The organism is Streptococcus sp. ELY_125 (assembly GCF_058314535.1).
In genome coordinates this window covers 115,343-173,013 of sequence record NZ_JBZFUM010000002.1, presented here as the reverse complement: position 1 = coordinate 173,013, position 57,671 = coordinate 115,343, and the positions used below count along the sequence as shown (strand labels likewise).

Here is a 57,671-nt window from a genome sequence, read left to right as displayed (position 1 = left end):
AAGTGAAGCAATAGTCTGATTATGTAGGCTTTGTTTACAGCCAGCCTTAACATTAACAGTACAATCAAGAATAAATACAAATAAGGAAGTGAAGGGAGTGACTTTCTGCGAAAGCCCATGACCTACCATTTCCTTTTTGTTATAGCATTTTTTTATAACAGCCTATCGATAATAAATATTGGCATGTTCCAGATTTTGAGAAAAATTCGTGCTAAAATAAAGAACAAAAAGGAGGCCTATTGATGACAGAACAATATAAATTAGCGACCTTGCTGGCACATGCAGGAATTAATTCTGATAAGGAGACAGGAGCGCTTGCTTCTCCAATCCATTTTTCAACAACGTATCAGCATCCCGAATTTGGCCAATCGACTGGTTTTGATTATACTCGCACTAAAAATCCGACCCGAGCAACGCTGGAACAAACTTTAGCGGCTATTGAACAGGCGGATTATGCGATTGCAACAAGTTCAGGAATGAGTGCTATTGTCTTGGCTTTTGAGATTTTTCCAGTCGGCAGTCATGTGGTGGCCGCACGCGATTTATATGGTGGTTCCTTTCGCTGGTTTAATGATAAGGAGAAGGAAGGCCGTTTCTTTTTTGATTATGCCAATACTGAGGCTGAAATGCTGGCAGCTATTACAGATACTACCGATATTGTCTATATTGAAACCCCAACCAATCCGCTGATGGTTGAATTTAATATTGAGAAAATTGCTAACCTAGCCCATGAGAAGGGGGCTGCTGTTATCGTGGATAATACCTTCTACAGTCCAATTTATCAAACTCCTATCACTCTGGGAGCTGATATTGTTGTCCATTCGGCGACCAAGTATTTAGCTGGACACAATGACGTTTTAGCTGGGGTAGTTATTACGAGTAATCAAGATTATTACGACAAACTTTTTTATAATCTCAATACAACCGGTCCCAACCTATCGCCTTTTGACAGTTATATGCTGATGCGTGGTTTAAAAACACTGAAGCTTCGTATGGAAGCTTCCACAGCTAATGCGAAACAAGTAGTGGCCTTTTTAGAACAATCTCCAGCAGTTAAAGAAGTTCTCTTTACAGGTAAGGGAGGGATGATTTCTTTTAAGGTTGTGAATAAAGATACTATCCCATCCCTTATCAATCAATTGCAGGTTTTTACCTTTGCTGAAAGCTTGGGTGGAGTAGAAAGTCTGATTACCTATCCGGCGACTCAGACTCACGCTGATATCCCAGCAGATGTCCGGGCTTCTTACGGCCTGACTGACGATTTGCTGCGCCTCTCGATAGGTATTGAAGATGCAGATGACCTAGTAGCTGATTTAAAACAAGCCTTAGAAGGCTAAGTATGAAAGAAGGATTGCATGACACATTACGATTTTACAACCCTACCCAACCGACTTGGTAACCACTCTGTCAAATGGAAGGAAGTGGAGGAAGATAAAGATTTGCTTCCTCTTTGGGTGGCAGATATGGATTTCTTAGCCTTTCCAGAAATGCAAACTGCTATTCAGCGCTATACTGATTTTGGAGTTTACGGCTATCCCTATATTTGGGATGGTGTAGTTGAGGCCATTCAAAATTGGGAAAAAGCAGAGCATGGCTATCAGGTGGATAAGGAAGCCATTGTTCTTATTGAGGGAGTCGTCCCTGCTATATCAGTAGCCATTCAGGCTTTTACTCGAGAACAAGATGCAGTTCTTATCAATACACCGGTTTATCCTCCCTTTGCTCGCTCTGTCAAACTTAACGACCGCCGATTGATTGAAAATTCTTTGGTGGAAAGAAATGGTCATTTTGAACTTGATTTTAGTCAGTTAGAAAAAGATATCGTAGAAAATCAAGTCAAACTTTATGTTTTTTGCAGTCCTCATAATCCTGGAGGACGGGTCTGGACAGCTAAGGAATTACAAAAAGTAGCAGAGCTCTGCCAGAAACATGGAGTTATTCTGATTTCAGATGAGATTCATCAGGATTTAGCCCTGTTTAATCATAAACATCACAGTATCAATACTGTCGGTGACTTTGGTCAATTCAGTCTGGTTCTCTCCAGTGCCACAAAAACCTTCAATGTTGCCGGAACTAAAAATAGCTTTGCGATCATTGAAAATCCGGAATTACGAGTTCAATTTAAGAAGCGTCAACTAGCTAATAATCAGCATGAAGTCCCGACTATCGGCTTGATAACAACAGAGGCTGCCTTTCGTTACGGTAAACCTTGGCTGACCGAATTAAAAGCGCTTCTGGAAAAGCACAGCGATTTTCTAGCAAACTATCTAGAGCAGCATACTAAGATTAAGGTCATGAAACCAGAAGGCACCTACCTTGTATGGCTGGATTTCTCAGCCTATAATCTATCAGACGAGGAGCTTCACAAAAAAATCAAAGAAGAAGCCAAGCTCATCCTCAATGTCGGATCGACCTTTGGTAAGGAAGGTGTAGGTCATGCCCGCCTCAACCTTGCTACTCCTACATCAGTCCTGCAGGAAGCCTGTGAACGATTAGCTAAAGCTTTTGCAAATAAACAGCGACTTAGCTGATAAAAAGGACTAGCACTCCCTTTCGATTGTATGAAAGGAAGTGCTTTTATTATGCTTACTTTTTAGAATATGAACCTAGTTCCATTCTTAATAGAAAAAAATAATCAGGAAATTTGATTTTTTTCAGACAGTTACTATTTATGTTAAATATTTCAAATAGGTATAGATTTAAAGGTCATTAGTCAGCGCTATCTTTTCTAATGAAATAACAGTTATGCCCGTTAAAATCTCGGCCTATTTGGTATAATAAAGAAAACACCCTTAGAAAGAAGGTAAGCTTCTCGTAAGCTAATGTATTATGGGAAAATTTCAAGTTATTTCACACCCACTGATCCAACACAAACTCTCAATTCTGCGTCGTGAAGATACGTCCACGAAAAACTTTCGTGAATTGGTCAATGAAATTGCTATGCTTATGGGATATGAGGTTTCGCGTGACCTTCCGCTAGAAGATGTAGAGATTCAAACACCAATGACCAAGACAGTGCAAAAGCAGTTAGCTGGTAAAAAATTGGCCATTGTTCCTATTCTTCGAGCAGGTATTGGTATGGTTGACGGTCTTGTAAGTCTAGTACCAGCTGCCAAGGTCGGTCATATTGGTATGTATCGCGATGAAGAGACTTTGCAGCCTGTAGAGTACTTGGTCAAACTGCCTGAGGATATTGATCAGCGGCAGATTTTCTTAGTAGATCCTATGCTGGCAACTGGAGGCTCAGCTATTTTGGCTGTGGACTCTCTTAAAAAACGCGGTGCAGCTAATATCAAATTTGTCTGCCTAGTCGCAGCACCGGAAGGAGTCAAAGCACTTCAAGAAGCTCATCCCGACATCGATATTTATACGGCAGCCCTTGATGAAAAGTTAAATGATAACGGCTACATTGTACCTGGGCTTGGTGATGCTGGCGATCGTCTCTTTGGTACCAAATAGGTCCGCAGATTTACTTGGCAATCTTGTCTAACAGTCTGTTTGCTGGACTGTTTTTTTATGAAATTGTGAAAAGTGAGTTTTTTATTTGACCTTTTTTGACCAAATAGATATAATAAGGTCACGTTTTAGTAATGAAACATGGATTCGTCCTCAGAAAAGAGCAGCTAGCTCTAAGATCTCGGGTCTTACAGCCACGGCTCCTCTGGGAGATAACTGATTTAGGAAGTCTGTATTTTGGTTGATTTACGGTTTTTCAGCCAGATATTACTGATATTTGCTAAGCAAGTTTTATCCGTCGAGTCCTTAACATTTTGATCAAAGGAGAATACTATGATTCCAGTAGTTATTGAACAAACTAGTCGTGGAGAGCGTTCCTACGATATTTATTCACGCCTCTTGAAAGACCGCATCGTCATGCTGACAGGTCCGGTTGAAGATAATATGGCGAATTCAGTTATTGCCCAATTGCTGTTCTTGGACGCTCAAGATAGTACCAAAGATATTTACCTCTATGTGAATTCACCTGGTGGCTCTGTATCAGCTGGCTTGGCTATTGTAGACACTATGAATTTTATCAAATCAGATGTCCAAACAATCGTTATGGGAATGGCCGCATCGATGGGAACCATTATTGCTTCCAGCGGGGCCAAAGGCAAGCGCTTTATGTTGCCGCATGCAGAATACATGATTCACCAGCCGATGGGCGGCACTGGCGGTGGTACGCAACAGTCCGATATGGCTATTGCAGCTGAGCACCTCTTGCAAACGCGCCAAACTCTGGAACAAATTCTGGCAGATAATTCAGGTCAATCGCTTGAGAAGGTCCACGTGGATGCTGAGCGTGATAACTGGATGACAGCTCAGGAGACACTCGAATATGGCTTTATCGATGAAATTATGGAAAACAATGCCTTGAAATAAGATTTAGCGAATAATAGTTGAAAGAGGCTGAGGCAAAAAGTCCCGCCTCTTTTGAATTGCCCTAGATTTATCAAATAGCGCAGAGGTGGGATTGAAATGCTCCAGTAGAGTTTGGCAGTCTGGGGATAGGCTGCCAAAGCCTGCCACCTAAAAACAGGAAAGTGGCAGAGGGCTGAGCCTAAAAATAGGAGGGTGAGGAAAATCAAAATCGTGATTTTACCGCGATTTACTGATTTTTGTCCTACTTTCATACTTTTTCATAAACCTTTAGCGCAGCTGACTTTCCTTTTGCTAAAAGATATAAGGGACTGTTAAAGGTGGAAGTTTTAAAAACACGAGAGTGAGCAGACCGTTTAAGGAGAGATTGATTTAAGTCATTAACCAGGAATCAGGGAGCGGTGAGAACCCAATTAAAAATTTTTGAGCTCTTTCCATTCTCCTTTTTGTTATAATAGGGATATGTTAAAAATCAATCAGGATTTGTTAGCCATTGATCACCAAATTGACATGCTGGTTAAAGCGATTTTAGAGACCCCCCAAGTGCAGACCTATCGTACGGCCAAAGCAGTTTTGGCTGCTGACAGCGATTTGCAAGAAAAAATTCTCCAATTCCAAAACTTGCAAGAGAGCTATGAGGAGCAGAAAAATTATGTTAATTTTAGACCGGAAGTAGCCCAGTTAAGGCGTCAGGTTTTGGGCCAGAAGCGTCAGATAGATATGACGCCTTGCGTCCAAGATTTGAGACTGGCTGAAGTAGCCTTGCAAAAACTTCTGGCCGATTTAACGACTCAAATTTCTCAAGCTGTCTCGCCAGATATATTTGTGGATACAGGTTTGCCCTTTGCACCGCATAAGCGCCAGCATGGACATGGTAGAGGAGAAAATATTCGAGAGAAGGGATAGGAAAATGTTTAATAAGCAAGAACGTAAGGGGATTATCGTCTATCTCTATTACAATCGCGATGCCAGAAAGCTAAATCGTTATGGTGATATGCTTTACCACTCTAGGCGTTTTCGCTATGTGCATCTCTACAGTGATGCGCAAAAGCTTGAGGGGACAATAGCGGCCTTAGAAAAGTTAAGATTTGTTAAGGAGGTACGCCTGTCATCTTTAGATAATATTGATCGCGATTTTGTCGGAAGTTTGTATCGCAATCAGGAAGAAGTGGGTGATGAAACTGATGATCTGGATATTGGTTCGCTTCCTACACTCTAGTTTCACTCTGTCAGTCTGTTAAAAATTGCTGGAAGTAGTTTTTGTGCTAATCTCTAGTGTTGGATCAAAGATCTAGCGCTTGAGGCCAGTACAATTTTACCCAGCTTTTTCTTTTTACCAATTATAGGTATATTTGTGCCTTTATCTCAGTCTCAGAAAAGTCTTATGTTATTACGAATTAGTGATAATGCTGAAACCCCTTTCTTGACGCTTTTTATCCTGATTAACGAGCGAATTTCCTTGACAATTATCAGATAATTCTGTATTCTATACAGTAGGCTTTTAAAGCTAGGAGGGGATCAAATATTATGACCGTCCTTTATGCTTTTCAATCTAAATCCACCTGAATACAACCGTAAGAAAAGTTAGCTACCTTAGTCATTATACAACGGTGTGCTGCATTGGGTCTATTTGGGTGGGTCAAGTATCTTTATTAAGGAGAAATAATCTGATGTATAAAAAGATTATCGCAACTGGTATGCTTCTGCTGGCTGCTGTAACATTAGTAGCCTGCGGTAAGTCTCCTGATGTTACCAGCAATGCCGCTGGGACAAAAATTGGCGACACCATTAAAATCGGTGTAGATATGGAGCTGACAGGTCCTGTATCTGCTTACGGATCGGCCGAAAATCAAGGTATCAAGCTGGCTGTTAAAGAAATTAACAAAGCCGGTGGTGTAGATGGCAAAAAGCTAGAATTAGTGACCAAGGACAATAAGTCTGACAATGCTGAAGCTTCTACATCGGCAACGAACCTAGCTGTTCAAAGTCAAGTTAATGCCATTATTGGCCCTGCCACATCTGGAGCGGTTTCGGCAGCTTCGCTGAATGCTCAAAAAACAGGAGTTCCCCTTCTCTCCCCAAGTGGGACACAGGATGATTTAACCATTGATAATCTCAATGGAAAAACAGAAACAAAGCAGTTTGTTTTCCGTACCACTTTTAGGGATAGTTTCCAAGGGCAAGTACTAGCTCAGTATGCATCGGAAAACCTGCAGGCGAAAAAGGTTGTGCTTTTTTATGATAATTCCAGCGACTATGCCAAAGGGATAGCAGATGAGTTCAAAGAAACTTACAAGGGTGATATTGTTGCCACTAAGACTTTTGCGGCGAAAGATACGGACTTCCAGTCAGCCCTGACAAGTATCAGAGATCTGGACTATGATGCTATCGTTATGCCTGGCTACTACACTGAAACAGGCTTGATTACAAAACAGGCGCGTGATATGGGCATCAGTGCACCTATTCTTGGTCCTGATGGTTTCAGTGATAAGACCTTTGTGAGCTTGGCAGGTAAGAAGAATACGACGAATGTCTACTACGTATCAGGTTACTCTACCAAGATTGCCTTGTCCGGAAAAGCTAATGATTTTATTAGCAACTTTAAAGAAACCTACGGTTCAGAACCCAATATGTTTTCGGCCCTTGCCTATGATTCTGTCTATATGATTGCAGCAGCAGCAAAGGGGGCAGATGACTCTATCGAATTGGCTTCTAATCTGGCAGCCTTGAAAAATTTTGAAGGAGTCACCGGTAAGATGACAATTGATAAGTACCACAACCCAATTAAGTCAGCCGTTATGGTGAAATTGGATAATGGTACAGAAAGCTCCGCTGAAGCTGTAACGGTTAAAAAATAACGGAGCCACTACAACGTTTGTATTAGATGGATAAAACTAGAAAGTTTGGTATTTTATGTTACTTGAACAACTCCCACAACAACTAGTTAATGGTATTATTCTGGGAAGTATCTATGCCTTACTGGCCCTGGGTTATACCATGGTTTATGGGATTATTAAATTGATTAACTTTGCTCATGGAGATATCTTCATGATGGGGGCTTTTATCGGCTACTATGCTATCAATGGTCTTCACATGAACTTCTGGCTGGCCTTGGTTTTTACCATGGTAATAACGGCTCTGTTAGGAATGTTGATTGAATTCTTAGCCTACCGTCCTCTGCGTAATTCCACGCGAATTTCAGCCTTGATTACAGCTATAGGGGTGTCCTTTCTCTTAGAGTACACCATGGTTTACTTTGTTGGCTCCAATCCGCGTTCGTTCCCAGAAGCTATTCAAAAACATAACTATGATTTAGGACCAGTGACAGTCACCAATATCCAGCTCTTAATCTTGGTTGTGGCTATTGCCTTGATGGTGGCTCTCCAAATAATTGTTAAGAAAACCAAAATGGGGAAAGCTATGAGAGCTGTATCGGTAGACAGTGATGCTGCCCAGCTGATGGGAATCAATGTTAATTCAACCATCAGTTTTACCTTTGCGCTTGGTTCAGCTTGGGCTGGTGCAGCAGGTGTTCTGATTGGTCTCTACTACAATTCCATTGATCCTCTGATGGGGATGATCCCCGGAATTAAAGCTTTTGTCGCCGCTGTATTGGGTGGTATTGGGATTATTCCGGGTGCTGCCTTGGGTGGTTTTGTTATCGGGATTTTGGAAACCTTGGCCAATGCAGTCAACCTGTCGACTTACCGCGATGCCATCGTCTATATTGTACTGATTATCATCCTTCTGGTTCGCCCAGCTGGTATCCTTGGTAAAAATGTGAAAGAGAAGGTGTAAGACATGAAACAGAATTTAAAATTAAATCTTACCTGGCTTGCGCTGATTGCTCTTGTCTACGCTATTCTGCAAATTTTAGCCAGCAGCGGTATTTTGAATCTCTATTACATTCAAATCTTAATGGGAATTGGCATCAGTATCTTGATGGGACTAGGAACTAATCTAGTCTTAGGATTTTCAGGCCAATTAACTTTAGGACAAGCTGGTTTCATGGCTATCGGTGCTTACTCCTCAGCAATTATTACGACCTACTATCCTACTTATGCGGCCTTTTATTGGTCTATCCTAGTAGGCGCTGTTATTGCAGCTGTAGTCGCTATTGTTTTTGGTTTGCCTACCCTACGCTTAAAAGGGGACTATCTGGCCATTGCGACCTTAGGTATGGCGGAAATTATCCGTATTTTAATCATCAACGGCGGAACTTTGACAAACGGTGCTGCCGGTCTGACAGGTATTTTGCCTTATACGACTTGGCAAGTCATCTTTCTCTTTGTAGCTGTCATTACCATTCTTGTCTTAAACCTTCTGCGCTCATCAATGGGACGTCAGATTATCACCCTGCGCGAGGATGAAATCGCAGCAGAGGCTATGGGTGTTAATGTTACTAATAGAAAAGTGCTAATCTTTGCAATCGGTGCGGTCATCTCAGCTATTGCTGGATCCCTCTATGTCAGCTATATCGGTACCATCGTCCCCAAAGATTTCCAATTGATGAAATCAATCGATTACCTCATTGTTGCCGTTCTGGGTGGTTTGGGTTCTATCACAGGAACAATCATCGCAGGAGTTGTTTTAGGTATCCTGAATATGTTCCTACAAAATGTATCAGAGCTGCGGATGATCATCTACTCTATTGCTCTTATTTTGGTAATGATTTTCCGTCCGAGCGGTCTCTTAGGAACTAAGGAATTCACGCTGTCACGTTTCTTTAAAAAGGATAAGGAGGGCAACAACTGATGGCACTTCTTGATGTAAAAAATTTAACAAAAAATTTCGGCGGCCTGACTGCGGTTGGTGATGTTTCCCTCGAGCTCAATGAAGGGGAGTTAGTCGGCCTCATTGGTCCTAACGGTGCAGGTAAGACCACTCTCTTTAACCTTTTGACGGGGGTTTATGTTCCCAGCGAAGGTACGGTAACGCTTGGTGGCACCCTCATCAATGGTAAGACCCCGCATAAAATTGCTTCGCTGGGTCTGTCACGGACCTTCCAAAATATCCGTCTTTTTAAGGATATGACTGTTTTAGAAAATGTTTTGATCGGCTTTGCTAATCGTCACAGCGCTCATATCTTGGCCTCTGTCTTGCGTCTACCAAAATACTATCAAAGTGAGAAGGACATTAAGCAGAAAGCGTTAGACCTGCTGGCGATCTTTGATTTGGCTGATAATGCCGATACTTTAGCTAAAAATCTTCCTTATGGACAGCAGCGCCGTTTGGAAATCGTTCGTGCTCTAGCTACAGAACCTAAAATTCTCTTCTTAGACGAGCCTGCTGCCGGCATGAACCCGCAAGAAACAGCGGAATTAACAGCTCTGATTCGTAAAATTAAGGAAGAATTTGGAATCACTATCATCCTCATCGAACATGATATGAATTTAGTGATGGATGTTACTGAACGTATCTATGTATTGGAATACGGCCGTCTCATTGCGCATGGTACACCAGATGAAATCAAGTCTAACAAGCGTGTTATTGAAGCCTATCTTGGAGGTGAAGCCTAGTGTCTATGTTGAAAATTGAAAACCTCTCAGTCAGTTACGGTGCCATTGAAGCAGTAAAGGATGTTAGCTTTGAAGTCAATGAGGGGGAAGTTGTGACCCTTATCGGTGCCAATGGTGCAGGTAAGACATCTATCCTCAGGACAATTTCGGGCCTTGTCCGTCCCAGCCAAGGAACCGTTTCTTATCTGGACAACGAGATCCAAAAAGTAGCTGCGCGTAAGATTGTAGCGGATGGATTGGCTCAGGTTCCCGAAGGCCGTCATGTTTTTCCGGGTCTGACCGTTTTAGAAAACCTAGAAATGGGGGCTTTTCTCAAGAATAACAAGGATGCGAACCAATCCAATCTAAAGAAAATCTTTGATCGGTTTCCGCGTTTAGAAGAGCGAAAAAATCAAGATGCAGCTACCCTCTCAGGTGGTGAACAGCAGATGTTGGCTATGGGACGTGCACTTATGAGTCAGCCCAAACTCTTGTTACTCGATGAGCCGTCGATGGGATTGGCCCCAATCTTCATCCAAGAGATCTTTGATATTATCCAAGATATTCAAAAGCAAGGAACAACGGTTCTATTGATTGAACAGAACGCCAACAAAGCTCTCTCTATTGCTGATCGGGGTTATGTGCTGGAGACAGGTAAGATTGTGCTGTCAGGAACAGGTCAAGAGCTGCTGGCTTCTGATGAAGTGCGCAAGGCCTATCTTGGGGGCTAAGTTGCCGAGAGCTGGTTTCTGCAAAACATAAGATAATCCTCAACTGTTAAGTTGGGGATTATCTTATGTTTTCATGCATTTTGAAAATATAAATCATACAGTGTTGACCTTGCTATGTTGCCTAGGTTGATTTGGCTCTTTTTGCATGTAGTTTTTCGTCTGGTAGAAAAGAGTTGCATCGCAATAGAAGAGGACTCTCTTTTAGTTTCTTTATATTGTAAAATAGCTTGAATAATTGGGAAAATAGGCTATAATGAAATTCGAGTATACTTAAAGGAAAAAAACAACCATGACATTTAAAAAAAGTGAAACCCTCTATCTTCTAATGAGTTTAGTCTTAATGGTAATGATTTTTGGTCTTTATTTACTGGCTAAACGTGTTTATACTGTCAAACCTGGCGATGTTGAAGTGGCCCCAACTCATGTGACTTCATCATCCTCGTCTTCTAAATCTTCAAACTCATTGGAAGCTGATTTGGATGATCTAGAGGCGAACCCAAGCCGAGAGGCCGCTGACGATGTTCAAAAAGAGATTGACCGGCTAGATGATAAGACTAAAAAATCAGACTATCAGGATCGTCTGAATGTGATTCTAGCCCAGATGGCGATTGATGCCGCGGATGCTAGCCGAACCGCTGATAGTATCCAAGAAGCTCAAGCAGCTATCGATAAAGTGCAGAGCCAGTCTGAAAAGACCGAGCTGCAGACTCAGTTAGACACTATCAGTCAGGGTGGTGGTCTGTCATCGAGTGTAGCTCAATAATTTAAATTAGAATTATTTTTGACATTTTTTTGTAATTTTTGGCTATAAAACCCTATTATATCAAGAGATTTCCTAAGAGAGGTATCTCGAAGAATATGACAGAGGTGTTAAAAAGAAGTTAAATTTCCTTGGACTTGGCAGGAAATTCAGGTATAATAGGTCAAGAAATACATTATAGTTGGAGATGACACTATGGCCAGACGCAGCCGTTCAAAGATCAAAACCTTTAGTACGCATTATTTCATCAATATTTTATTATTTGTGATCTACCTAGCCGTTTCTTCGGTGACAGTTCACACTATGTTTAAGTATCATTTTCTAGCCTTCCGTTACTTGAATATTATCATAACCCTAGTGCTGTTAGCGGTTTTATTCCTGTCTGGCTTTTTGATACTAAAAAATAAGTTCAAACTAAGCACCAGCTTTCTCTTGGTGATTTTTACGACCCTATCGACGGTAACTTTCTTAGGATTTAATTCGACAGTGGGTTTCTTTGGCAATCTCAACAACTCTACCAAATATTCAGAAGTTGAAATGCAGGTAGTGGTGCCCAAGGATAGCCCAGCTAACAGTGTCAAGGAAATTGACACTGTTGAAGCGCCGACTCAGGCTGATGGAACCAATATTAATGAGTTCATTAAGCAAATTAAATCAGATACCTCTAAGAGCCTAAGAGTTAACCATGTAGATTCTTACGTTCAGGCCTATAACAATCTGACCTCAGGATCGACTCAGGCCATTATTTTAAACAGTGCCTATGCCAATCTGATAGAAAATCAGGATAAGGATTACCATAGTAAGGTCAAAGTCCTCTATAAATATAAAATTCAGACAGCTACCACTATCAAATCTAAGAAAAGGTCAAAAGCTGATGCCTTTAATATCTATATTTCAGGTATTGATACTTATGGTTCTATCAACTCAGTCTCTCGTTCTGATGTTAATATTATCATGACGGTCAACTTAAAGACCCACAAGGTGCTTTTGACAACTACCCCGCGTGATGCCTACGTTGCTATTCCTGATGGCGGCCAAAATCAAAAGGATAAGCTGACCCATGCTGGTCTCTACGGTGTTGAAACCTCTATGAAGACCCTGCAGAATCTCTATAATGTAGACATTGATTACTATGCCCGTCTCAACTTTACATCTTTCTTAAAGCTTGTTGATCTTTTGGGTGGTATTGATGTTTATAATGATCAAGCTTTCACGGCTCACACTAATAAAGACTATACCTTTGAAGTGGGTAATGTCCATTTGGATTCGCAAGGAGCTTTAGCTTTTGTGCGTGAACGCTACAGTCTTGAAAATGGGGATAATGACCGCGGTAAAAACCAGGAAAAAGTTATCTCGGCAATTATCAACAAGCTAGCCTCGAGCAAATCTATCAGTAAGATTTCATCGATTGCTAATAACCTACAAGACTCTATCCAAACTAATATGCCATTAGAAGATGTAATGACCATTGCTAATACGCAGCTGTCTTCAGGTAAAAAATTCACAGTAAGCTCACAAGCCGTTACAGGTACAGGTTCAACGGGAGAATTGCCATCTTACGCGATGCCGGGAGCCTCACTTTATATGATGCAGCTGGATGATACTAGTGTATCTGACGCTAGCCAGCAAATTGAGGACGTGTTAGGAGGAAAATAGGGTGATTGATATTCATTCGCATATTATTTTTGATGTGGATGACGGTCCTGCGACCTTGGAAGAAAGTCTAGCCCTAATTGCTGAGAGCTATCAGCAGGGAGTTAGGACGATTGTGGCTACCTCCCATCGCCGCAAAGGAATGTTTGAAACACCTGAAGAGACTCTGTGGGCTAATTTCCAGCAGGTCAAAGAGTCAGCTAAGGAGCGCTTTGCTGACTTAAACTTGCTCTACGGAGGTGAGCTCTACTATACAGAAGATCTGAGGCAAAAATTGGAGGCAGGTCTTGTGCCTACTATGGCTGAAAGCCGGTATGCCCTGATTGAGTTTAGTATGGCAACGCCTTGGCGAGACCTCCACCAAGCTCTAACGAAACTGCTCTTATTAGGGATTACTCCGATCGTTGCGCATATTGAACGCTATAATGCCTTAGAAAATAAGCCGGCTAGGGTTCAGGAGCTGCTCAATATGGGCTGTTATACCCAAGTGAACAGCAACCATGTCCTTAAGCCAAGGTGGTTTTCTGATTCGGAAAAAATCTTTAAAAGGCGAGGTCGTTACTTTTTAGAGCAAGATTTAGTTTCTTGCATTGCCAGTGATATGCATAATCTAGATAAGCGTCCGCCTTTTATGGCTCAGGCTTATCAAACAGTCCTCAAGGCTTATGGGCAGGACAAGGCGCAAGCCCTATTCAAAAACAACATGGCTCAGTTGCTTGGCCATGAGTATGTATAAAGGAGTACCTATGAATTCAGCAGAAAATGCATCATTTGAAATTGATGTGTTCGCCCTACTTAAGAAACTGTGGAACCGAAAGTTTTTGATCATTTTTGTTTCCCTGCTTCTTGGCTTTGTCACTTTATTTGTGAGTGCTTTCATTCTCCCCAAGGAATACACTTCATCCACGCGTATTTATGTGGTGCATAACAATAGTAATTCCATCAACTATCAGGACATTCAAGCCGGAACTGATTTGGTTAATGACTATAAAGAAATTATCCAATCACAGGATGTTTTGGATGAAGTTGTTGACAAGCAAAAATTGGATATCACGCCAGAGGAACTGGGGAACCGTATTGTAGTTGATGTACCAACAGATACGCGTCTGATTACTATTTCGGTTAAAGATAGAAATGCTCAAGAAGCTAGCCGCTTAGCTAATGCTATCCGTGATGTTGCTATCCAGAAGATTAAGGATGTGACTAAGGTCGAGGATGTGACGATTGCCGAAACAGCCAAAGTTCCCACAGCGCCGAGCTCTCCTAATATCAAACGCAATCTAATTCTCGGTATCTTAGCAGGAGGTTTCCTCACGGTCGTAACTTTGATTATCTTTGAAGCTTTGGATGATCGGATTAAGACCAGTGAAGATGTGGAAAAAGCCTTGGATCGTACCTTGCTTGGGGTGGTTCCAGCAGTTGAGCAGTAGGAGGAATGATGGGTTACTTAGAGTTAGCAAAACAAAAAGAAAAACTGATCAATACGGCAGAGGAATATTATAATTCCATCCGTGCTAATATCCAATTTAGCGGCAGTCATATCAAGGTTATTGCACTGACCTCGGTGCAGCCGCAAGAAGGTAAGTCTACAACGACTGCAAGTTTAGCGGTATCTTTTGCGCGTGCAGGCTTCAAGACCTTACTGATTGATGCTGATACCCGCAACTCAGTCATGATGGGTACCTTTAAACCGGACGGTTCAGTCAAGGGATTAACCGATTTCTTAACGGGCTATGCAGACCTGCAGGCTGTTATCAGTCGTACCAGTGTTGACAATCTTTCCCTTATTCCTGCGGGACAGGTTCCTCCTAATCCGACTGCTCTGCTTCAGAGTGATAATTTTAAGCGTATGATTGGGGCGGTCAGAGAGCACTATGATTATGTTCTGATCGATACGCCGCCAATTGGTCGAGTAGTTGACGCAGCTATTATAGCTCAGGAGTCTGATGCATCGGTTTTGATTACCGAAGCAGGCCTTATCCATGCTCGATTTGCTAAGAAGGCTATCGAGCAGATGGAAAAGAGTGGCGCACAGTTTCTGGGTGTTATTCTCAATAAGGTTGATGAAAGAACAGAAAACTACGGTAGTTACGGCAGCTATGGCGATTATGGTGATAAAGCTAGAAAGAAGCCGCAATCTAGCTCTCACCACAGCAGAAGAGCTAAATAAGAACTGGTCATTAGACCGGTTTTTTAATAGCCTAAACCTGCCAGTCTCAAAGGTTTTTGCTATAATATGGACAAGGTATTTGCAATCGAAAGAGAGGACATCATCATGGAACGTGCTATTTTTGCCGGCGGTTGTTTTTGGTGTATGGTTCAGCCCTTTGAAGAGCAAGAGGGAATATTATCAGTTCGTTCTGGCTACACTGGGGGTCATGTCGAAAATCCGACCTATGAGGAGGTTTGTTCCCATACAACAGGCCATACAGAAGCAGTCGAAATTATCTTCGATGAGAACCAAGTTTCCTATGAGAAACTAGTGGAACTTTACTGGGCTCAGACCGATCCGACGGATGCTTTTGGCCAGTTTGAAGACCGCGGAGATAATTACCGGCCGGTTATCTTTTATACGACGGACGAACAAAAAGCTATCGCTGAAAAATCTAAGGCCAATCTAGCTGCTTCTGGACGCTTTGAGGCTCCAATCGTCACTAGTATTGAGCCAGCCCAGACTTTTTATCTAGCTGAGGACTACCATCAGGAGTTTTATAAGAAAAATCCCGAGCGCTACGCCCAGTCCAGCCGTCTACGGCATTACTTTTTGGAGGAACATTGGCAATGAGAAAGTCCTTTTACACCTGGCTGATGACACAAAGAAATCCTAAATCCCATGAACCAGCAGCTCTGCTGGCTGATCTGGTCTTTAAAGATACGACCTTTCCCAAGCATACGGATAATTTCGAGGAGGTCAGCCGCTACTTAGAAGATTACGCCAGCTTTAGCTTTAACCTAGGCGATTTTGATAAGATTTGGGAAGATTATTTAGCTCACTAGGCGTTACTATAAAGGAGAAAGTGAAGACAAACCTAATTGTGACCTCTACTTAACCAGTATTTAGAAGCGTCTTTTCTTGTCATTAAATGTGACGTATACTTACGAACAACTATTAAATTTATAGTTGTTTTTTTATTGACAAAGATAATAGATGTGATAGAATATTCTCCTTTGCCAAAAATAATACCTGGGGGTAATGAAACAATGAGTGATATTTATATTCAAGATTCGGCTTTAAAATTGTCCTTATGTGAAGGCAGAATGATTGTCAGAAATGATAGCAGGGAGATTGTAGAAGAAATTGGACTGGACGAAATTGAAAATGTCTTAATATTTGGCCAATCGCAGTTAACCACCCAATTATTAAAAAAGCTATCATTAAAGAAAATCAATACGCATTTTTTTACTGATAATGGTAGATACATCGCCACAGTAGACTCTGGGCGGGAAGAAAATTTTACCAAGCAGGAACAGCAAGCAAGGGCCCATTTTAATATTCCTTTTAGGACAAATATGGCTAGGAGGATGCTATCTTCAAAGGTTCGAAACCAAATGAATCTATTAAAGGCATTTGATCAGGAGCACCTACTTGATGAAGAGGATTATCAGCGATTTTCAAGAGCTTTAAAGCAGATTTCATTAGCCGAAAGTATTCACGAAATGATGGGTTATGAAGGTAAGTGTGCCAAGTCTTATTTCTACTTTTTAGGACTACTAGTTCCTGAGCCCTTTGCTTTTTCGGGTCGGACACGGCGTCCAGCTATGGATTGTTTTAACAGCTTGCTTAATTTTGGCTATAGCATTCTTTATAGTTTTATGATTGGCATGGTACGCAAGGCTGGCTTGAGTCAAGGATTTGCAATGATTCATGAGAATTATGGACACCATGCTTCCTTAGCAAGCGATTTAATGGAAGAATGGCGTCCAGTAATCGTAGATGACTTGGTGATGACCATGCTAGGCAATGGCAGTATTGGGCAGGATAGCTTTGCAAAGACGGAAGAAGGACTGTTTTTGACAAGAGAAGCGCAAAGACTTTTTCTGACGGCGTTATCGTCTCGAATGCTGGAAATTCATTCTTATATTGAGGGTGATAAGAAGAGGTATTCTTTTATCTATATGGTCGAAATGCAGATCGACTCGCTAATTCGAGCGTTTGCAGAAGAAGATCCTTCTGTTTATTTGGTCAGTTTTACAGGAGAATAGGAATGGGGTTATTTTTCAATTTAAGTGATGATGAGAGAGAATTTGCCCAACCAAAGGTTGTGTACTGTCTCGTCATTTATGACATCGTCAGCAGTAAAAGGAGACTGAAATTATCACATTTACTGGAATCCTTTGGCACCAGAGTGCAAAAATCTTGTTTCGAGATTAAAATTAGCAAGGCTTCCTACACTAAACTTTTAACGCTATTAGACGATTATTACCAAGAGAGAGAAGGGGATCGTATAAGGGTTTATAAGGTAAGGGAAAACGAAAGGATCCTTTTTGACACCGATCATCATGCGAACGAAAGAGCGAGACAAATTTTTCTATAATTGAGTTCTGGTATAAAAAATGATAGACTGATAGAAGGGACTAAGCTCTATCTAACTAGATATAGTGGCACTAGGGCTTCATGTCCACAAAATGTGCTGTTAGAAAACCCTGTTCCTCGAGAGGGGACGGAAACAATAATTACTTTCCCGTCTGCGATTGTAGTTTTCATGTTAGAAAACCCTGTTCCTCGAGAGGGGACGGAAACTTGATCAACGGCTGATTTTTGGTCATTAGCAGCTTGTTAGAAAACCCTGTTCCTCGAGAGGGGACGGAAACAGAGCCATCACCTTCACTATATCCAACATCTGTAAGTTAGAAAACCCTGTTCCTCGAGAGGGGACGGAAACTACATCACAAGCTAGTACAGTCGTAGGGATTGTATAGTGTTAGAAAACCCTGTTCCTCGAGAGGGGACGGAAACAGCTCTGCCTACCGCTTGATAAACTTCATCATCTCGGTTAGAAAACCCTGTTCCTCGAGAGGGGACGAAAACTCAAAATACGAATCTCTAACATAAAGGTTTTTGACAGTTAGAAAACCCTGTTCCTCGAGAGGGGACGAAAACAGTTTTGGACTTTTTCAAAGGATTTGGAGGTCTGTGTTAGACAACCCTGTTCCTCGAGAGGGGACGAAAACTTTTAAAAGATTTAATGAAAAGAAAAGTTGTAGCGTTAGACAACCCTGTTCCTCGCGAGGGGACGGAAACGAAATTCCTCCCAAGATTGAGCGCACCAAGGTATGTTAGACAACCCTATTCCTCGAGAGGGGACGGAAACCCGATAAACATTGTCGCTAATGGACTGTTGTCACCGTTAGAAACCCCTATTCCTCGAGAGGGGACGGAAACATTTCCATATGCTCCATCTCATCTAGTGCTAAATTGTTAGAAACCCCTATTCCTCGAGAGGGGACGGAAACGTAGTTGCGGCCAATACTGCCGTTGCCATTGTTACTGTTAGAAACCCCTATTCCTCGAGAGGGGACGGAAACTTAACCCATGAATAACTAAACAATCACCTTTTTTTAACGTTAGAAAACCCTATTCCTCGAGAGGGGACGAAAACTCGGTCATTCAGTGTTCACTCGAAGTCGTCTTCTGTTAGAAACCCCTAATCCTCGAGAGGGGACGGAAACTTAAACTCAACACTGTTAATGACACCTTTAAAACGTTAGAAAACCCTTAATCCTCGCGAGGGGATGGAAACTTATAAGGCTTGGGGTGGCAGATTAGGCTTCTTAAAGTTAGACACCCCTGTTCCTCGCGAGGGGACGGAAACTTTGTGTGTCGTTATAACGAAGTATTTTCTTGTTAAATGTTAGACACCCCTGTTCCTCGCGAGGGGACGAAAACCCCACGGCCATCATCCCAAGGGGCATCAGGTTCCCATGTTAGAAAACCCTATTCCTCGAGAGGGGACGGAAACATGCTTCAATTTCTGCTTTGACAAAATCATAGTCTGTTAGGCACCCCTAATCCTCGGGAGGGGACGAAAACCTTGAGATTTCTGTTTTTAATATCTAAATCAAAAGTTAGACACCCCTATTCTTCGCAAGGGAGCGGAAACGCATAATAAACTTCTTTAGGGTATTTTACATTTGTTAGGAAACCTTATTCCTCGAGAGGGGACGAAAACTAGTCGCTTGTCCGCCAATAGAAAAAACGCCCTTAGGTTAGAAAACCCTACTCCTCGCGAGGGGACGGAAACATTCGTCTCTAGCTACTTCAATGATTTACAATATTGTTAGCAACCCCTATTCCTCGAGAGGGGACAAAATTGTTTAAGTTTATTCAAAAAATATGTATAAGTGCTTGAAATTCATTGGAAAATGTTGTAAAATGCAGGTAATTAAATAAGAAAAAGGGCGCCTCTTCTTTGGTGAAAAATACTTTTCATGCAGAAGGGCGCTTTTTAGGTACGAAAATGAAACAAATAGCAATATATTTCAAGAAAACAAAATTAACGGCTAATGAGTTAGCTCTCAAGTTTCAGGGCTTTCTCCTCAGCCATCTACCACAGGAAGATGCAGCCTTCCTTCATCAGCAGGAAACGAATCCCTATTCATCATTAGTGCTTTCGAGAAATGAGCATCAAATTTGGTACATTAATCTTTTGACAGATGAGATGTGTGAAGCCTTGCAAAACTTTTTAACAAGCTTGGATAACATTCAGTTAGACTCTTATGAGCATTTGATTATGGTTGAAAAGGTAGAAATAAAATCATTATCGTCCGAGCAGCTCATTCACTTATTCAACGAGGATTGTGATCAGCAAACCTTTTCCATTAGATTTTTAACGCCGACGAGTTTTAAATCCAAAGGAGAGTACAGTATCTTTCCTACGGTACGCTTTATTTTTCAAAGTCTGATGCAGAAGTATAGCCGGCTTTATCCAGAACTAAATACTTTTGATGAGTCCTTACTGGATTATCTGGCAGAACAGGCTAAGATTACTAGTTATCAGCTGCAGACACATTATTATTCTGTCCATAAGAGCAAAATACCGGCCTTTCAAGGAAGGATAACAATAAAGTTTTATGGTGCTTCGACCTTGAAAGCCTTTGTCAAAATGCTCCTGACTTTTGGCGAATTCTCGGGTGTCGGCGTTAAAACCAGCATGGGAATGGGAGGTGTTCGTATTGAAGAAAGAAAAAATTGATTTATTTTATGGCGGTTTACTCCACGATATTGGTAAAGTGGTACAGAGAGCGACAGGTGAGCATCGAAAGCACGCGATTGTTGGTGCTGACTGGTTTGAGCGTTTTTCCGATAACAAAGCGATTTCCCAGCAAATCCGTTATCACATGGCCAACTATCAGTCAGATTTAGAGCCTGACAATCTCGCCTATATTACCTATATAGCAGATAATATTGCATCTGGCATTGACAGACGAGAGAGCCAAGAGGAGGCAGATGGGCAAATTGCGCAAACAATCTGGGATACTTACACCAATCAAGCGGATATTTTTAATACTTTTGGGCAAACAAGAACAGAGCGCTATTTCCAGCCTAAAGAGCTCAATGTCAAAGATAGGCCGAACATGCCAAGACCGGAAAATAGTAAATTTTCAAAGGGAGCTTATGCAGGGATTTTAAATCGCATTGAATCAACCATTCAGGCTATGTCTTTTGATGAAGATTATATTGATTCTGCTTTAAATCTGATGGAAGCTACTTTATCTTTTGTACCTGCTTCGACTAATACAAAAGAATTGGCGGATATTTCACTCTATGAGCACAGCAAATTAACAGCTGGTTTTGGGGCGGCAATTTATGATTATCTGGGTGCGTCAGGACGCAGTAATTTTAAGCAGGACTTGTTCCTACAGAGCAAGGAATTTTATCAAGAGAAGGCCTTTTTACTCGTAAGTTTTGACTTATCTGGAATTCAGAATTTCATTTATAATATTGCGACTAAGGGTGCTTTGAAGCAGTTAAAAGCACGCAGTCTTTATCTTGATTTCATGAGTGAGCATATCGTTGACAGCTTGCTGACAGAGCTAGAGTTAACACGGGCCAATCTCATGTATGTGGGCGGCGGCCATGCCTACTTTGTTTTGCCAAATACAGACAAGACGAAAGCAATCGTGGCAAATTTTGAAAAATCTTTTAACCAATTTTTAACAGGGCATTTTCAAACAAGGCTCTATGTGGCCTTTGGCTGGAGCGAATTTGCGGCGGCAGACATTATGAGCGGCAGTCATTCAGCCCAGTCTTATCGTGCCATTTATCAAAGCGCCAGCCGTCAAATTTCCGATAAAAAATTGTCACGTTATGATTGGCAAACCTTATTAGTTTTAAATAGAGGCGGGAAAAAAGAAGGCAGAGAATGTGCGATTTGTCATGCTGTGGGCAATCTGAGAGAAGCAAATGATCAATTCTTGTGTCCCGTTTGTGATGAACTCCGTCAATTTGCTAAAAAAATCGGTCAAACCCATTTTGTCATTTCAGCTAGGCCGGTTGGCCTTCCTATCGGACCGAATGCCTACTTGACCGCTGCTGATGAGGAAAAAGTGAAAACGGGAATTGACGGCAGGGTATATAGCAAAAATGATTTTCAGACAGGGCAAGTTTTGGCAACTCATATTTTTGTTGGAGATTATGCTTTTACAGACATCAGTGACTATGCCTTTCTATCTTCACAATATGAATTGTCCAATGAAGAGCAAGCAGGGATCAAACGTTTAGCAGTTGTCCGCTTGGATGTTGACAATCTGGGTGCTGGCTTTATGGCCGGTTTCTCCTATCAAGATCATGGAAAATTCAATACCTTCTCACGGACAGCGACCTTTTCACGGAGTATGACCCAATTCTTCAAAGTTTACATCAATCAGTTTGCTCAGGATAAAAAACTTTCTATCATCTATGCTGGTGGTGATGATGTCTTTGCGATTGGAACATGGCAAGATATTATTGATTTCACCATTGAGCTGAGGCAGCAATTCATCCAATGGACCAATGGCAAATTAACCTTATCAGCTGGTCTTGGTTTGTTTACTGATAAAACGCCTGTAAGCCTGATGGCTAGAGTTAGTGGAGACCTAGAAGAAGCTGCTAAAGATAATCCAAATCACGATAAGGACAGTATAGCCTTGTTTGATTCGCACTTTGTTTTTCAGTTTGATCAGTTTATCAATGATATCTATGAAAGTAAATTAGCTTTTATTCGCAAATTCTTTAATCAACAAGATGAAAGGGGCCATGGCTTTGTCTACCGCCTCTTAGAATTGGTAAAAAGTCAAGAAAAAATGGATATTGCCCGACTGGCTTATTATCTTTCTCGTATGGAAGATGCCACGAAAAAGGAGAATCAAGAAGCCTTTAAACAATTTAAAGCGCAATTCTTCGAGTGGGCTACTGGCAGTAAACAGGTTAAGAAAGAAGCGGAATTAGCACTAACACTTTATATCTACGAAACAAGAAAGGAAAAATAGCATGGCGATTTTAACAGATGAGAACTATGTTGACAAAGCTGAAAGAGTGATTAAGGGACTTTCTAAAAAGTCAGATAAAAATGGAGAACCAATTTATTATTTAACGACTAGCCAAATCAGAAATCTTTTGTCTTTGACAAGCAGTCTCTATAATGAAAGCAATGTCAAGGCATTTGAAGAACTGAATGATAAATTTGCCTATCTCAGAGTGCAGTTTGTTTATCAATCAGGTCGCAATTCAGTTAAGAAAGGTAGAAATGATTTTTTTCCGGTCAAAGAGCTGGTTGAAAAGGCCCAAATTTTGGACATTTTAAAAGAGGTTAAAGATACTGCGAGTTTGCAGCGTTTTTGTCGCTACATGGAAGCCTTGGTGGCCTACTTTAAGTTTTATGGAGGTAAAGATTAATGACATATGCAAAGGTAAAAATTTCTGCTAACCTACTTTTGGAGAGCGGTTTACACATTGGCGGAAGCAGCGCTTATGCAGCCATCGGAGCTGTTGATTCTCCTGTTATTAAAGACCCTGTGACTCATTTGCCAATTATTCCGGGATCCAGTCTCAAGGGAAAAATCCGTGCCCTTCTCTCTAAGACAGATTATAATCACAATACGAGCAGTGATTTAGGAAATGACAGCGATGAGATTAGCCGTCTATTCGGCAATAGTAAAAATGCCGACTATAAGATTGGTCGCTTGGTCTTTCGTGATGCTTTTTTGACCAATAAAGAGGACTTAGATGCTAAAGGTGTTCACAGCTATACAGAAGTGAAATTTGAGAATACGATTGACCGTATCACAGCGGAAGCAAATCCACGCCAGGTTGAGCGAGCTATCCGTACCAGTGAGTTTGGTTTTGAGGTGATTTACGAGATTACAGATAAAAGCATTGATCAGGTTTCAGAGGATGTAGCTATTTTACGAGATGGTATTCGTTTGCTTGAAATGGATTATCTCGGTGGCTCTGGCAGCCGCGGTTATGGTAAGGTGGCCTTTAAGGATTTAAAAGCAGAAACGGTATACGGGGATTACGATGCAGCAGCAATCAATGCTCTATTAGGTGAGGAGGTCTGAGATGACCTATAAACTTTATCAATTACAATTTGATTCAGTTCATTTTGGCAGTGGCAGTCTTGAATTTTCAGAGATGACTTTTTCTGCTGACCGACTTTTTTCAGCTCTGGTTTTAGAAGCAAAGAAATCCAATCGCTTAGATGAGTGGATGGAACTGGCTCAGTCAGATACTTTTGCTATGACAGATGCCTTTCCATATCATTCAGTCCCCTTTTTGCCAAAGCCAATCGGTTTTCCTTCATACGAGAAGTTTGACCAAACCAAAGATGCCATCACCTTGCGTCAAGAAGCTAAAAAAACTAAGAAACTCGATTTCATGCAATATGAGTTATTAGCAAAATTTTTAGAAGGCGATGTCATTGACAGTGACAAACATTCAGAACAGTTTATTGTAACCAAAAATAGGCCTCGTGTAGATGGAGCTCTTTATCAGGTTGGGGTTTCCGTACCAAAGGAGGAAGGCGTTTCTTTATATGTCATCGCCAGTCAATCTGAATTGTTTGATGATTTGATGGCTTCTCTGCAGTTTTCGGGGTTAGGCGGTAAGCGTACCAGCGGCTACGGCCGTTTTGATTTAAGGATTTTGGATCTTCCTAGTAAATTGGAAGCTAGGTTGACCAGTAATCATCAAGGATTAGTGATGACATTGACGACCAGTTTGCCTCTTGATGATGAATTAGAAAATGCCATGATAGGAGCAAAATATCTGCTGCAAAAATCAAGTGGTTTTGCTTTCAGTCAAGCTTTAGTAGAAAACTTCAGAAAACAGGACTTATATAAGTTTAAATCTGGCTCCACCTTCCAACAAACCTTTACGGGTCAGATTGTTGATGTTAGACCAGATGACTTTCCTCATCCAGTGTGGAATTATGCCAAGCCCTTATTTTACCGATTGGAGGATTAAGTATGAAACATTCTTACAGACAGTTTCAAATGGATGTTGTAGCACTGGCTCCAATCCATATTGGCAGCGGGGAAAAATATACGTCTCGAGAGTTCATTTATGAAAATAAAAATTACTATTTTCCAGATATAGGTAAGTTTTATCAAGAAATGATAAGACTAGGTTTAGCTGAAAAATACGAACGTTTTTTAATTGAGCCAAGGAATAAGACCAATCGTTTAAATCAATTTTTGAATGAAAATCGTGTTCAAACGAGAGATTTTGGCGGCTATGTCCTCAAAGAAACGGGATTTGAGAAAACCGAATCAACGCGTGGAACTTTAAATGATATCTCTAAATTTATCAGAGATGGCTTAGGCCAGCCCTACGTCCCAGGTTCTTCTTTAAAAGGTGCCATTCGTACGATTTTGATGAATACTTTTTGGGGGAAAGAAAAGTTTGTTGTTGGTTATGGACGCGACGCTAAGGAAAATAAATCTATTATCCCTTGGGGCCCCAAAAAAGGTCAAGCCTTAAATGATATTTTCCATGACATTAGAATCAGTGACAGCCAGCCTTTAGAAAATGACAACCTTACCATTGTTCAGAAATGGGATTATAGTGTTAAACCTGATAAAGAGTCTTTGACAGCTTTGCCAGTCTATAGAGAATCCTTGGCCCCTTTTACTCGCCTGTCTTTTACCATTACCACAACGTCTGAGGACGCTGCTAACTTGATTGCCAGTCTTGCAGGCTATGCAGATACTTTCTATAAAGATTACAAGAGCTTCTTTTTAGAGGAAAAATCAAAGCCAGACTATATCCAGTCCAACATTCAGCATCCCATTTATTTGGGAGCTGGCAGCGGTGTTTGGACAAAAACGGTTATGCATCAGGCTAATGGCATTGTTCAAAAACGCTATGCGAGGCTGACAACTAAGATGGTTGGCAAAGGTGCGGTCAAGCTCACCAAGGCACCTCAAAGAACTTATAATGAGGGCAAAACCCTAGTAAAGAATACAGAACATCTTTACGAAATGGGAAAAGCATGTTTTATGATAAAGGAGATTTAGATGAGAGTTTTAATCTCAGCAACAGGGGATACTGATCCAATCAGAGATTTTCATGACGGTCCTTTATTGCATATTGCAAGGAAATACCGACCTGATAAAATTGTTATCATTTATTCAGAGAGGACCATCGCAAAAAAAGACAAGATGGAATTGGTTATTCGGTCAATTCCACAATACCATCCTGAAATCATCACTCATAGTGAAATCATTCCTGATAAATTGATTTTTCAGTTTGATATGATGTATGATAAGGTGACTTCTATTATCCAGACTTATTTGAACAAGGATAGCGAGCTCATTCTTAATCTATCTAGTGCAACACCTCAGGTTAAAGCAGCCTTTTTCATTGCCAATCGCTTGAATGATATGAATGTCACAGCTGTTCAGGTAGCAAGTCCAGCTGATGGCTCAAATGAAGGCATTCCCCATGCCAACAAAGAAGATATTCATGATTTGATTGAATACAATTTTGATAATACAGCTGATTACGAAGACCGAACGGTTGAGGACAAAGCTGAAAAGTTTAGTTTAGCACTATTAAAACGAAATCTCAGAAATCTGATTAGTCATTATGATTATAAGACTGCCTTAGACATGCTAGAGCAGGAGGCCGAATTTCATCAGTCGAAATTACTAAGAGATAGGCTAAAGGATATCGTTGAATCACATAATAAGCAAGGACTTCCCAAGGGACTTCAAAAGAAAAAAATAAGCGATGAAGAAAAGAAAATTTTAAATAGTTTTCTCTTAATAGACCTACAAAAGAAGCGAGGCAATCTGTCTGAAAGTCTGATTCGTATCAAAAGCTTGACGGAGTATCTGTTAGACTACTTGATTACAAAAGAATCTCCGCATGCCATTACTGATTATTGTGATTCTGAAAAAAAGAAATATCTGAATCTATTTGATTACAACAAATTGTTGAAAAATCATAAAATGTGGGCAATTCAGAAGTTGATAGAGCCAATGCTATCATTAAATGATTCAAGAAATACAGTAGCCCACAGCCTTGATCAACTTGATTCTGAAGCCATTAAATATTTGGGACAGGCAGTCAAAAATGTAAAGACCTTGATTATTGAAAACACAGCCATCACAAATCAGATGTCTCAATTTTATGATGATTTCAACCAAAGCTGTTTAGCATTATTATAAGGGGTTATAAGATGAAGGTATTAATTTCAGCAGTCGGTGATACTGATCCAATCAGGGGCAATCATGATGGTCCTTTACTGCATATTTCAAGACATTATAGACCTGAAAGAATTATCTTGATTTATAAGAAGAAACGGATTGAAAAAGCCATTCTTTCTATACCAGATTATCATCCTGAAATAGTCGTGGATTCTAAAATTTTAGCAGATAACGACGTTTTTCGCTTTGATAGAATGTATGAACAGCTACTAGAGATTATTAATAAGCATATTAACGAGGACGATGAGTTCTTGCTCAACTTATCAAGTGCGACAGCGCAAGTGACGTCAGCAATGTTCACGATTAATAAGATCAATAATCTCAATATAAAGGCTATTCAAGTACCAACACCGCGAAAAGGGTCCAATCGGAATAATCCAGATGATCAAAAAGATATAGAACTGTTAATATCGGAAAATAAAGATGCTTGCCAAGATGCTGAAAAACGGATTATTGAAGAAGATGGTGAAAAGTTTAGCCAATCTCTTGTTAAGCGTAACTTAAAAGAATTGATTCGTAGTTATGACTATCAAGGTGTTTATGAGTTATTGCTCCAAAAGGAGAATCAGAAGCTGATTTCAAGATCAAAACGGGCAACTTTGCGTTCTCAGACAGAGGAATTGATGAATTCCTTTAAATATCAAAAGATCTTACCGGACTTACTAGAAGATGCAGGAGCAACAGAAAAACAAAGGAAAGTGCTCAATTCTTTTCTGTTGATTGACATTATCAATAGACGTGGTTTGATCGCTGATGTTTTGATTAAATCTAAATCATTGGCAGAATTTGTCCTTCAGGACTATATTGACGCCAATTATCCTGAACTTATTATGATAGAAGACGGGTTACCAAAAATTAATGAGAATCATCCTCTGGCTGAAACGGTTAATAATTATATCAGCGATGAGTTTAAAGCACGAATGGGCGAAAATTATGATGATAACAAACCTTATGATAGTCGCTCAACACTAAATATCCACTCTTTCATTAATATTATTGACTGTTTAGAAAAAGATAACCAATTGACAGGGCTGATCAAACCAATTTTAGTCTTGAATGCCATGAGAAATAAGATTGCCCATGGTCTGTCTGAAATAGATCGTCAACTAGTGAATAATAAAAAGCTAAAAGAGTTACTGACAAACTTGGAGCAGCTCATTATCAGTATTTATAGCATTAATGAAAGCAATTTTGTATATTTTGAAGAAAAAAATAAGTATCTCTTCCAGTTGTTAAATTAAATATCAATAGATTAACTACTAAAAATCAAACAATCACTACTTTAGCGCAGGTATATTTGACCGTGCTTTTTTTAGACAAATACGATATAATGAGACCACTAATAAGCAAAGAAAGAGGCAGTCTATTTGCAGGACTATTCTGTTGATATTAATTTAAAACATCCCGATGATTTGATGGCTCTTTTCGGCAGTAATGAGCGTCATCTGAAATTGATTGAAGAAAATACGGGCGTGGTTATCCATGCCAGAACTGAAGTGGTGCAGATTTTAAGTGATGATGAGGAATCTTTAGAGATTGCCCGCTTGACCATTGAGGCTCTCTTAGTCTTGGTGGATCGGGGTATGCTGATCAATACTTCCGATGTTGTTACCGCTCTGAGTATGGCCCAAAATGGAACAATTGACCAATTTATCGCCCTCTATGAAGAAGAAATCATCAAAGATAACTACGGTAAGCCTATTCGCATTAAGACGCTGGGGCAGAAGGTCTATGTCGATAGTGTCAAAAGTCATGATGTCGTCTTTGGTATCGGTCCAGCAGGGACTGGGAAAACCTTTCTGGCTGTTACCTTGGCGGTGACAGCCCTAAAACGCGGCCAAGTCAAGCGCATTATCCTAACGCGTCCAGCTGTTGAAGCTGGCGAAAGTCTGGGCTTCCTGCCAGGTGACCTCAAGGAAAAGGTTGATCCTTATCTGCGACCGGTTTATGATGCTCTTTACCAGATTTTGGGCAAGGACCAGACCACGCGTCTTATGGAGCGTGAGATCATTGAGATCGCTCCCTTAGCCTACATGCGGGGACGGACCTTGGATGATGCCTTTGTTATTCTGGATGAGGCCCAGAACACGACCATCATGCAGATGAAGATGTTCCTGACACGTCTAGGTTTTAACTCTAAGATGATTGTCAATGGGGATACTAGTCAGATTGACCTGCCTAGAAATAGCCCTTCTGGTCTGCTCGATGCTATCGAGAAGCTCAAAGCTATTAAGCAGATTGACTTTGTTTACCTATCGGCTAAGGATGTGGTCAGACACCCTGTGGTTGCTGAAATTATCAATGCTTATGAACAAGAGGCTGAGTAATTTAGGAGAGCTTTTAAGCCATATAACTATAAAAAGAGTGGGAAGTTAGTTGCTAAAGAACTAACTTCCCACTCTTTTAACTTTATGAAGATCGGTCTAGTTTTTGGGATTGAGAAAAGCATAAGCAGCACCGATGAGCAGGCCTCCGCCAAACCAGTTACCGACAAAGGATATGAACCAGTGGCGCAGCACATTGGTAAGAGTATAGCCGTCAAGATGAACAGAGGTGAAACCCATCAGGAAGAAGGATGAAAAATTAGCCACCAAGTGTTCTGCATTCATAAAGACAAACATAAAGATGGCTGAAATAATCAGAGTAATCTTGGCCGTCTCATCTTTGACTAAAAGATAAGAAAGGATGGCAATATTGACAAAAATATTAGCAATAATACTGTCAAAGAAAATCTGTGCGGATGTCTTAGCCAGTTTGACCTGGACAGTATTGACCAAAAAACTTTTGTCATTGACGAGGCTGTAAGCAAAACTTTGGTTAAATAGAGCGGCGATCAGAGCAGCTCCAATTAAATTAAAGATAGTGCAGACGATAAGAATTTTGAAAACCCTTTTGACTGAAATGAAGCGATAGTAAGCTCCCGCAGTTAAATACATCATATTAGAAGTAACCAATTCGGCATTTAAAAAGAGAATATAAACAAGGCCAAAGCTAAATATAAAGGGAAAGATAAAGCGCCCTAGGTTTGGATGAATCTGATTAACGACATCAGCTGCAATACCACCGACACCTGTACTGAGCGTCAAAAATGCGCCAGCAAAAAGCGATTTTAGTGCATAACGAGAAAAACTCTGATCGATCAGCTGGACTTTAGTCTGACAAGCTGTTTTAACTTTTTCAGAAAATGACATGATAGCCTCCATGGATAGTGATAAGGCTATTTTAACATAAGAGATCAGCTTTTGAAAAGGCTTTCAAAAAAAGTTATTCCTTCAGCTAGGCCCTTTCTCTTGTTTTATCCAGAGGCTAGGCTTTTATGCTATAATAGAGGTGATAATTAGATTGGAAGACCTATGTATATTGAAATAAAAGATGAGACTAAGCAGGTCTCACAAGAGATGCTCAGTCAGATTAAAGAAATGCTCGAGTTTGCTGCTAAAAAGCTAGGCCAGGAAACTAAAGAAATGGCTGTCACTTTTGTTGATAATGAGACGATACACCAAATTAACTTAGAATATCGCGGCATGGATCGCCCAACTGATGTGGTCAGTCTAGAGTATAAGCCGGAAGCCCCCATTATTTTTTCTGGTGAAGATCTGGCTGAAAACCCTGAATTAGCAGAGATGATGGCTGATTATGACGCTTACATTGGCGAGCTCTTTATCTCTGTCGATAAGGCACACGAGCAGGCCGAAAGCTATGGTCATAGTTTTGAACGTGAAATGGGGTTTCTGGCTGTTCATGGTTTTCTGCACATTAATGGCTATGATCACTATACTCCGGCAGAAGAAAAAGAGATGTTCACTTTACAGGAAGAGATTTTAGAAGCCTATGGACTTACGCGAGACTAATTCACCTAAAAAATGGAAAAATCGAACGCTAACCTCTAGTTTAGAATTTGCCCTGACCGGTATCTTTACAGCTTTCAAAGAAGAGCGTAACATGCGCAAACATGGGATATCAGCTATTCTGGCTGTTTTAGCTGGTGTTATTTTCCATATTACGGCTGTGGAATGGTTGTTCTTATCGCTGGCTATATTCTTGGTGATTACTTTCGAGATTATTAACTCGGCAATTGAAAATGTCGTCGATTTGGCTAGTAATTATCACTTTTCGATGTTGGCCAAGAACGCCAAGGATATGGCTGCCGGTGCTGTACTGGTTATTTCGGGGTATGCGGTTATAACTGGCCTCATTATCTTTGTGCCAAAAATTTGGGCCATGCTCTTTCATTAAGTCAATTGCTGTACTTGAGCGAATGGAGCTATCTTTTAGAGTAGAAAGGAATGGACGGGTTTGTGTTTTGAAATGAACACGGACTAAAGCTATGTAAAAAGAGGGACTGTGTAACAAGCATTTGCTCTGCCAGTCATTATTTTTATCTTGCTTAACGTTTTTGTATCTTATGTTTAAATCAGGTTTTGTGGCTATTTTAGGCCGTCCCAATGTTGGGAAATCAACATTTCTCAATCATGTTATGGGACAGAAAATCGCCATTATGAGCGATAAAGCGCAGACAACACGCAATAAAATCATGGGTATCTATACAACGGATACCGAGCAGATTGTCTTTATCGATACGCCAGGTATCCATAAACCCAAAACGGCTCTAGGTGATTTTATGGTGGAGTCAGCCTACTCAACCCTGCGTGAGGTTGAGACTGTCCTTTTCATGGTTCCAGCCGATGAGGAGCGTGGCAAAGGCGATAATATGATTATGGAGCGCCTTAAGGCAGCTAAGATTCCAGTCATTTTGGTCATTAATAAGATTGACAAGGTCCATCCTGACCAACTTTTAGAGCAGATTGATGATTTCCGTAGTCAGATGGACTTCAAGGAAATTGTTCCGATTTCTGCTCTTCAAGGCAACAATGTCGAGACCCTGATGGCTATTCTCAAGGATAATCTGGAAGAAGGATTTCAGTATTTCCCTGAAGATCAAATCACAGACCATCCAGAGCGCTTCTTGGTCTCTGAAATGATTCGTGAGAAAATTCTCAAATTGACCGAGCAGGAAGTTCCGCACTCCGTGGCTGTAGTGATTGAATCCATGAAGCGCGACGAAGAAACAGACAAGGTGCATATCCGCGCGACCATCATGGTCGAACGCGACAGTCAAAAAGGCATTATCATCGGTAAGCAAGGTGCTATGCTTAAGAAAATCGGCAAGATGGCACGCCGTGACATCGAACTCATGCTAGGGGACAAGGTTTTCCTTGAGACCTGGGTCAAGGTCAAGAAAAACTGGCGCGATAAGAAGTTGGACTTGGCAGACTTTGGCTATAATAAGAAAGAGTATTAAAAAGGTTCGGTGGACCTTTTTAACCCGAGCCCAGAAATGGGGAAGCGAGGTACAGATAGACTCTTAGTCCAAGTTGGGCTTAGTGAGAGGACAGACCAATGACAGCTAACTTATTTATCGAAGAGACAGGGCAAGAACAGAAACAAACGATAATCCTTTTGCACGCTTCGGGTTCCAGCAGTAAGATGTGGCAGCATCACATAGCAGCACTAAAAAATGATTTCCACTGTATGGCCATTGACTTACCCGGGCATGGCAATAGTCGTGATATCGAATGGACAACTTTCGACGATGTTACGGAAATGATTGCCAGCATTATCAAGGCGAAAGCTCACGGAAAGCCTCATCTTGTCGGGCTATCACTGGGAGCCAGTCTTATTTTGAAACTACTGGAGAAAGAGGCTGACTTAGTTGGTCAGGCGATTGTTGACGGTTCTAGCCATCAGCCAATAAAAGGTTATCGTAAGGTCATTGCTGGTGTCTATGTTATGTCACTGCTTAAAAATACAAAGTTACTCTCCAAACTCATGAGCAGCATGATGGCAAAAGATGGTGTTCCTGAAGAAGAGTATCGACCCTTTGTTGCAGATTTACAGCAGGCTTCAAAGCGCTCCTTTCACCGTGCTATGTCCCAAGCTAATTTCTTAAGATTAAACTTGAAAGTTACCAATCCTGTCTTTTTCGTTTCAGGCGGAAAGAAGTCGGGTTCGATACATGAATCGCACCAATTGCTGGCAAATAAAAATCCAGCCAGCGAGTGTGCTTATTATCCCGACAAAGGTCATGCTTGGCTGTTTAGTGATATGACCACCCACATTCAGCTCGTGCAGTATTTTTTACAGGGAGCTGCTTTTCCCAATCAATTGAGGCGGTTCGATGATTAAGAAGATGTAAAATAAGGTTTAAAGCTGAGGAGAGCCTGGCTTTTGCCATAAGGAGGTAAAACGATGACTTATTTGGATATGTTAGCAGAAAGCGTGGAACGCGCACAGGAACGGTTTGAGCGTTTGTTTGAAGGAGTGACAGTTGAAGAGGCCAATCGCTTCCCAGCTGCAGAAGTTTCAGGTCAAATTAAATCCATGACTTGGTTGGCTTGGCATACTGCGCGTGAGATGGACTTACAGATTTCTGACTTGGCAGGCAGGGAACCTATCTGGTTTAGTCAGGGCTGGAAGGAACAGTTTCACTTGGATTTACCTGATGATACTCAGGACTGGCGGCATTCTTTGGAGGAAGCTCAAAAAGTCCAAGTGGATGATCTGAGTATTGCGCTGGGATATCTGGAAGCAGCTGCTAAGCTCACTAAAGATTACCTCAACTCGCTTGATGAAGCCGCTCTTGATGACATTGTGGATGATTCTTGGACACCTGCGGTCACTCGCGGTGCCCGTCTGGTGTCGGTCATTGATGATGCTGCCATGCATTCAGGTCAGGTTATCTATGCTAGGCGCTTGCTGGGCTTGACAGATTAAGCTATTAAAAAAGCCAAAATGTATAAAAATTTGATGAAAGAAAGGAAGGGGCAGTTTAGAATCCAAAAGGAAAAGCTGATGAAAAAAGTAAGAGGCATAGAAAAGCAAATTTCTCTGTCTTGTCCTTGTTTCTATTAGTTTTTCTGGCTGTTCCTGATGTTTTAGATATGCCCGAATTACCGGAGGTTGAGACCGTCAGGCACGGTTTGGAAGGTCTGATTGTCGGCAAGAAGATTGTAGCAGTAGATGTACGTGTACCCAAGATGGTTAAGACGGATTTTGACAGCTTCAAGCTGGACTTGATGGGGCAGACGGTTCACTCTATGCGCCGCCGTGGTAAATATCTCATTTTTGATTTAGGCGCTCAGGTGTTAATCTCGCATCTGCGTATGGAAGGCAAGTATCTGCTTTTTCCCGAGCAGGTGCCCGATGATAAGCACTTTCATGCGTTTTTTGAGCTGAGTGATGGCTCAACCTTGGTGTATCAGGATGTCCGCAAGTTTGGAACATTTGAACTGCTGGCAAAATCGGCTGAAAATGCTTATTTTAAACAAAAGAAATTAGGGCCTGAGCCAAACAAAAAGGACTTTAAGCTGGCGCCCTTTGAGCGAGCTGTCTTATCTTCTCATAAATCTATTAAACCTTCGCTTTTAGAACAAAAGCTGGTTGCAGGTTTAGGTAATATCTATGCTGATGAAGTGCTGTGGGCGGCTAGGGTTCATCCAGAACGTCCAGCAAATAGTCTTAAGAAAGCTGAAATCAAGCGAGTCCATGACGAAACCATTCGTATTTTACAGTTAGGAATTGAAAAAGGCGGATCGACCATTCGAACCTATCGTAACGCTTTAGGTGAAGATGGCACCATGCAAGAGTATCTACAAGTTTACGGCCGAACAGGTGAACCCTGTCCGCGTTGTGGAACAGAGATTCGGAAAATCAAAGTAGGAGGACGCGGGACGCATTTTTGTCCGTCCTGTCAAAAGCGATGAGCAAGATCATTGGAATTACAGGCGGTATTGCCTCTGGCAAGTCAACGGTTGTTGAACAGATTCGCCGAGCCGGTTATCAGGTGATTGATGCGGATCAGGTCGTGCATGACCTGCAAAACAAGGGGGGCAAGCTCTATCAGGCTCTTATTTTTGCTTTTGGAACAGACATTGTGGCGGCCGATGGTCAACTGGACAGAGCCAAATTGGCTCAGCTGATTTTTTCAACTAAGGAAAATCAGGAAAAGTCTGCCAAACTGCAAAATCAAATTATCCGTGAAGAATTGGCCCGTAGGCGTGAGGTTTTAGCTGACAAAGAGTCTGTCTTTTTCATGGATATTCCGCTCCTTTATGAGTTGGACTATCAAGACTGGTTTGATGAAATCTGGCTGGTTTATGTTGATGAGGACAAACAGTTAGAGCGATTGATGGCACGCAATCACTACAGTCTTGATGAGGCTGCTAAGCGGATTGCTGCCCAACTTCCTCTGTCGAAAAAGATTGGCTTAGCTGACCGAGTGATTGACAACAATGGCAGTCTGACTGATACCCACACACAAATTCACCATCTTTTGGCTGAATTATAGCTCCATGGGGACCTCGAACATCAGGCCTGAAATTTAAGGTCACGTGGGCTATTTTTATGCTCTAGATATGGTATAATACATATCGAAGTTCTAAGAAAGAAGATGATGACTTATAAATAATCAAGGTGTCAGTACAATTAATTGGCGGCAGAATCTAAGGGTAGCTTGGTTCGGTAATTTTCTTACTGGGGCAAGCTTTTCACTTGTTATGCCTTTTATGTCCCTCTTTGTGGAAGAGTTGGGAGCCAAGCAAGGAATGGTTGAGCTCTATGCAGGCCTTTCAGTTTCACTGTCAGCCCTCGCCTCAGCCTTGGTTGCTCCTATCTGGGGCAGCTTAGCAGATCGCTATGGTCGCAAGCCCATGATGATCCGTGCTAGCTTGGTCATGGCTTTTACTATGGGGGGCTTGGCCTTTGTTCCCAATGTGTTCTGGCTCTTAATGTTTAGGCTTTTAAACGGTATGTTTGCGGGCTATGTTCCTAATTCGACCGCCCTGATTGCCAGTCAAGCTCCCAAGGATAAGTTAGGAACAGCTTTGGGAACTCTGGCAACAGGTGTAACAGCCGGAACTTTAATTGGTCCTTTATTGGGCGGTTATTTCGCAGACTGGCTGGGCATTAGGAACCTTTTTTTGCTGGTCGGTGGTCTGCTCTTAATACTTAATCTATTGACTATTTTTCTTATCAGGGAAAACTTTATACCTGTTAAGAAAGCACATGAACTAGCTACTAAAGAGCTATTTAAACAAATTAAAGACCGTCAGGTGATGCTAGGTCTTTTTGTAACGAGCATGATTATTCAAATATCGGCCCAATCGATCGCTCCTATTTTAACCCTTTACATCCGACACCTAGGGCAGACAGAAAATCTGATGTTTGTGTCGGGACTAATTGTCTCCAGTATGGGCTTCTCCAGCATGCTATCTAGTTCCTTCCTAGGGAAAGTCGGTGATAAAATCGGTAATCACCGTCTGCTTCTTTTGGCTCTCTTTTACAGTTTTTGTATGTATCTGTCCTTCGCCCATGCTAAGACTCCCTTACAGCTGGGTCTGCTCCGTTTTTTATATGGCTTTGGAACAGGTGCTCTGATGCCCAGTGTTAATTCTTTGCTGACTAAAATTACTCCCAAGGAAGGCATCTCTCGGATTTTCAGTTACAATCAGATGTTTACCAATATCGGTCAGGTTATCGGTCCCTTTGTCGGTTCCAGTGTAGCTGCTGGACTTGGTTATCAGTGGGTCTTTTACGTGACCAGTCTGATTGTCTTTGTCAATTTCTCTTGGAGTTTTATCAACTTTAGACATTATTTGAAAGTTAAGGAAATCTAGTGCGCGTAAAAATCAATTTAAAATGCAGCTCCTGCGGCAGTCAAAATTATCTGACCAGTAAAAATAAGACCAGTCATCCTGATAAAATTCAGGTACCTAAATATTGCCCCAAGGAGCGAAAAGTAACCCTCCATCTTGAATCTTAAGGGTATTTATGATAAACTACTTAGGACAATAGTGGAGGAATGAACATGTATAACATCTTACTGACAGCCTTGCTAGTGATGTCTGTGGTTTTGATTATTGCTATATTTATGCAACCGCAGAAAAATCCAAGCAGCAACGTATTTGATAACAGTGGTTCGGAGGCCTTGTTTGAACGAACCAAAGCACGTGGCTTTGAGGCTTTCATGGAACGCTTTACGGGTATTTTAACTTTCTTGTGGTTGTTGGATGCCCTTGTGCTTGCGATTTTATCAAGTAAGTAATGACGAAAGTGAGCGAGACATGGTCTGGCTCCTTTTTTATAGGAATCCTTCACAAATAGGACCATAAAAAGAAAGAGTAGTAATGGAAGAAAAAATTATTAATTACCTGCGAGAAAGGGGCAAGTCTAGCGTCAATGACTTAGCCGCTGACTTAGATATGTCGGGAGCTGAGAAGTTCCCTAAACTCATAAAAACCATCTCCAAACTGGAAAGTAACAGAAAGCTGCGCTTTAATCAAGATGGTTTTATCTCCTTGCGCAAGGATACGACGAGCAAGCAAAAACATGACATTACCGTTCAAGGTATTTTTCGTGCCAATAAGAATGGTTTTGGCTTTCTGCATGTTAGTGACGAGGAAGAGGACATGTTCATCGGCCGCAATGATGTTGGTCATGCAATCGATGGGGATACCGTCGAGGTTGTCATAAAAAAACCAGCCGATCGTCTTAAAGGTACTGCTGCTGAAGCTCGTGTTGTCGATGTTGTCGAACGCTCCCTCAAAACCGTAGTAGGAACCTTTATCCTTGATGATGAACGTCCCAAATATGCTGGTTATATCAGATCAAAAAACCAAAAGATTACCCAAAAAATCTATATTAAAAAGGAACCACTAGCGCTTGACGGTACAGAGATTGTCAAGGTTGATATTGATAAATATCCTACCCGTCACCACGATTATTTTGTCGCTCATGTCCGCGATATTGTTGGTCATAAGGGAGATGTCGGTATCGATGTGCTTGAGGTCTTGGAGTCTATGGATATCGTCTCTGACTTTCCAGAAGATGTCATGGCTGAAGCTGGAGCTATCCCTGAAGCCCCATCGGAAAGCGATATGGCAGGACGTTTGGATCTGCGTGACGAAATCACCTTTACTATTGATGGTAAGGATGCTAAGGACTTGGATGATGCTGTCCATATCAAAAAGCTGGATAATGGTAATTTTGAGTTGGGGGTGCATATTGCTGATGTCTCCTATTATGTGACAGAAGGATCTGCTCTTGATCGCGAGGCAATTGCCCGAGGAACCTCTGTCTATGTAACGGACCGCGTGGTACCAATGCTTCCTGAGCGCCTGTCTAATGGTATTTGCTCCCTCAACCCCAATCTTGACCGGTTGACTCAGTCGGCTATTATGGAAATAACGCCGCAGGGGCGTGTAGTTGATCATACTATCACCCAGACAGTGATTAAAACAACTTTCCGAATGACTTATAGCGATGTTAATGAGATGTTAGCAGGCAATCAAGAGGTCATAGACCAGTTCAAGCCGATTATGGAATCAGTCAGCCATATGGCTGAGCTACATAAGATTTTAGAAGAAATGCGAGAACGTCGCGGAGCCCTTAATTTTGATACTGCCGAACCTCGTATTTTGGTCAGTGATAAAGGAAGGCCTCTTGATATTGTTGTCCGAGATCGCGGGATTGCAGAGCGTATGATTGAGTCCTTTATGCTGGCCGCTAATGAGTGCGTAGCTGAACATTTTGCCAAGCAGCAGCTGCCATTTATCTACCGGATTCATGAACAACCCAAGGCAGAAAAGTTGCAGAAGTTCATGGATTACGCCTCCCTTTTTGGAGTGCCTATCTACGGCACAGCTAATAGTCTCGGTCAGAAGGCTCTGCAGGAATTTATGGCCAAAATTGAAGGCCAACCAGGTCATGAGGTTATGGCTATGATGTTACTGCGTTCCATGCAGCAGGCCCGCTACTCTGAGCATAATCACGGACACTACGGACTTGCAGCAGAATACTATACCCATTTTACCAGTCCTATCCGTCGTTATCCTGACCTCTTGGTCCACCGTATGGTACGAGAATACGGGAACTTGACACAGGAAAAGAAAGAGCATTTTGAAGAAGTTATCCCAGACTTAGCGGCATCATCGTCTGCCTTGGAGCGTCGGGCTATTGAGGCTGAACGAACGGTTGAAGCTATGAAGAAGGCTGAATATATGGAAGAACATGTCGGCGAAGAATTCGACGCTCTCGTTGCCAGCGTGGTTAAGTTTGGGCTCTTTGTTGAGCTGCCTAACACTATTGAAGGGTTGGTACATATAACGACGCTGCCAGAGTTCTATAATTACCACGAACGCACCATGACCCTGCAAGGGGAACGTACTGGTAAGGTCTTTCGCGTTGGTCAGCCTATCCGCGTACGCTTGATCAGAGCCGATAAAGAGACTGGCGATATTGATTTTGAATATTTAGCCAGTGACTTTGATATTATTGAAAAAGTGGATCATGAGGCACGTAAGGCTCGTGAAGGGAAAAACCGTGAATTCCGCCGCAAACGTCGCGATGATAGTGGGAAGCGACGGCGCCGAGAAGGTGATAATAATCACCGAAGCGATGGTAAAACAGAGTCTCGAAAAGATAAGGGTTCCTATGATAACCGCCGTAAGTCCTCTAAAAAGCCAGATAAGCGAAAAAATCAGAACCGTCCTCATAACGATAATAAAGGGCGTGAGCGCGGTCGCCGCAAAAAAAGAAGATGATCGATAATGCTCTTTAGGAAGAGTTGCGTTCTCAAAAAGATATCTAGGAGGTTTGTGATTGCATGGTTAAAGATAACAATAAGCCCTTGGCTCAAAATAAAAAAGCCCGGCATGATTATACCATCGTTGATACCGTCGAAGCTGGTGTAGTTCTGACTGGAACCGAAATCAAATCTGTCCGGGCTTCTCGCATCCAGCTCAAGGACGGCTATGCTCAGATAAAAGATGGTCAGGCTTGGCTGGTTAATGTTCATATTGCTCCCTTTGAACAAGGCAATATCTGGAATCAGGATCCTGAGCGCACTCGTAAGCTTCTCCTTAAAAAACGTGAGATTAGCCGCTTGGCAAATGAGCTTAAAGGAACTGGTATGACGCTGATTCCTCTCAAGGTCTATATCAAGCGGGGTTTTGCTAAGGTACTCATCGGTCTAGCCAAAGGGAAGCACGATTACGATAAACGTGAGTCCATTAAACGTCGGGACCAAGAACGGGATGTCAAACGCCAGATGAAAAATTTTAATAGCCGGTAGAAAAATTATTAACTTAGAGGTGTTAATTTGGTAGATAAATTTTTTTCGGAGCTATATGAGATATGTGTAAGAAAGCTGATTGATAACGATTGGCTTGATAGAGCTGTTATATTTTTAGTCATATTATGTTTTAGATTTAATCCTAAATTACTGGAAAGCTTCCAATTAAAACCATTATTCTCTGGAAATTACTACCTTACTCCGATTGGTAACTTAATAGAATTTATAAATAAGTATTATATTAATTTAGCTTTCTATTTAGTACTACCTTATATAGCATCTCTAAGTGTTTATAGCGTATTAGTATGTGTTTATGGATTGCTAGAGAAGATCTCATTAAAAAGAAATAGATCATTAAGATTAAATGATTATCTCGATTTTATGTTTGATTCGAAGTTACTTAGAAGGCTTACTATTGGGAGTTTGCGGTTATTATTTTATTCTGTGAAATATTTATGGGCAAAATGGTTTCCATTATTTTTATGTGTAATGCTGCTTTACTATGGTAATGATTTTTGGACGAATATAACAGCTAGCCATATTAATTCTGTTGATCCTACGTTTGCTGGTAATTCTTTTTGGATTTTTGTTTATAGATCATTGTGGTATAGTGATAAACTAACTTTTAATGTAGTTTTCGATATTGAATTACTTTCGCATACGATGTATTTAGGATATAGACTTTTTAATTTACCACCTTGGTTTTCAGAAATATTTTCAGGAAGTATAAAATACATTGAAAGGAAAATTTCCTCAGAAGAAATTAAGAAATAACTTTTGTATTTTAAGACAGTATAAATAATAGACCTCCTATTCACATTAGAACAGGAGGTTTATTATTTTTATAACAAGACATTTTGCAATATTATACCTAAGTTATCGCATTTCCTGATGAATGAGGTTCAGCAAGATTTCGACAAAGATAGAAGAAATAGATTGGGGGTCAATGATAGATTGCCTGTTAATGGAGCTGCCGGGCAAGACAATAGTATGTCTGAAATACTTATCAATCTGAGAACCTTTATTGATGGTAACAAGGTAAGAGTTTTGAGGCATGTTATGCTGCAATGCAGCTAGAGAAGCCCTGTAGTTGCCCATATCTCCTGACAGTGAGAACATGATCAGGGTATCCTCTTCGCGTATAATATTGGTCAGATGGGCTCCGCTGTTTAAATCACCAGCAAAATAACTGGGGATCCTCAAATCTTGAAGCCCCATGTGTAAAAATCTAGCGGGCAGGGATGAGTAGTAGATACCGAAAATATGAACCCTTTGACCGTTTAAAATGGCCTGAATAAGCTGGGTAATATTATTCCGATCAACATTTTTAAATTGTCTAGCCAAACTAATATAATTATCGGTCATATCATCCAGAGGATCAAGGGATTCCTTGCGGTGATGGTGGTGGAGATAATCTATGGCATCATAACGAAAGTCTTTGAATCCTCTGTAGCCCAGTGTTTGGCAAAATCGTTGTACCGCTGCAGTAGAAGTATGTGAAAGATCAGCAATTTTAGTAATGGTATACGTTTCCAGAGTATCAATATGATTCATAATATAGTGATAAACCTTTTGTTCAGTCTTGGAAAAATCTGAGCTATGCTGTTCGATTTGTTCTAAAAAATTCATGTTAATAAAGACTCCTGTAGCTTTCATTTTACTGAGTTTCAAAGCAATTGTCAAAAGTCTTGACTTTTATTTAAACAAGATTGACAACGCTTTCAAAAAAAGATAAAATCAACTTGTTAAAAATAATTTTATCCTGTGATAAAATTATCAAAAGTTAGAGGGAGGCTCTTATGGACTATCAACAGTTAGCAGACAACATTGTAAAAAATGTTGGAGATGTAGATAATATAACCGTCTTATCTCATTGTATGACGCGATTGCGTTTTAATTTAAAGGACGTCTCTAAGGTCAATAAGGGAGCCTTAGAGCAATTAGAAGGGGTTATCGGTACGGTTTACGCTGGTGGTCAGTATATGGTGATTTTAGGGCAGCACCTAGTTCCAGTCTACGATGCTATCATGAGGACCTATGATATTAAATCTGGCGGTGTCGTTGATGAGAATTTGGATGGGGATTTAGGAAATAAAGAAGGCTGGACTTGGAAGAATGCACCAAATAAGATTATCGGCTTTATATCCAGTTCTGTCACCCCGATGATTCCTGCCTTAATCGCAGGTGGTATGTTGAAAGTTGCCTTAATTTTGATAACGACCTTTATCAGTAAAGACTTTGAAACCTCTTCAACGTATTTGCTGCTGTCAGCCATCGGGGATGCTCCCTTTTACTTTATGCCTATTTTTGTAGCCTACGGTGCAGCTACAAAACTGGGTGGGACACCTATTTATGCTATGGTGTCGGCGGCAGCTTTATTACATACGAATTTCACCACTTTAGTGACGGCAGGGAAGCCAATTGATCTCTTTGGAATCGATGTTCGCCTGCTGTCATATGGCACATCCATGCTGCCAGCCCTGCTGATTGCAATTGTTGCCTATTACGCTGAAAAATATTTAAATAAGATTATCCCTAATATTTTTAAAGCTATCTTTGTTGGTATGGGGACAATTTTCATAGCAGGTAGTCTCGGCTATCTTGTCCTAGGGCCTCTTGGCAACATTGTCGGACAAGGTATTGCAGCAGTCTTCATGTTTCTAGACAGTACCGTAGGTCCTCTAGCTGTAGGACTTCTTGCAGCAGTTTTACCTTGGATGGTTATGGCAGGGATGCATACAGCCATCACACCGTTCATGCCCCAATTGCTTTCTAATCCGGGCTACGATGCTATGCTTCGCCCAGCCTTCCTTATGCATAATATGGCGGAAGGCGGTGCTGTCCTTGGTGTTATCGGACGAACTAAAGACAAGGTAAAACGTAGTGAGTTTATTTCAATAGCAATTGGCTGTATTGTCGCCGGTGTGACAGAACCAGCTATTTACGGTGTGAACCTCAAATATAAAAGGCCCATGTACGGCGTTATGGCTGGTGGTTTTGCCGGTGGTTTTGTTGCCAGTCTTTTAGGGGCTCGTGCTTTTGAAATGGGCTACTCCAATGTCCTAGCTTTGCCAATCTTTGCCAATACTGCTATGGCAGCCTTTGTCGGAATTATAACAGCCATTGCTGTTGCCGCTCTTGTGACCTTCTTTATGGGAGTTGACGTTGATGAAAAAAGCAGCAGTCAGACTATTACAGAACCTGTACAAAAAGTGATCCCAGACGATGCTGTAGTAGCAATAGCCGATGCCGAATTGCTCCCTCTTGAAAAGGTTAACGATGAAGTCTTTGCGCAAAAAATGATGGGGGACGGTCTTGCCTTTCAACTTGAGAGTGACTTTATCACTTCTCCAGTCAATGGTGAACTAACTACAGTATTTCCAACCGGACATGCCTTCGGGGTAAGACGACCCGATGGTGTAGAAATTTTAGTCCACATTGGTATCAATACGGTTGAATTAAAAGGGCAGGGCTTCGATGTTTTAACCCAAGCTGGAGAAACCGTCCGTGCTGGCCAGCCAGTGGTTAAAATTGACCGTGAAGCGATTGCTCAAGAGGGTTATGATACAACAACGATGTTGGTTATCGCTAATGCAAATGGTAAGGATATCACCCTCAAAACCCAAGGTAAGGTTAAACAAGGAGAACGGTTGAATTGAACACGGGCCTAATTTCCTCGGGAAAAAGAAGGAGCTTCTTGTGTGTCAAGCACACGGCGTCGCTCCCCTATTTTCCTATCGGAAATTTTCGCCAAGCGAATCGGCCCTTAGCGACACGACGTTTGGTTAGTCGATTTTACTAACCAAACGAAGTTAGTGGAAGAGGTAGCCAATTCACTTTAGTGATTGGCGTTTGGTATCAAGTGCGGAGCACTTAGATAACAAGCCTCTGCCGTATCTTAGTAACTGAACTCGCCTACGACTCTGTGAAATTAGACTCGCTTTCCTAGAATCTTCAGCGATTCTTCGTCAGGCTCTCTAAATTTCTTTGAGTCGCTTACGGCTTAGTATCTTGTAAATTGAACCGCCTACGACTCTGTGAAATTAGACTCGCTTTCCTAGAATCTTCTGGGATTCTAGGAGGACTCCCTAAATTTCTTTGAGTCGCTTAACGGCTTAGTATCTTGTAAATTGAACTCGCCTACACTCCTGTGGAATTAGATAAATGTCGCTCGATTCTTAATGAATCGTCACTCCATTTCCTAAATTCCTTTGGAGTGCTTAACGGCTTAGTATCTTAATAATCGAACACGGGCTGCGGCTTGTGCAAAAAAGATAGTTTCTTCCTAGACGCCAGCGTCTTCGTCGAACCTCCTATTTTTGCTTGATCCGCGGACGCCCTTAGTATCTCAATATAAGGAGGAGACTATGTCTTATCAATTACCTCAAGGTTTCTTATGGGGAGGTGCGACCGCTGATTTTCAGTATGAAGGCGGCTTTGGAGAAGGAGGACGAGGGCTTCTCTCTCATGATTTTGAGACGGATGGTTCTTTGGAGTCCCCCCGTCACCATACCATGAGCATGCCTGATGGTTCTATTATTACACCACGTTCATCTTTCTTTTACGCAGATCCTGTTCCCAAAGAAGCGGAGCCTATTTTCCTAGATGATGAATATTATCCGAGTCACAAGGCTGTTGATTTCTACCATCATTATAAAGAAGATATTAAATTGATGGCAGGAATGGGCTTTAATGTTTTTCGTTTTTCAATTTGTTGGAGCCGTATTTATCCGACGGGAGAAGAAGCAGAGCCAAATGAAGAAGGGCTTGCCTTTTATAATGATGTTATTAATGAGATGGCAAAATATGGTATGGAACCTCTAATTACAATCTGTCATGATGAAATGCCGATGAACCTAGCACTGAAATACGATGGCTGGTCCTCGCGTTATGTTATTGATGCTTACCTTAAATACTGTAAAACTTTATTTGAGCATTACGGCGATCGCTGTCGCTATTGGCTGACTTTTAATGAAATCAATGCGGTTCGGGGATTTGGTCCTTGCGGTACCAGAAACTCAACTGGGCAGGATCGCTATCAAGCAGCTCACCACATGTTTGTGGCCAGCGCCAAGGCTGTCAAATTGGGGCACGATTTAATGCCAGACAGTCAATTTGGCGCCATGTATGCCATGAGTGAACTTTATCCTGCCACCTGTAAACCCGAAGATGTCTTTCATCGTCTGCAAGAGCGCCGTGAAAATTGGTATTTTATCGATATTATGGGGCGTGGCTATTATCCGCGATATAGCAAATCCCTTTGGAAGCGTCATGGGGTTGATGAGCTTCAAATTGAAGACGGTGATGAGGCGATTTTGTGTGAAGGTCAGTTGGACTTCATCTCTTTTAGTTATTATCGTTCGAACACGACTCAGGCAGGTGATGATTGGTTTAATGTAGGCGGATCTAGCAATCCCTATCTTAAAGAAACCCCCTGGGGGTGGGCTGTTGACCCCTTAGGCCTTCGGCATGTCATGAATGAGATTTTTGACCGCATTCAAAAACCGCTCTTCATTGTAGAAAATGGTATGGGAGCTATCGATCAGGCTGATGAAGACGGTTATGTTGAGGATGACTATCGTATCGACTATCTGCGTGATCATCTGCAAAATATGGCTGATGCCATTAATATTGACGGTGTCGACTGCCTTGGCTATACGATGTGGGCACCGATCGACCTCGTTTCCTTATCCACTGGTGAAATGAAGAAACGTTACGGCTTTATCTATGTGGATATGGATGACAAGGGTCGTGGTAGCCTCAAGCGCACTCCTAAAAAGTCTTACCAATGGATAAAAGCAATCATTGCCTCTAATGGTGCCAAGTTAGCTGAAATCTAAGTACCAGTCGGCTTACTATATGCTTTCTCTTTGAGAGTTGCTCACAGTGAGGAAATCATTTCAAGTAAGAAACTTTGTGCACGCAGCGGGAGGACAAAAATGGCCATAAAGCATAAAAAATCTTCAAGATGGATCGCTTTCTTCCTCAGCCTAGTAATTGTTTTAGGTATGCTGGTTCTAATTTTGCACCCCAAAAGTGCAAGTGAAGAACCCCAAATTTATGGTGTGACCGTTGATGATACTTGGGAAGGTGAGGTTTCTACCAAAGAGATTGTCAAGGCTCTGGAAGCTATGCCTGTGCGGCCGACCGTCCGAATTGTGATGTCCAAAGAAAAAGATCCCAAGGATTATGTTCCCCTCTTCAAAAAGATCGCGCCAGTAGCTGATATCATGGCTCAGCCTGTTGACTCCTATGATATGAAGGCTTATCCTGATGTTGCTTCTTACCGCCAGCGCTTTCAAGAATCTCTGGACTATCTCGCCGACTACACAACGATTTGGGAAGTGGGCAATGAAGTTAATGGAACGGACTGGATTAAACAGCGCCCAAAGCTCATTATGAACAAGGTCGAGGCTGCGTACGAAGTCGTTAAAGAAGCCGACCAGCAAATAGCAGTGACTTTCTATTATGAAAATCCTAAAGACCGTGATATGATGGCTTGGATCGATCATCATGTCCCTCAAAAATTAAAACAAGGACTGGACTTTAGTTTTATTTCTTATTATGAAGATGATAACAAGGGCTATCAGCCAGACTGGAAGTCTGTCTTTCAGGAGTTTCAAGACAAATTTCCACAATCTAAAGTAGGTATGGGAGAATGCGGCAATACAGCCGATTCAGCTACAACAGCCAGCAAAACAGCTATGATGCGGCATTATTACCGCCAGCCGGCTTATACTGAGCACTATGTCGGAGGCTATTTTTGGTGGAACTGGGTTCAGGACTGTGTTCCTTATGAGAACAACCGAGTTTCTCAAGAACTTAATCGTATTTTAAAGCAACAAAAAGGATCATAGAGCAGTTTTTGCGAATCTCAAGGAATAAGGCAGTCTTTGATTTTGTTGGAGTGACGGTGGCTAAGAGTTAAATAAAGAGTCAAAATTAAATAATCATTGCCAAGAGAGGGCCTGCCCCTCCACGGTAGAATGATGGTAGCTCATAAAATTTTTTCAGCTAAAATGGTTTCTCAAGTCTATTTTACTGGAAATTTTATGAGTTTTTTATTGCACTTATATGGTAAATTCTAGACAGAAAAATCCCCCATAGCTGGAAATTTTAGCATCCAGCTGTGGAGGATATTTATCCTAGTTTTAAACACTTACTTGCTATTAAACTTTTGTAAATCGATGACTTCTATTTTATAGCCATCTGGATCAGTAACAAAGTAGTACATATTAGGTTTACCAGGCAGCCCTTTGATATCGGTCACAGTATAGCCAGCCTTCTTATGAGCTTGATGGGTAGCATCTAAATCCTCGACACCAACAGCAATATGACCGTAGCCATCACCAAGGTCATAGTCACCATGACCGTAGTTGTAGGTGAGCTCTAACTCATAGTCTGGATCATCATCCAAAGCCATATAAACAAGCGTAAATTCATACTCAGGGAAATCATTGCGACGGACTTCCCTAAATCCTAGAGCTTCTTGATAAAAAGCAAGCGAGGTCTCCAAATCTTTGACGCGAACGCAGGTATGCATAAATTTCATAAGTCATAATACCAAGAACAGATCAAACTTACAGCAACTGGTAAGTTTGTAGCTGTCCATTTATTTCCTTTCTGTAATAATTAATTATAAATACTAGTCCAGCCAAGTAATGACCTCTTGGCGAGGTTTACGTGAACGCGGATGCTTGGGATCTTTGAGGCGGTAGCCAAAGGAAACCATGCTGGCAATCCCTTCTTTGCTAGGATCAATAATGTCTTCTTGCGCTAGAATAGTATTGACGTCATCGTAGTTAAATCCCTCGATGGGACAGGAGTCAATCCCCATTAGTGATGCAGCAGTCATCATATTTCCCAAGGCAATATAGGTTTGTTTGGCTGTCCAATCAAAGAGAGCACGCGGATTGTCAGCTATCTTCATATCTTGCTCTTGGAAAGAGCGGTAGCGTTCCAACCTTGACTCCAAGTCTGTTTTTTCAGTAAATCCACGGCGGATAAGACTTTGCTTCATGATTTGACTATCATAGCGAGCATTTTTTTCAGCTAGGAGCAAAACAAAATGACTGGCGGTATCAAGCTGGGGAGCTGCTCCCCAAGCGACTTCCTTGAGTTTAGGAGCTAGATCAGCAATATGGGTTCTATCTAAGACAACAAAACGCCATCCTTCCAAGCCAACAGAAGAAGGACTAAGCCAAGCTGTATCAAGAATAGTTTCCATATCTTCATGGGAAATTTCGTCTTCATTATAGACGCGAACAGCGACACGGTGATCAAAGGCCTGACGAATTTGCTCCTTGATATTTTCTTTTGTCATATTGACCTCCATCTTTATAAAGATATTCAGCCTGTCAAAGGCAAACTAAAGTAGAAAACCGGCGGATAAACGTCACAGCAGCTGACACTGAGAACTGCAAAGAAATCAAATCTTGGCATTCGGTTGAAAATTCTGATTTCCAAAACACTTATTATTCCAGAAACAATCCTATTTTGTTAAAAACAAAAGCTCAAACAGGTAGCTCTTCTGTCCTGATGTGTTTCAGCCGAGTTCAATTTAGCATCTTCATCATATCATTTTCTTAAAATCTGCGCTAATATTTAAGAATAATATGGTAAGATAAAAATAGTAAGTCTTGCTTTTTCTGGTAATACTGGCAGTAGACACAGGAAATAAAATCATTTGGATTCTCAGCTAGAGTAGTTGCTGTCCCAATGTCGTTACTTACCAGTACAAGATAGATTCGAGATCGTAAGGAAAAGACCTGTGCTTCTTAAACAACAGGTTAGATTAGTGAAAGAGAGGATCATATGCAAAATCAGCGGAAAGAATTTGGTTACTTATCCAGCTCCATTTTAATTTCTGTTTTTCGAGGCCTGCTAGTCGGCCTTTTTTCCGGCTTTATGGTCAGCGCTTTTCGGTATCTTATTGGCCTTTTGTTTGGTCAGTTTCAAAGGGCTTATCGTTTGTCGCATCAGCTGCCTTGGATTTTAATAGTTATACTGTCTATTTATCTCATCTATAGCTATATAATTGGCCGCCTTATAGTCACTGAACCAGATATTAAAGGGTCGGGAATTCCGCAAGTTGAAGCCGAGCTTAAAGGCTTGATGAGTCAACAATGGTGGTCAGTTCTTTGGAAGAAGTTTTTGGCAGGAGTACTGGGGATTTCCAGCGGTTTAATGCTGGGGCGCGAAGGCCCAAGCATTCAGGTGGGAGCTGTCAGCGGTAAGGGGATTGCTCGCTACCTTAACCTTAGTAAGCTGGAGGAACGTACCCTGATCGCTAGCGGTGCCGCAGCGGGAGTCTCAGCTGCTTTTAATGCGCCGATTGCGGGACTCCTATTCGTAGTGGAAGAAGTTTACCACCACTTTTCTAGTCGGGTGTGGATCACCGCTCTTTCAGCCAGTCTAATAGCCAATTTAATCTCCCTGCGAGTCTTTGGTCAAACACCGGTGCTGGCCATGCCTAGTCAACTTCCTTTACCCCGTTTATCCTCTTATGGACTCTTTATCCTGTTAGGATTCTTCCTAGGATTTCTGGCCTATCATTATGAAAAGGTCATTTTGAAAATGGCTGACTACTATGCTGCTTTAGGAAAATGGTTGCACCTTAAGTCCCACTATTACAGCCTTGTCGCCTTCGTTCTGATTCTGCCTCTGGGGTATTTTGCCCCTTGGCTGCTAGGCGGGGGAAATGCCTTGGTTCGTTCCCTTTCAACCATGCAGGCACCAATTCTTCTCTTTCTTGTCCTCTTTGTTCTGCGCTTTTGCTACAGCATGATGAGTTATGGCTCTGGCTTGCCGGGCGGAATCTTTTTGCCCATTTTAACCCTGGGAGCCTGTCTAGGAGCCTTCTTTGGCCGTATTTTTCTTGAATTGGGCTGGATCACCCCCAGTGAATTCCCTCTTATTATCATTCTAGGAATAAGTGCCTATTTTGGTGCTATATCCAAGGCTCCTTTGACAGCCATGATTTTGGTCTGTGAGATGGTTGGAGATTTGCGCCATCTGATGGCTTTGGGGACAGTGACCTTAGTAGCCTATATTGTTATGGATATGCTGGGTGGGGCTCCGGTCTATGAAGCCATGCTGGAAAAACTTTTTGAAGGGAAGCAGCCTGACGCTGACGATAGTCCTCTGACATGGATAGAGCTGCCGGTTTCGTCGAAGATAGCCGGCAAAGCGGTTTATCAACTGGAGCTGCCTAAGGATGTTCTGATCACCAGTCAGCGTGAAAATGGTAAGAGCCATATTGTTTCGGGCAGTACCAAACTTATTTTGGGCAACGCGATTAACATCGTTCTACCTGAAGACAAGATTGATCAAATCAGGCACCTCTTGCTGGACTAGAAAAAAATTACAGAGGTGGTGTTCTAAGCAAGCCTTGAGGGGAATTAAAAAAAGTGGGACAGGCGTAGTAATAGCTTCTCTATCACTGTGCCTGTCCCAAACTCTTTATAAATCAAAATATTGCAGTTTTTTAGGTGTTTGAGTAAAGGGTTGGAAGCCATCCTTGCCCACACTGCCGCAATCTTCAATACGGACACCGACTCGACCTGGGATGTAAATACCTGGTTCAACCGAGAAGCACATGCCTTCTTGGAGAACTAAGTCGCTTCCTGCCATAATAGATGGGTATTCGTGCACCTCTATTCCGAGGCCATGTCCGAGACGATGGTTAAAATAATCACCGTAACCGGCTTTTTCAATCACCCTGCGAGCAGCAGCGTCTACTTCGCCAGCGGTGACGCCTGGCTTGATCACCTCTTGAGCAGTCAGTTGAGCTTCTAGACAGATCTTATAAATATCTTCCTTGAATTGATCGGGGCGGCCGATAGCCACCGTCCGCGAGATATCGGAGGTATATCCTTCACAAACGACTCCTAAGTCAAAGAGTAGGAGCGCATCATTTTGAATACGGTTAGTACCAGAGATACCATGAGGGTTGGCGGCATTATTTCCGGTTAGGACAAGAGTATCAAAACTCATCTGACGGATGCCCTTTTTTTTGAGTTCATACTCGATTTGGGCTACCAAATCCATCTCGGTTCGACCAGCACGAATATTATCAAATCCAACCTTGACAGCATAGTCAGCGTAGACACCAGCCACCAGAAGTTTATTGAGCTCTTCTGGTGATTTGATCAGACGCATTTCCTGAATCAAGGGTGTGATATTGTCAAAACGTCCTAGAAAGACTGATTGTAGACCATTGAATTTAGTGACGTTAAGGTGATCAAATTCAATATAAATGATATTCGAATCAATTCTAGGCAGGCTGAGACGGATTTTCTGCCAAGGATTTTCAGCATCGTTATAACCTATTACCTCAAACTTAACAGTTTGACGAGCCCTAGCTACTTCTAATTCTGGTAGGAATAAAATAGGCTCCTGATCGCTGTAAATGAAGAGAAATAGCTGGCGTTCATGGGGATCACACTCAAACCCAGTGAGATACTTGACTGTAACAGGATCGGAAATAATAGCCAATCGGGACTGGTTCTGAACCAGATAGTTACGGATGTGAGTCAATTTTGACATGGCAAAACCTCTTTTCATGATAATAACTGTCTTTATTCTTTCAAAAAATCTACTAAAATGCAAGCCTTTCAAAAATTTTATCACAGGTGACAATTTCTCTGACGCTGAGTCAAAATTTTGTGTTAGAATAGAACTATATTGAAGCGTTTTCAAAAAATGAAAATGTTACACTACTTTTCGAAAACAAAGAGGGAAAAGTAGTCGGATATGGCCCAAAAGCCCAGAATTTAGCTGGGGGTCGCCTTGTTTGTAAGCAAATGATGTTGACCTCCTAAAATTCCAGTCGCTTTTGACGCCCTTAGGGACACGACGTTTGGTTAGTCGATTTTACTAACCAAACGAAGTTAGTGGGAGAGGTAGCCAATTCACTCTAGTGATTGGCGTTTGGTATCAAGTGCGAAGCGCTTAGATAAGAAGCCTCTGCCGTATCTTGAGAATTGCGACCCTTCGAACCTTCGGTCGATCGTACCGAAGGTTCGAAGTTAGTAATTGGCATAGCAAACTACCATGGTAGTTTGTGTAGTAGAGCAAGACCTAAGGTCTTAGCGATACTTTGTCAATTGAACACGGGCTAAAAGTTCGGGATTTGGATAAGTCTCCTTGTGTGTCAGGCACACGGCGTCGCTCCCCTATTTTCCTATCGGAAATTTTCGCCAAGCGAATCAGCTCTTAGTATCTTAATAATTGAACACGGGCTGTGGACTTGGCTAAAAAGATAGCTTCTCCTAGAGTCTTTTGGACTCTGCGTCAAATCTTCTATTTTAGCTGTGTCCACGGGCGCCCTTAGTATCTTGGTAATTGAACTCGCCTACGACTCTGTGAAATTAGACTCGCTTTCCTAGAATCTTCAGCGATTCTTCGTCAGGCTCCCTAAATTTCTTTGAGTCGCTTAACGGCTTAGTATCTTGTAAATTGAACTCGCCTACGACTCTGTGAAATTAGACTCGCTTTCCTAGAATCTTCAGCGATTCTTCGTCAGGCTCCCTAAATTTCTTTGAGTCGCTTAACGGCTTAGTATCTTGTAAATTGAACTCGCCTACGACTCTGTGAAATTAGACTCGCTTTCCTAGAATCTTTAGGAATTCTTCGTCAGGCTCTCTAAATTTCTTTGAGTCGCTTAACGGCTTAGTATCTTGTAAATTGAACCGCCTACGACTCTGTGAAATTAGACTCGCCCTCCTAGAATCTTCAGCGATTCTTCGTCAGGCTCCCTAAATTTCTTTGAGTCGCTTAACGGCTTAGTATCTTGTAAATTGAACCCGCCTACACTCCTGTGGAATTAGATAAATGTCGCTCGATTCTTAATGAATCGTCACTCCATTTCCTAAATTCCTTTGGAGTGCTTAACGGCTTAGTATCTTAATAATCGAACACGGGCTGCGGCTTGTGCAAAAAAGATAGTTTCTTCCTAGACGCCAGCGTCTTCGTCGAACCTCCTATTTTTGCTTGATCCGCGGACGCTCTTAGTATCTTAATATAAGGAGGATGCCATATGTCAACACGCCAGAAATTTACCGATGCAGAAATGCGAGCGAATACGCCTTATTTCTCATCCTTGAAAACAATTATCGAGACAGCTTTTTACGAAAATCAGGTTAAGTCTGTTGAGAGTTTAGAAAAAGCTTATGAACTTGCTTCAAAAGCGGCAGGAACAGTCGTTTTAGACATGCCAGTAGCCCACACACAGGAGCTGGGGTTACCTTCTGATGCGCGTGTCTTGCTGACTAATTCTGGGGCTATTGTAGGCCGTACAGCGAGAGCCAGACGCATTTATGGCCGCGATTCCAAAGAGGATCAAACGCTGCATCCTATTGTACGCGAGGCAGTTTGGCAGGCTCACAGGAAAGCCTTTTATCGTGCTGATGCTGTGGTAGGTCTGGATGAAGAATTTATGGTTCGTGCCCACCTTATGGTCCCAGAAGATGAGATTCCCAACCTCTATTCTTGGCTGCTCAACTTCCAAATATTAGATGAAGAATTTAATAAGCGTTTGGCCGCTTCCAAGATCTATGATGAGGATGATATTTTTATCTTTTTTGATCCTGAATGGACTCACCCGGATTATCCAGATGGCTTAGTCTACTTTGATGTCCAGCACAACTGTGCTATAATTCTGGGCTTGCGCTATTTTGGGGAGTTAAAGAAGTCGACTTTGACTCTAGCTTGGAGTACAGCTGCTAGAAATGGCTATGTAGCCTGCCATGGTGGTTTAAAAATTTTCAGAGAAAAAGAAACTGGTAGCTCCAACAATTTTGTCGCTTCCTTCTTTGGTCTGTCAGGTTCTGGTAAGTCTACGCTGACCCATGCTAAGCATGATGATAAGTATGATATTGAAGTACTTCATGATGATGCTTTTGTTATCTCAACGGCAGATGGCTCTTCAATTGCCTTAGAACCTTCGTATTTTGATAAAACAAACGATTATCCGACAGGCCATAAGGAGCAGGATTACTTTATAACTGTACAGAATTGCGGTGTGACTCTGGATCAAGAAGGGCATAAAAAACTCGTAACAGAAGATATTCGCAATGGTAATGGACGGACTGTGAAGTCTCGCTACTCAACTCCTAACCGTGTGGACCGTATTAGTGACCCCATCAAGGCTATCTTTTGGATCATGAAGGATGATAGTCTTCCGCCATTGGTGAAAATTGATGACCCTGTCCTAGCGACGACTATGGGTTGTACTTTGATGACGAAACGCTCCAGTGCTGAAAATACCAAGGGCAATCAGAAGGACTTGATTATTGAGCCGTTCGCTAATCCTTTCCGCGTTTATCCTCTAGCAGAGGATTTTCAAAAATTTAGAACACTCTTTGAATCCGGTGTTGACTGTTATATTATCAATACAGGGCAGTACATGGGCCAAGCCATTCCTAAAGAAGTTTCGCTAGATATTATTGAATATGTTGTTGAAGGTAAAGGTGACTTCAAATCCTTTGGTTCTTTATCTGGCCTATCTTACCTAGAGCTAGAAGGCTATCAGGTACCAGATTTTGGTGATGATTACAAGCAGCTAATTCGAGAAAGAATGCAGGTCAGAAGAGACTTTTTAAGTTCCTTCAATCAAGAAAATCCTGAAAATACTCTGCCAGCTCAAGCTATTTCTCAAATGGAAGCAGTACTGAAAAGTCTTAACTAGTTTTTGCTTCAGTTGAAAAAGCTGTTATTATCGCTAACAAACCCAAGACAGTCCCCCCTATTAGTTTGGTGGGGGCTTTGTCATTTTCTGATAAAGAAGCCCCTCCTCTTCTGTCATGAGGCTATCCCGATGATTTTATATGTTTTTAAGATAATAGCGCTCAAGTTGATGTTTTTTTGAAAGGGCATACAAAAATTTCAAAAATTGAGTTATAATTATTGAAAGTGTTTACAATATGTGATAATATAAATCGTGAAAGCGTGATTTTCATATAGAAGGGAGAGCCCACATGAACACTGATGATACTATTACTATTTATGATGTAGCCCGTGAAGCTGGTGTATCCATGGCAACAGTCAGCCGCGTTGTCAATGGCAATAAAAACGTTAAAGAAAAAACTCGTAAAAAGGTCTTAGAAGTTATTGATCGCTTAGATTATCGGCCAAATGCTGTAGCGCGCGGTTTAGCCAGTAAGAAGACGACAACCGTTGGTGTTGTTATTCCCAATATCGCTAACAGTTACTTTTCTATTTTGGCCAAGGGGATTGATGATATTGCCTCCATGTATAAGTACAATATTGTACTGGCCTCCAGTGATGAAGACGATGATAATGAAGTTAATGTCATCAATACCCTTTTTGCCAAACAAGTAGATGGAATCATTTTTATGGGGCATCGTCTGACTGACAAGGTACGTCTGGAATTTTCGCGTTCCCGTACGCCAGTTGTCTTAGCAGGGACAATTGATTTGGATAAGCAATTTCCGAGTGTTATGATTGATGACGAGGCAGCAGCGGAGGATGTGGTTGCTAATTTGGCCAAGCGGCACCAGAATATCGCTTTTGTATCTGGTCCCTTAATTGATGATATTAATGGTAAGGTTCGTTTGTCCGGCTATAAATCCGGCCTTCAGGCAGCAGGATTGAAATTCCAAGAAAGTCTTATTTTTGAAGCCAAATATAGATATGAAGATGGCTACGCTCTGGCAGAACGTGTCCTTAACTCAGGTGCGACAGCTGCTTACGTTGGTGAAGATGAATTGGCAGCTGGACTCTTAAATGGTCTGTTTGCAGCTGGTAAATCTATTCCTGATGACTTTGAAATTATTACTAGCAACGACTCTCCGATTGTGAAGTATACCCGCCCCAATCTCAGCTCCATCAGCCAGCCTATTTACGATTTAGGGGCTGTTAGTATGCGTATGTTAACCAAAATTATGAACAAGGAAGAGCTGGATGAGCACGATATCACTCTCAATCATAGTATTACTAAGCGTGACTCTAGTAAATAACTCTATCAGATTAAAAAGCCGCTCATAGTGAACGGTTTTTTAATATCCTGTATTTTTATTTGGAATCTGCTATAATGGTCACAGCTTATCGGCTTATATAGGGGAGAAAATGATGACAAATAACACCTTAATGCAGTATTTTGAATGGTATCTGCCAGCTGACGGCAAGCATTGGCAGCGGTTGACCGAGGAAGCCCAGCATTTAAAAGAAATTGGCATTAGCATGGTATGGCTGCCGCCTGCTTTTAAGGGAACTGGCTTTAATGATGTTGGCTATGGGGTATATGATCTTTATGATCTAGGTGAATTTGACCAGAAAGGAACGGTTGTCACCAAGTACGGCAGTAAGGATGATTACCTTAAAGCCATTGAGACCCTTGAAAATTTGGGAATTAAAACCATGGCAGATATCGTCTTGAACCATAAGGCTGGCGGCGACAAGCGAGAGCGCTTTGATGTGATTCAGGTCAATCCTGACAATCGTATGGAAGAAGTTTCGGATACCTTTGAAATTGAAGCTTGGACCGGTTTTGACTTCCCTGGACGTGGCAATACCTACAGTGACTTTAAATGGCACTGGTATCATTTCACTGGTGTGGACTACGATGCCCGAAGCGCTCAGCGTGGTATCTACAGAATTCAGGGGGTTAATAAAGGCTGGGCAGATAGCCATCAAGTCGATGATGAAAATGGTAATTACGACTACCTTATGTTTGATGATATTGATTTTGAACATCCAGAGGTAGTGGCTGAGCTGAAATCTTGGGTTCGGTGGTTTTTGGAAACCAGTCAGGTCTCAGGTTTCCGACTAGATGCCGTCAAGCATATTAAGGCTGATTTTATGACTGATTTCATTGCTGATATTCAAAGGAATGTTAAATCGGATCTCTATGTGTTTGCAGAGTACTGGAAAAACGACGCTCAGGCTAACCTAGACTATATTACTGAGACGAAGGGAACTTTTGATTTAGTTGATGTCGTTCTTCACATGAATCTTTTTGAGGCCAGCCAGCAAAGGGAAAATTATGATCTTAGCCATGTTTTAGAAGGCAGCCTAATGCAGAATGCCCCAACCTTTGCGGTCACTTTTGTTGATAATCACGATTCCCAGCGTGGTCAAGCCTTAGAATCCTGTGTTGAGGAGTGGTTTAAACCTGCAGCCTATGCTCTTATCTTACTGCGCCAAGAGGGTCTGCCTTGCGTCTTCTATGGAGATTACTACGGAATCTCGGGTGATTTTGCCCAGCGATCCTTTGGAGATGAATTAGATACTCTGCTCTATGTCCGGTGCAGTCATGTTTATGGTGAGCAAGTTGATTATTTTGATGATGCCAACTGTATCGGTTGGGTCAACCGCGGTGATGATCGGCACCCTGAAGGAGTAGCTGTCGTCATCAGCAATGGTCCAGCCACCTCTAAACGCATGAATATGGGAAGCTACAATGCTGGTAAAAGCTTTGTTGATTTGATGGGCACCTACTGTGAACCTATTGAGCTTGATGAAGAAGGCTGGGCAGACTTCCCTGTTCAAGACCAGTCTTTATCCGTCTGGGTTAACCAAGAAACCTTTGTGTAAGCTAGTATTGGCCTGCCCTTCTTTCTATATTAACGGCTCATAATCAGCCTTTGGGCTGATTTTTTTAGTGGATCATGAATTTTACCTCAAAATAGGCTATAATAGAGACTATGAAAGTATTACTGTATCTTGAAGGGGAGAACCTGATTGGGAAATCAGGTATCGGTCGGGCAATCAAGCACCAGCAGCAAGCGCTGGAGATAGCTAGAATTCCCTACACGACCGACCCTAAAGATGGGGACTATGATATTGTCCACATCAATACCTACGGACCAAAA

General features: G+C 41.6%; 55 protein-coding genes and 1 CRISPR repeat array (1 of these 56 cut by a window edge). Of the genes, 50 read left to right on the top strand and 5 right to left on the bottom strand.

Annotation, left to right across the window (positions count from 1 at the left end; all coding sequences use genetic code 11):
• Nucleotides 1-242: 242 nt before the first annotated feature.
• From AC4HAL_RS01730 to AC4HAL_RS01590, 29 genes are all read left to right on the top strand, one after another.
• Nucleotides 243-1,337, top strand: coding sequence for a cystathionine gamma-synthase (locus tag AC4HAL_RS01730; protein ID WP_447451679.1), 1,095 nt, complete (start codon nucleotides 243-245; stop codon nucleotides 1,335-1,337).
• 18 nt (nucleotides 1,338-1,355) lie between these two features.
• Nucleotides 1,356-2,531, top strand: a complete 1,176-nt coding sequence (locus tag AC4HAL_RS01725) for a MalY/PatB family protein (protein ID WP_491092677.1) — start codon at nucleotides 1,356-1,358, stop codon at nucleotides 2,529-2,531.
• A 298-nt stretch (nucleotides 2,532-2,829) separates the two neighbouring features.
• Nucleotides 2,830-3,459 carry a uracil phosphoribosyltransferase gene (gene upp, locus AC4HAL_RS01720; protein WP_447451677.1) on the top strand — a complete coding sequence of 210 codons (630 nt, stop codon included), beginning with the start codon at nucleotides 2,830-2,832 and terminating at the stop codon, nucleotides 3,457-3,459.
• A gap of 330 nt (nucleotides 3,460-3,789) precedes the next feature.
• Complete coding sequence (locus tag AC4HAL_RS01715) at nucleotides 3,790-4,380, top strand: ATP-dependent Clp protease proteolytic subunit (RefSeq protein WP_447451676.1); 591 nt, start codon at nucleotides 3,790-3,792, stop codon at nucleotides 4,378-4,380.
• A 459-nt stretch (nucleotides 4,381-4,839) separates the two neighbouring features.
• Nucleotides 4,840-5,283 (top strand): YlbF/YmcA family competence regulator, encoded by a 444-nt coding sequence (locus AC4HAL_RS01710; RefSeq protein WP_491092676.1) that lies wholly within the window; start codon nucleotides 4,840-4,842, stop codon nucleotides 5,281-5,283.
• A 4-nt stretch (nucleotides 5,284-5,287) separates the two neighbouring features.
• Nucleotides 5,288-5,596 (top strand): DUF2129 domain-containing protein, encoded by a 309-nt coding sequence (locus tag AC4HAL_RS01705; RefSeq protein ID WP_447451674.1) that lies wholly within the window; start codon nucleotides 5,288-5,290, stop codon nucleotides 5,594-5,596.
• Nucleotides 5,597-6,047: 451 nt separating this feature from the next.
• Nucleotides 6,048-7,235, top strand: coding sequence for an ABC transporter substrate-binding protein (locus AC4HAL_RS01700; protein WP_447451673.1), 1,188 nt, complete (start codon nucleotides 6,048-6,050; stop codon nucleotides 7,233-7,235).
• 55 nt (nucleotides 7,236-7,290) lie between these two features.
• Nucleotides 7,291-8,175, top strand: coding sequence for a branched-chain amino acid ABC transporter permease (locus AC4HAL_RS01695; protein WP_447451672.1), 885 nt, complete (start codon nucleotides 7,291-7,293; stop codon nucleotides 8,173-8,175).
• Nucleotides 8,176-8,178: 3 nt separating this feature from the next.
• Nucleotides 8,179-9,132, top strand: a complete 954-nt coding sequence (locus AC4HAL_RS01690; RefSeq protein ID WP_491092675.1) for a branched-chain amino acid ABC transporter permease — start codon at nucleotides 8,179-8,181, stop codon at nucleotides 9,130-9,132.
• Nucleotides 9,132-9,896: an ABC transporter ATP-binding protein gene (locus AC4HAL_RS01685; RefSeq protein ID WP_491092673.1), complete on the top strand. Its 765-nt coding sequence runs from the start codon at nucleotides 9,132-9,134 to the stop codon at nucleotides 9,894-9,896. The genes AC4HAL_RS01690 and AC4HAL_RS01685 overlap by 1 nt, the downstream gene beginning before the upstream one ends.
• A complete protein-coding gene (locus AC4HAL_RS01680; protein WP_491092672.1) occupies nucleotides 9,896-10,606 on the top strand; it encodes an ABC transporter ATP-binding protein in 711 nt (236 codons plus the stop codon). Before AC4HAL_RS01685 ends, AC4HAL_RS01680 begins: the two co-directional genes overlap by 1 nt.
• Nucleotides 10,607-10,895: 289 nt before the next feature.
• Nucleotides 10,896-11,369 carry a hypothetical protein gene (locus AC4HAL_RS01675; protein ID WP_491092671.1) on the top strand — a complete coding sequence of 158 codons (474 nt, stop codon included), beginning with the start codon at nucleotides 10,896-10,898 and terminating at the stop codon, nucleotides 11,367-11,369.
• Between the two features lie 192 nt (nucleotides 11,370-11,561).
• A complete protein-coding gene (cpsA, locus tag AC4HAL_RS01670; RefSeq protein WP_491092669.1) occupies nucleotides 11,562-13,022 on the top strand; it encodes an LCP family glycopolymer transferase CpsA in 1,461 nt (486 codons plus the stop codon).
• Nucleotide 13,023: 1 nt separating this feature from the next.
• Nucleotides 13,024-13,755 carry a capsular polysaccharide biosynthesis protein Cps4B gene (gene cps4B, locus AC4HAL_RS01665; RefSeq protein ID WP_491092668.1) on the top strand — a complete coding sequence of 244 codons (732 nt, stop codon included), beginning with the start codon at nucleotides 13,024-13,026 and terminating at the stop codon, nucleotides 13,753-13,755.
• Nucleotides 13,756-13,765: 10 nt separating this feature from the next.
• Nucleotides 13,766-14,449: a Wzz/FepE/Etk N-terminal domain-containing protein gene (locus AC4HAL_RS01660; RefSeq protein WP_491092667.1), complete on the top strand. Its 684-nt coding sequence runs from the start codon at nucleotides 13,766-13,768 to the stop codon at nucleotides 14,447-14,449.
• An 8-nt stretch (nucleotides 14,450-14,457) separates the two neighbouring features.
• Nucleotides 14,458-15,189, top strand: coding sequence for a tyrosine-protein kinase (locus AC4HAL_RS01655; protein WP_491092666.1), 732 nt, complete (start codon nucleotides 14,458-14,460; stop codon nucleotides 15,187-15,189).
• A 105-nt stretch (nucleotides 15,190-15,294) separates the two neighbouring features.
• Entirely contained in the window at nucleotides 15,295-15,804 is a 510-nt protein-coding gene (gene msrA, locus AC4HAL_RS01650) for a peptide-methionine (S)-S-oxide reductase MsrA (RefSeq protein ID WP_491092665.1), read from the top strand.
• Nucleotides 15,801-16,016 (top strand): YozE family protein, encoded by a 216-nt coding sequence (locus tag AC4HAL_RS01645; protein ID WP_491092664.1) that lies wholly within the window; start codon nucleotides 15,801-15,803, stop codon nucleotides 16,014-16,016. The genes msrA and AC4HAL_RS01645 overlap by 4 nt, the downstream gene beginning before the upstream one ends.
• Before the next feature lie 153 nt (nucleotides 16,017-16,169).
• The gene (gene cas1, locus AC4HAL_RS01640) at nucleotides 16,170-17,222 is read left to right on the top strand and encodes a CRISPR-associated endonuclease Cas1 (protein WP_491092663.1); all 1,053 of its coding nucleotides are present in this window, start codon (nucleotides 16,170-16,172) and stop codon (nucleotides 17,220-17,222) included.
• A 2-nt stretch (nucleotides 17,223-17,224) separates the two neighbouring features.
• Nucleotides 17,225-17,554: a CRISPR-associated endonuclease Cas2 gene (gene cas2, locus AC4HAL_RS01635; protein WP_165329350.1), complete on the top strand. Its 330-nt coding sequence runs from the start codon at nucleotides 17,225-17,227 to the stop codon at nucleotides 17,552-17,554.
• A 98-nt stretch (nucleotides 17,555-17,652) separates the two neighbouring features.
• A CRISPR array of direct repeats spans nucleotides 17,653-18,689; the repeat unit is 36 nt; unit sequence GTTAGAAAACCCTGTTCCTCGAGAGGGGACGGAAAC.
• Between the two features lie 788 nt (nucleotides 18,690-19,477).
• A complete protein-coding gene (gene cas6, locus AC4HAL_RS01630; RefSeq protein WP_491092661.1) occupies nucleotides 19,478-20,212 on the top strand; it encodes a CRISPR-associated endoribonuclease Cas6 in 735 nt (244 codons plus the stop codon).
• On the top strand, nucleotides 20,193-22,487 hold the full coding sequence (gene cas10 / locus AC4HAL_RS01625; protein ID WP_491092660.1) for a type III-A CRISPR-associated protein Cas10/Csm1: 2,295 nt from the start codon (nucleotides 20,193-20,195) through the stop codon (nucleotides 22,485-22,487). Before cas6 ends, cas10 begins: the two co-directional genes overlap by 20 nt.
• Nucleotide 22,488: 1 nt before the next feature.
• A complete protein-coding gene (gene csm2, locus AC4HAL_RS01620) occupies nucleotides 22,489-22,893 on the top strand; it encodes a type III-A CRISPR-associated protein Csm2 (RefSeq protein WP_491092659.1) in 405 nt (134 codons plus the stop codon).
• Nucleotides 22,893-23,558 (top strand): type III-A CRISPR-associated RAMP protein Csm3, encoded by a 666-nt coding sequence (csm3, locus tag AC4HAL_RS01615; protein WP_491092657.1) that lies wholly within the window; start codon nucleotides 22,893-22,895, stop codon nucleotides 23,556-23,558. Before csm2 ends, csm3 begins: the two co-directional genes overlap by 1 nt.
• 1 nt (nucleotide 23,559) lies before the next feature.
• Complete coding sequence (gene csm4, locus AC4HAL_RS01610; RefSeq protein WP_491092656.1) at nucleotides 23,560-24,462, top strand: type III-A CRISPR-associated RAMP protein Csm4; 903 nt, start codon at nucleotides 23,560-23,562, stop codon at nucleotides 24,460-24,462.
• Between the two features lie 2 nt (nucleotides 24,463-24,464).
• On the top strand, nucleotides 24,465-25,514 hold the full coding sequence (gene csm5, locus AC4HAL_RS01605; protein ID WP_491092655.1) for a type III-A CRISPR-associated RAMP protein Csm5: 1,050 nt from the start codon (nucleotides 24,465-24,467) through the stop codon (nucleotides 25,512-25,514).
• On the top strand, nucleotides 25,515-26,669 hold the full coding sequence (csm6, locus tag AC4HAL_RS01600; protein ID WP_491092654.1) for a type III-A CRISPR-associated CARF protein Csm6: 1,155 nt from the start codon (nucleotides 25,515-25,517) through the stop codon (nucleotides 26,667-26,669). It begins immediately after the preceding gene.
• 11 nt (nucleotides 26,670-26,680) lie between these two features.
• The gene (gene csm6 / locus AC4HAL_RS01595) at nucleotides 26,681-27,949 is read left to right on the top strand and encodes a type III-A CRISPR-associated CARF protein Csm6 (protein WP_491092652.1); all 1,269 of its coding nucleotides are present in this window, start codon (nucleotides 26,681-26,683) and stop codon (nucleotides 27,947-27,949) included.
• A 126-nt stretch (nucleotides 27,950-28,075) separates the two neighbouring features.
• On the top strand, nucleotides 28,076-29,035 hold the full coding sequence (locus tag AC4HAL_RS01590; RefSeq protein ID WP_491092651.1) for a PhoH family protein: 960 nt from the start codon (nucleotides 28,076-28,078) through the stop codon (nucleotides 29,033-29,035).
• 96 nt (nucleotides 29,036-29,131) lie between these two features.
• Here AC4HAL_RS01590 and AC4HAL_RS01585 read toward each other — a convergent pair whose 3' ends face one another.
• Entirely contained in the window at nucleotides 29,132-29,899 is a 768-nt protein-coding gene (locus tag AC4HAL_RS01585) for a formate/nitrite transporter family protein (RefSeq protein WP_491092650.1), read from the bottom strand.
• A gap of 162 nt (nucleotides 29,900-30,061) precedes the next feature.
• On the opposite strand from AC4HAL_RS01585, the gene ybeY reads away from it, so the two are divergent.
• From ybeY to AC4HAL_RS01520, 13 genes are all read left to right on the top strand, one after another.
• Nucleotides 30,062-30,559 carry an rRNA maturation RNase YbeY gene (gene ybeY, locus AC4HAL_RS01580; RefSeq protein WP_491092649.1) on the top strand — a complete coding sequence of 166 codons (498 nt, stop codon included), beginning with the start codon at nucleotides 30,062-30,064 and terminating at the stop codon, nucleotides 30,557-30,559.
• Complete coding sequence (gene dagK, locus AC4HAL_RS01575; RefSeq protein ID WP_491092648.1) at nucleotides 30,540-30,944, top strand: diacylglycerol kinase; 405 nt, start codon at nucleotides 30,540-30,542, stop codon at nucleotides 30,942-30,944. Before ybeY ends, dagK begins: the two co-directional genes overlap by 20 nt.
• A 169-nt stretch (nucleotides 30,945-31,113) precedes the next feature.
• The gene (gene era / locus AC4HAL_RS01570) at nucleotides 31,114-32,010 is read left to right on the top strand and encodes a GTPase Era (protein ID WP_491092647.1); all 897 of its coding nucleotides are present in this window, start codon (nucleotides 31,114-31,116) and stop codon (nucleotides 32,008-32,010) included.
• Between the two features lie 98 nt (nucleotides 32,011-32,108).
• Entirely contained in the window at nucleotides 32,109-32,894 is a 786-nt protein-coding gene (locus AC4HAL_RS01565) for an alpha/beta fold hydrolase (protein WP_491092646.1), read from the top strand.
• Nucleotides 32,895-32,957: 63 nt separating this feature from the next.
• Complete coding sequence (locus tag AC4HAL_RS01560) at nucleotides 32,958-33,482, top strand: DinB family protein (protein ID WP_491092644.1); 525 nt, start codon at nucleotides 32,958-32,960, stop codon at nucleotides 33,480-33,482.
• 167 nt (nucleotides 33,483-33,649) lie between these two features.
• Nucleotides 33,650-34,471 carry a DNA-formamidopyrimidine glycosylase gene (gene mutM / locus AC4HAL_RS01555; protein WP_491092643.1) on the top strand — a complete coding sequence of 274 codons (822 nt, stop codon included), beginning with the start codon at nucleotides 33,650-33,652 and terminating at the stop codon, nucleotides 34,469-34,471.
• Complete coding sequence (gene coaE, locus AC4HAL_RS01550; RefSeq protein ID WP_491092642.1) at nucleotides 34,468-35,055, top strand: dephospho-CoA kinase; 588 nt, start codon at nucleotides 34,468-34,470, stop codon at nucleotides 35,053-35,055. Before mutM ends, coaE begins: the two co-directional genes overlap by 4 nt.
• A gap of 136 nt (nucleotides 35,056-35,191) precedes the next feature.
• The gene (locus AC4HAL_RS01545) at nucleotides 35,192-36,382 is read left to right on the top strand and encodes a multidrug efflux MFS transporter (protein WP_491092698.1); all 1,191 of its coding nucleotides are present in this window, start codon (nucleotides 35,192-35,194) and stop codon (nucleotides 36,380-36,382) included.
• Nucleotides 36,382-36,528 carry a 50S ribosomal protein L33 gene (rpmG, locus tag AC4HAL_RS01540; protein WP_447451652.1) on the top strand — a complete coding sequence of 49 codons (147 nt, stop codon included), beginning with the start codon at nucleotides 36,382-36,384 and terminating at the stop codon, nucleotides 36,526-36,528. Before AC4HAL_RS01545 ends, rpmG begins: the two co-directional genes overlap by 1 nt.
• Before the next feature lie 45 nt (nucleotides 36,529-36,573).
• Nucleotides 36,574-36,810 carry a preprotein translocase subunit SecG gene (secG, locus tag AC4HAL_RS01535; RefSeq protein ID WP_447451651.1) on the top strand — a complete coding sequence of 79 codons (237 nt, stop codon included), beginning with the start codon at nucleotides 36,574-36,576 and terminating at the stop codon, nucleotides 36,808-36,810.
• Nucleotides 36,811-36,892: 82 nt separating this feature from the next.
• Nucleotides 36,893-39,307, top strand: coding sequence for a ribonuclease R (gene rnr, locus AC4HAL_RS01530; RefSeq protein WP_491092641.1), 2,415 nt, complete (start codon nucleotides 36,893-36,895; stop codon nucleotides 39,305-39,307).
• Between the two features lie 62 nt (nucleotides 39,308-39,369).
• On the top strand, nucleotides 39,370-39,837 hold the full coding sequence (gene smpB, locus AC4HAL_RS01525) for an SsrA-binding protein SmpB (protein ID WP_491092640.1): 468 nt from the start codon (nucleotides 39,370-39,372) through the stop codon (nucleotides 39,835-39,837).
• Between the two features lie 27 nt (nucleotides 39,838-39,864).
• Entirely contained in the window at nucleotides 39,865-40,611 is a 747-nt protein-coding gene (locus AC4HAL_RS01520) for a hypothetical protein (protein WP_491092639.1), read from the top strand.
• Between the two features lie 102 nt (nucleotides 40,612-40,713).
• On the opposite strand, the gene AC4HAL_RS01515 is transcribed toward AC4HAL_RS01520, so the two are convergent.
• Complete coding sequence (locus AC4HAL_RS01515; protein ID WP_491092638.1) at nucleotides 40,714-41,466, bottom strand: MurR/RpiR family transcriptional regulator; 753 nt, start codon at nucleotides 41,464-41,466, stop codon at nucleotides 40,714-40,716.
• Nucleotides 41,467-41,636: 170 nt separating this feature from the next.
• On the opposite strand from AC4HAL_RS01515, the gene AC4HAL_RS01510 reads away from it, so the two are divergent.
• The 3 genes from AC4HAL_RS01510 (at nucleotide 41,637) to AC4HAL_RS01500 (ending at nucleotide 46,694) form a co-directional block, all read left to right on the top strand.
• On the top strand, nucleotides 41,637-43,496 hold the full coding sequence (locus tag AC4HAL_RS01510) for a glucose PTS transporter subunit IIA (protein ID WP_491092637.1): 1,860 nt from the start codon (nucleotides 41,637-41,639) through the stop codon (nucleotides 43,494-43,496).
• A gap of 708 nt (nucleotides 43,497-44,204) precedes the next feature.
• On the top strand, nucleotides 44,205-45,677 hold the full coding sequence (locus AC4HAL_RS01505; RefSeq protein ID WP_491092636.1) for a glycoside hydrolase family 1 protein: 1,473 nt from the start codon (nucleotides 44,205-44,207) through the stop codon (nucleotides 45,675-45,677).
• A 99-nt stretch (nucleotides 45,678-45,776) separates the two neighbouring features.
• Nucleotides 45,777-46,694 (top strand): hypothetical protein, encoded by a 918-nt coding sequence (locus AC4HAL_RS01500; RefSeq protein ID WP_491092635.1) that lies wholly within the window; start codon nucleotides 45,777-45,779, stop codon nucleotides 46,692-46,694.
• 302 nt (nucleotides 46,695-46,996) lie between these two features.
• Here AC4HAL_RS01500 and gloA read toward each other — a convergent pair whose 3' ends face one another.
• Both gloA and AC4HAL_RS01490 read right to left on the bottom strand, forming a co-directional pair.
• The gene (gene gloA, locus AC4HAL_RS01495) at nucleotides 46,997-47,389 is read right to left on the bottom strand and encodes a lactoylglutathione lyase (protein WP_447451643.1); all 393 of its coding nucleotides are present in this window, start codon (nucleotides 47,387-47,389) and stop codon (nucleotides 46,997-46,999) included.
• A gap of 93 nt (nucleotides 47,390-47,482) precedes the next feature.
• A complete protein-coding gene (locus tag AC4HAL_RS01490) occupies nucleotides 47,483-48,160 on the bottom strand; it encodes an NAD(P)H-dependent oxidoreductase (RefSeq protein WP_491092634.1) in 678 nt (225 codons plus the stop codon).
• 491 nt (nucleotides 48,161-48,651) lie between these two features.
• On the opposite strand from AC4HAL_RS01490, the gene AC4HAL_RS01485 reads away from it, so the two are divergent.
• Nucleotides 48,652-50,193 (top strand): ClC family H(+)/Cl(-) exchange transporter, encoded by a 1,542-nt coding sequence (locus AC4HAL_RS01485; protein WP_491092633.1) that lies wholly within the window; start codon nucleotides 48,652-48,654, stop codon nucleotides 50,191-50,193.
• 105 nt (nucleotides 50,194-50,298) lie between these two features.
• Here the strand turns inward: AC4HAL_RS01485 and AC4HAL_RS01480 are convergent, their stop codons facing one another.
• Complete coding sequence (locus AC4HAL_RS01480) at nucleotides 50,299-51,384, bottom strand: M24 family metallopeptidase (RefSeq protein ID WP_491092632.1); 1,086 nt, start codon at nucleotides 51,382-51,384, stop codon at nucleotides 50,299-50,301.
• A gap of 1,492 nt (nucleotides 51,385-52,876) precedes the next feature.
• On the opposite strand from AC4HAL_RS01480, the gene AC4HAL_RS01475 reads away from it, so the two are divergent.
• From AC4HAL_RS01475 to AC4HAL_RS01460, 4 genes are all read left to right on the top strand, one after another.
• The gene (locus AC4HAL_RS01475) at nucleotides 52,877-54,526 is read left to right on the top strand and encodes a phosphoenolpyruvate carboxykinase (ATP) (RefSeq protein ID WP_491092631.1); all 1,650 of its coding nucleotides are present in this window, start codon (nucleotides 52,877-52,879) and stop codon (nucleotides 54,524-54,526) included.
• 289 nt (nucleotides 54,527-54,815) lie between these two features.
• Complete coding sequence (gene ccpA, locus AC4HAL_RS01470) at nucleotides 54,816-55,817, top strand: catabolite control protein A (protein WP_491092630.1); 1,002 nt, start codon at nucleotides 54,816-54,818, stop codon at nucleotides 55,815-55,817.
• Between the two features lie 112 nt (nucleotides 55,818-55,929).
• Entirely contained in the window at nucleotides 55,930-57,393 is a 1,464-nt protein-coding gene (locus AC4HAL_RS01465; protein WP_491092697.1) for an alpha-amylase, read from the top strand.
• Nucleotides 57,394-57,503: 110 nt separating this feature from the next.
• Nucleotides 57,504-57,671, top strand: the 5' portion of a protein-coding gene (locus AC4HAL_RS01460) for an LTA glycolipid anchor biosynthesis glycosyltransferase, IagA/BgsA family (RefSeq protein WP_491092629.1). The gene runs 834 nt beyond the window's last position; the window shows 168 of its 1,002 coding nt (coding positions 1-168); it begins with the start codon at nucleotides 57,504-57,506; the stop codon falls past the right edge of the window.

Coding starts and splice junctions, on each gene's coding strand:
- cpsA (WP_491092669.1), top strand. CDS start 11,562: ATGGCCAGACGCAGCCGTTCAAAGATCAAAACCTTTAGTACGCATTAT.
- AC4HAL_RS01560 (WP_491092644.1), top strand. CDS start 32,958: ATGACTTATTTGGATATGTTAGCAGAAAGCGTGGAACGCGCACAGGAA.
- ybeY (WP_491092649.1), top strand. CDS start 30,062: ATGTATATTGAAATAAAAGATGAGACTAAGCAGGTCTCACAAGAGATG.
- gloA (WP_447451643.1), bottom strand. CDS start 47,389: ATGAAATTTATGCATACCTGCGTTCGCGTCAAAGATTTGGAGACCTCG.
- csm2 (WP_491092659.1), top strand. CDS start 22,489: ATGGCGATTTTAACAGATGAGAACTATGTTGACAAAGCTGAAAGAGTG.
- AC4HAL_RS01500 (WP_491092635.1), top strand. CDS start 45,777: ATGGCCATAAAGCATAAAAAATCTTCAAGATGGATCGCTTTCTTCCTC.
- upp (WP_447451677.1), top strand. CDS start 2,830: ATGGGAAAATTTCAAGTTATTTCACACCCACTGATCCAACACAAACTC.
- AC4HAL_RS01475 (WP_491092631.1), top strand. CDS start 52,877: ATGTCAACACGCCAGAAATTTACCGATGCAGAAATGCGAGCGAATACG.
- AC4HAL_RS01700 (WP_447451673.1), top strand. CDS start 6,048: ATGTATAAAAAGATTATCGCAACTGGTATGCTTCTGCTGGCTGCTGTA.
- secG (WP_447451651.1), top strand. CDS start 36,574: ATGTATAACATCTTACTGACAGCCTTGCTAGTGATGTCTGTGGTTTTG.
- AC4HAL_RS01480 (WP_491092632.1), bottom strand. CDS start 51,384: ATGTCAAAATTGACTCACATCCGTAACTATCTGGTTCAGAACCAGTCC.
- AC4HAL_RS01695 (WP_447451672.1), top strand. CDS start 7,291: ATGTTACTTGAACAACTCCCACAACAACTAGTTAATGGTATTATTCTG.
- AC4HAL_RS01705 (WP_447451674.1), top strand. CDS start 5,288: ATGTTTAATAAGCAAGAACGTAAGGGGATTATCGTCTATCTCTATTAC.
- csm6 (WP_491092652.1), top strand. CDS start 26,681: ATGAAGGTATTAATTTCAGCAGTCGGTGATACTGATCCAATCAGGGGC.
- csm4 (WP_491092656.1), top strand. CDS start 23,560: ATGACCTATAAACTTTATCAATTACAATTTGATTCAGTTCATTTTGGC.
- rnr (WP_491092641.1), top strand. CDS start 36,893: ATGGAAGAAAAAATTATTAATTACCTGCGAGAAAGGGGCAAGTCTAGC.
- AC4HAL_RS01655 (WP_491092666.1), top strand. CDS start 14,458: ATGGGTTACTTAGAGTTAGCAAAACAAAAAGAAAAACTGATCAATACG.
- AC4HAL_RS01675 (WP_491092671.1), top strand. CDS start 10,896: ATGACATTTAAAAAAAGTGAAACCCTCTATCTTCTAATGAGTTTAGTC.
- AC4HAL_RS01585 (WP_491092650.1), bottom strand. CDS start 29,899: ATGTCATTTTCTGAAAAAGTTAAAACAGCTTGTCAGACTAAAGTCCAG.
- AC4HAL_RS01690 (WP_491092675.1), top strand. CDS start 8,179: ATGAAACAGAATTTAAAATTAAATCTTACCTGGCTTGCGCTGATTGCT.
- AC4HAL_RS01725 (WP_491092677.1), top strand. CDS start 1,356: ATGACACATTACGATTTTACAACCCTACCCAACCGACTTGGTAACCAC.
- AC4HAL_RS01645 (WP_491092664.1), top strand. CDS start 15,801: ATGAGAAAGTCCTTTTACACCTGGCTGATGACACAAAGAAATCCTAAA.
- era (WP_491092647.1), top strand. CDS start 31,114: ATGTTTAAATCAGGTTTTGTGGCTATTTTAGGCCGTCCCAATGTTGGG.
- AC4HAL_RS01565 (WP_491092646.1), top strand. CDS start 32,109: ATGACAGCTAACTTATTTATCGAAGAGACAGGGCAAGAACAGAAACAA.
- cas6 (WP_491092661.1), top strand. CDS start 19,478: ATGAAACAAATAGCAATATATTTCAAGAAAACAAAATTAACGGCTAAT.
- AC4HAL_RS01490 (WP_491092634.1), bottom strand. CDS start 48,160: ATGACAAAAGAAAATATCAAGGAGCAAATTCGTCAGGCCTTTGATCAC.
- AC4HAL_RS01715 (WP_447451676.1), top strand. CDS start 3,790: ATGATTCCAGTAGTTATTGAACAAACTAGTCGTGGAGAGCGTTCCTAC.
- cas2 (WP_165329350.1), top strand. CDS start 17,225: ATGGGGTTATTTTTCAATTTAAGTGATGATGAGAGAGAATTTGCCCAA.
- AC4HAL_RS01660 (WP_491092667.1), top strand. CDS start 13,766: ATGAATTCAGCAGAAAATGCATCATTTGAAATTGATGTGTTCGCCCTA.
- AC4HAL_RS01465 (WP_491092697.1), top strand. CDS start 55,930: ATGACAAATAACACCTTAATGCAGTATTTTGAATGGTATCTGCCAGCT.
- AC4HAL_RS01685 (WP_491092673.1), top strand. CDS start 9,132: ATGGCACTTCTTGATGTAAAAAATTTAACAAAAAATTTCGGCGGCCTG.
- csm6 (WP_491092654.1), top strand. CDS start 25,515: ATGAGAGTTTTAATCTCAGCAACAGGGGATACTGATCCAATCAGAGAT.
- AC4HAL_RS01730 (WP_447451679.1), top strand. CDS start 243: ATGACAGAACAATATAAATTAGCGACCTTGCTGGCACATGCAGGAATT.
- AC4HAL_RS01515 (WP_491092638.1), bottom strand. CDS start 41,466: ATGAATTTTTTAGAACAAATCGAACAGCATAGCTCAGATTTTTCCAAG.
- csm3 (WP_491092657.1), top strand. CDS start 22,893: ATGACATATGCAAAGGTAAAAATTTCTGCTAACCTACTTTTGGAGAGC.
- ccpA (WP_491092630.1), top strand. CDS start 54,816: ATGAACACTGATGATACTATTACTATTTATGATGTAGCCCGTGAAGCT.
- AC4HAL_RS01485 (WP_491092633.1), top strand. CDS start 48,652: ATGCAAAATCAGCGGAAAGAATTTGGTTACTTATCCAGCTCCATTTTA.
- dagK (WP_491092648.1), top strand. CDS start 30,540: ATGGACTTACGCGAGACTAATTCACCTAAAAAATGGAAAAATCGAACG.
- csm5 (WP_491092655.1), top strand. CDS start 24,465: ATGAAACATTCTTACAGACAGTTTCAAATGGATGTTGTAGCACTGGCT.
- coaE (WP_491092642.1), top strand. CDS start 34,468: ATGAGCAAGATCATTGGAATTACAGGCGGTATTGCCTCTGGCAAGTCA.
- mutM (WP_491092643.1), top strand. CDS start 33,650: ATGCCCGAATTACCGGAGGTTGAGACCGTCAGGCACGGTTTGGAAGGT.
- AC4HAL_RS01510 (WP_491092637.1), top strand. CDS start 41,637: ATGGACTATCAACAGTTAGCAGACAACATTGTAAAAAATGTTGGAGAT.
- AC4HAL_RS01505 (WP_491092636.1), top strand. CDS start 44,205: ATGTCTTATCAATTACCTCAAGGTTTCTTATGGGGAGGTGCGACCGCT.
- AC4HAL_RS01710 (WP_491092676.1), top strand. CDS start 4,840: ATGTTAAAAATCAATCAGGATTTGTTAGCCATTGATCACCAAATTGAC.
- smpB (WP_491092640.1), top strand. CDS start 39,370: ATGGTTAAAGATAACAATAAGCCCTTGGCTCAAAATAAAAAAGCCCGG.
- msrA (WP_491092665.1), top strand. CDS start 15,295: ATGGAACGTGCTATTTTTGCCGGCGGTTGTTTTTGGTGTATGGTTCAG.